Consider the following 57,097-nt stretch of genomic DNA (forward strand, 5'->3'; position numbering starts at 1 on the left):
CGCACCTTTCTCCCAAAAAACTGAGAGATAGCAGTGCTGCTGACCAGCACTGCGACAGTTTGAGCATAACTTCTCAGCTTTCATTCACGAACGACTGACTCAGAATCACACTTCACTTGGAAGTACGGTCGAACCACTGATGATTTTACCTATCAGTCGAACGGTCGACCATGTCCGCACTCGAAGGGCGCGTCGACTCGGGCGCGCTCCCACTCGCAGTCGGGGATCTACTCGCGATCCTCGGGGTACTGACTATCGGAATGTTCCAACACGCCAGTTTCTCACCGGAACGCGCAGTCGGCGTGTTTTCACCGTTCTTGATCGGCTGGGTCGTCGCAGCCGTTCTGATCGGGGCCTACTCGGCGGGCGCGGCCGAATCGGCGAAGGCGGCGATCCCGCTCGGCGTCCGGGCCTGGGTGTTGGCTGCGCTCGTCGGCTTCGGACTCCGGGCGACACCCGTCTTCCCTGGAGATCTCGCAGTCGCGTTCGTCCTGATCACGCTCGTGCTTACGGGTGTCCTGCTCGGCGGACTTCGCTGGGTGTTTTTCAAAGTTGTCGGCTAAGGCGGTCGGTATTTGTCTGTTTGTAAAATCGGTTAACTGATCTTACGGTTACTCGATGAGTTCGTCGACCACAACTCGGCTCGACTCCGGCGTCGACTGCTCGTCGTCGACCACGATCGCTGTGTCGGCGTCGACATCGGTCGACGGATCAAGTATAAATACGGCTGTCGCGCCAGCCAGTAACGCGGCAACGAGCCCGCCGCCGATCGTTTCAGGTCGTGACAGCGGCGTTCGAATCGCGAGGCGTGAGCCCCGTTCGAGCGAGAGTTCGTCGACCACCTGCTCGGCCATCCCGAGCAGTCGGCGGTGACTGTATTCCTCGTCGCCAGCGACGAGCACTGTCGACTCGGGAGCGACCTGCGTCGGCGGAAACGCGGGATTCTCGCTCCAGACTGCCTTTTCCCAGTGCGTCGTCGCGGTGGCTTCGGGCCCACCGCCAAACACCGCGAGCCGACCGGGGTCGTCTTTATAACTATCCTCGTGGTCGACCGGGACCAACCGCACCCGTGCTTCCGCAGTCGGTTCGAACGTCGTTGCGGCTCCAAGTTGGGCCGCTCCGAAAAAGGCAAGTAGCGGCTCCGGACGAAGCGTGGGGTCAATCGCGAGCGTCGTGCCGGTACTGAGCCCCAAGTAGCGAAGCACGTTGCCCGCCTTGTAGGCGGTCGTAATGAAATCGTGATAGCTCATCTCCCGGTCGACGGCGGGACACGAGATTGCGGGCTGGCTCCGTCGCTCATCGCGTGCCAACAGATCACCGAGTACAGCCGCGTCCATACGAGCTGTTAGCCGCAGCCAGTGAAAAACACCCTGTCTGATCCTAGCGTATGAGACCATTCCACACAGACACCACGCTTCCGGTGAAATAAGGCGGTAGCGTCCCTATTGCGCACGAATATCGCTACCTGAGAATTTCGCGTCCGGCTGCGATGAGAGTGTCAGTGAGGAGAACCCCGAGTGGTTAAAAGCTGTTTTTGATTTTCTCGAAAAAGCCCTCCGAGACGTCGACTTCCTCGCCACCGGCCTCGGCGAACGCCTCCAGGGCCTCACGCTGGTCTTTGTTCAGCGAGTCGGGCGTGACGACTTGGACGGTCACGAACAGGTGTCCCGAGCGTCGACCGCGCAACCGTGGCATTCCCTCGCCGCGAAGGCGGAACTGCTCGCCACTTTGAGTGCCTGCCGGGATGTCCATCTTCTTCGTCCCGTCGAGGGTTGGAATCTCGACCGTATCGCCGAAGACCGCCTGTGGGAACGAGATGGCGTGGTTGTAGTGGAGGTTGTCGCCGTCGCGCTCGAAGGTGTCATGCGGTTCGATCTCGATGTCGATCAGCAGATCACCGTTCGGCCCGCGGTTCTCGCCGGGCGCGCCCTCGCCGTCCATCCGGAGCGTCTGACCCGATTTGATTCCGGCCGGAACCTCGACCGTAAGCGTGACCTCGTTTTGGACGATGCCGTCGCCGCCACAGGTGCCGCACGTCGTGTCGGCCGTCTCCCCGTCGCCACCACAGCGTCGACAAGTCGAGCTCTGTTGGACACGCCCGAACGGCGTCTGCTGGACGCGGGTAACTTGACCTGTACCATCACACTCACGACAGGTCGAGATGTCCGCGTCGGGCGGGTGGCCCTTGCCGTTACACTCATCGCATTTCTCGGGTCGTGTGATCGTGAACTCCTTTTCAGTGCCGGAAAACGCCTCTTCGAGCGTGATCTCCATCGAGGTCCGGAGGTTTCGACCCTGTCGAGGCTGGTTTCGACGCTGGCCGCCGCGGCCACCGCCACGACTGCGACCGCCGCCGAAGAACTGCTCGAAGATGTCCTCGACGCCACCCATGCCGCCTGCCCCGCCGAAGCCGCCAGCCCCACCAAACCCGCCCGCTCCACCGGGACCGCCGTCGAAGCCCCCGCGCTTTTCGGCCTGCTCGAAGCGGTCGTGGCCCATCTGGTCGTAGGCCTGGCGCTTTTCGTCGTCGGTAAGGACCTCTTTGGCCTTTTCCACCGTCTTGAATTTCTCCTCGGCGTCAGGCTCATCGCTCACATCGGGGTGATATTTGGCCGCCTTCTTCCGGTAGGCCTTTTTGATCTCGTCTTCCGAGGCGTCGCGGGAGACACCCAGCGCCTCGTAGAAGTCCTCGCTCATCAGTTACTCATCTGTATTGGGCCAGACTACTTGAAAAACGCGGCTCGTCCAGCGTATGCGAATCAGCCCCGTGGCAGCCCTCACTCGGGTCTGGCTGCGGCCGATTAGGGCTCACGCTGCCAGACGACGGCCCCGCTGTCGACCACCGCGATCGTCGACGCTGGTTCGCCAACTTCGGCGTCGACACTCGGCGATGCCAGCGCGACCTCCCAGCCATCGTTTGGGAGGTCTGGGATTTCGTTGGCGAGAATTTCGGGCGAGACGTCGACCGTCTGGCCCTCCATGTTCGCCGCGAACAGCAGTTGCTCGTCGCCCGCAGGCGACTCGCGCAGGCCGTAGTAGAGGACGGTCCCTTCGGTGGGATGGCGATAGTCGAACGTTTCGAGATCGCCCGTTTCGCCGACATCGCGACGAAGCCACGGCCGCTCGTGGCGGAACGAGCGGACGGCCAGATCGAACGCCGTTCGGTCGTCAGCCTGGTCGTCGACCCAGTGGCTCAGGTTGGCGTACTCGTGGACGTCCGCCATCCACGCCTGTCCGAACGCCTTGAGGTCTGTATACGTGAGCGCGCTGCCCAGCGGCGTGTCCATCGACGACAGGAGCAGCGCCATCTCATCGAGGTCGTAATCGGTGGCGTCGACCGCGCTCAACAGCGACTGGACGAATCCCCGGAGTTCGCTCTTGGTCTCGAAGCCGAGTTCCTTGAGTCGCGAAAAGAATCGCTCGTCGGCGAACTCTTCGTCGGTGAGTTGCCAGTCGACGAAATAGGCCTCCTCGGCGACGACCTTGACGTTCCACGTCCCATCGGTGTCACGAATAAATCCCCACGGCCCGCGCATGTTGGCGTTGAGAAAGTCCATCGGGACCCCTGGCAGCATGCAGTGGAACAGCATGGAGGAGGCGGGGTTGTTGTAGGCCGCATCAAGTGTTTCGGGCAAACTATCCCCGAGGTTGGGGTTCTCCTGTGGGGCGTCCCAGCTATCGCCGACCGCCACCTGTGTTCCGCGCCGGACCGTGTCGTGGTTGGCGACGCCGGTCAGCCACTGGCTGCCGAAGTCGGCGACCTCGCGGACGCGCCACCATTTGGTCGCCCAGAAGGTGAGCAAGGCGGGCGTATTGTGGGCGAAGGTAACCGGCGACCACTGGAAGGAATGTGGGTGCTGTTCGATCAAGCTCCGATAGCTTGAGGCGAGTTCCCAGTCCTCCTGTGGCCACGGTCGACCGTCCTCGTAGATCATCCAGGGTCGGTACTCGGTGCCTGCGACCTCTTGTGTAATCGCGTCCATCAGTGCCAGAAACTCGTCGTCGTGGATCATTTCGTCGCGCTCGGGGTCGTAGTATCGGAAATCCTGCGCGCCGTCGACGCGGATCCCGTCGGCCCCGAAATCAATTTTTCGGCGCTGGAGTTCGAGCAAAATCGCCCGCACGGTGGGCTGTTGGTAGTCGAGATGCTGGCCGTACATCCCCGGCCCCTCGAAAAACTCGTCGGCAAGCAGTGGCAACGCACCGTTGTCGGCGTGGCCCAGCGCGATGTCGAAGACGATCTTGATCGGTTCTGGAAGGTTGTGGCAGGCGGCGATGAAGTCGACGAGTTCGTCCGGTCGACCCGTTTCGAGCACCGCAGGGTTCGGTGCCGAGAAGGCGGAAATGACGATGTCGTAGCCCCAATTGATCAGGTCTGGGCGTTCGACGCGAACGTCGACGGTGTCGGCTTCGGCGTTGCGGTCGAACGTCTCGGGGTCCCAGAAGTGGTGCTCGCCGTAGTTTTGGGTCAGCGGCTCGACGGGCATGAGTTGAATCGCGTCGTAGCCGACGAAGTTGCGCTCGGCGGGCGTCAGCTGCTGGCCTGCTCGCTGTTTGCGACCGATTTCTCGATACCGGCGGGCCAGCCCCGCGAGGCTTCCTGACTCGGTGGCGGTGCCGGGGTGGATTTCGAGCATACTGACCGCGGGGTCGACTCGCGGCAAGCCACGGTGCTCACTCGTCGCAACGCGTTCGTCATCAGTCCCCAGCGCCTCGAAATAGTCTCGGTCGGCGCGCTCGCTATCGAGCCGCTCGGTGTCGTAACACTCCGCGGGCGCGTAGACGCCGAAGGGAACCGAATCCGCCAGTGGATCGGGAACCACACCCCAGCCGTCGCGGTCGAGGCTGTCCTCGCGGCCCGGCACCTCGCGTCCGTCCTTCCTGTATACGAGTTGGTAGAGCGACCCAAGTTGCTCGCGCGTGCCGACCTGCATCCCCTCGATGACGCCCCAGTGGTACTCGCCCTGGCGGCGCAGCGGGACGCGGTGGCGCGCGAACGCCACGCGCGCTTCGTCGGCCGCGGGGTCAACCTCATCCGTCGGCGTGAACACTTCGAGAAACACGTCGGATTCGGGGATGCCAGCGTCGACGATAGCTGGCGTCCAGAAGCCGACGTCGACAGAGCCATCGTCGCGCGGATGGGCTCCGAGGAGTGGGGCGATTTTCTGAGCGGCCGTGAAGGGGGCGTGGTTGGCTTCGATCTCGGCCTGCCAAGTGAGTCGGTTGGCAGTCTGGCGGCTGCGGAGGTGTGGCATGGTCATGGTCGGACTGTGGGCTGTCGTATCCGATTTAGATACTACTACTGTAGTAAACTAATACGTGGATATATGAATATAATGGAAATCCGTGATCGATAGCAGGCGCTCCGCGTTCGAAAAGGACAGAACGGACAATGGACCCGAAATAGAGGCCGGTCCGGTGTTACTCGTCGACTTCGAACACCGCGACGTTTTCAACGGTCAGACCGTCTTCGGCGGCTTTCGACTCGCCGGAGACCAGATCGGTCGCGTCGACCGTTTTCTCGATTCCGACGGTCTCGGGCTCACCGCTGAAGTTCAGCATAACGACGTAGTCACCGGCCTCACTCTCACGACCAAAGGCGACGACCGACTCGGGGCTGTCGGTCTCGTACTCAATGCGCTGGAGATCGCCGTTGAAGCCGAGCGACGGATGCTCGTCTTGGAGATGGATCAGATCGTCGTAGTGGTCGCGGATCTCGTCGCGCGCGTGATCCCACGCGAGATGGTCGCGCCGACCACGCTGGCCCAACTCCTGGCCACCGTACAGCATCGGAATCCCTGGCAGGGTGAACAGCGCACCCGCGGCGGCTTTCGTTGCCTCGTCGCCACAGTCGACGATGTAGCGCGTCTCGTCGTGGTTTTCGAGATACAGCATGAACGCTGCGTGATCCGGGAACCCCGAGCGCTTGCGGCCCTCGATCGCATCAAGGATCGCGTCCGCGTGCTGGTTGCCCGTCCCCACCTGTCGAAGTGTGAAGTAGAGCGTCGTATCGAAGTGAATGTCGAACATCCCCTCGTGGAAGTCGGCGATGTAGGGGATCGTCTCGTCCAACAGCAGGAATTCTGGGTCCTTGGATTTGAGTCGCTCGCGCATCTCCTTCCAGAACGTCGGCGGAACCGCCCACGCCATATCACACCGGAAGCCGTCGGCGACCTCGGCCCACGTGTCGAGCGCGTCAAGCAGGTGTCGACGGACTTCCAGGTTCGCAAAGTCGAAGTTGGCGATGAACTCCCAGCCAAAGTAGGTGCCCGGCTCGCCATTGTCCTGCCATTCGTACCAGTCGTAGTACTCGGAGTCGGGGTTCTGGTAGGCGTCCTGGAAGTAGGGATGGTCGCGCGCCGAGTGATTAAGCACGAGATCGAACAGGATCGACATTCCGCGATCGTGGGCCGCGTCGACGAACGATTCGTAATCCTCGCGATCCCCGAGATCGTCGGCGATCGAGAAGAAATCCGTGATATTGTAGCCGTGCGGGGCGCCGTCGTGTTGGAGCACGGGCGTCAACCACAGACAGTCGACGCCGAGTTCTTCGAGATAGTCGAGGCGTTTTTCGAGCGCCTCGAACGTGGTTTCGGCCTCTTGGTCGTCGGCCGCGTAGCCGCGGACGTAGATTTCGTACAGCGTAACGTCGGTTCCCCACTCGGGCGGGTCGTTGAGCCGGTGGACGCCGAACTCGCCGCGAGTTGTCACGCCGCCGTCGGTTTGAAGCTCGGTGGTTCCGAGTCGATCGACGCTGACCACGTCGGCCACACTGTAGCTCTCGCCGATAGCCACCGCGTGGACGCGGACCTGCTCGCCGATGACGTCGAGCGGTATCCGAACCTCACGGTCGTCGATCGTAACGTCGCTCTCGGTGACGCCGTCGCGGTCGTCGAGCAGGAACTCCACGTCGAGTTCATCGGCATCGCGTGTCGAGTCGGGATGTGGTGTGACGGTCGCGCGGACAACTGCCTCGTTGTCGACGATTTCGCCGTCGAGGCGGATTCGCGGTCGGCCTTCGCCTTCGCCGCTGGAGGCTCCCAGTGCACCCGAGCCGGAACCCGAGCCGCTGACACGACCGCTCTGGAATCCGCGTGCCGAGCCGCTCTGGCCGCTGTAGCCGCTCTGGCCGCTGTAGCCGCTTCGACCGACCATTCCAGAGCCTTCGCCGGTCGGTCGACGGTCGCTCGGGTACACGCGTATCGAGAGGTCGAATCGGTCAGTCGGTGTGCGGAGGGTGGCCGTGTATCGGCCGGGAACGTCCGGCACGAACGACTCGACGGCCGCGTCGCCCACGGTCGCCTCGCTCGCAAGCGGTGCTTCACTGATCGTCCATTCGTAGTCGGCGTCGGGATCGGGATCTCGCGGGGCGAGCTGTAGCCGATCTCCAACCGCAACGAACTGCGGAGGTCCAGGATGGTCCATATCTCTATCAGTACTCTCTGTCACTTTGGTCTTATGTATTTGGGAAGTACTAATTAACAGAACTCAGACCGAAACTGCCCAATTAATTACAATCATTGGGTGGTAGATCCGGGCCGATCCCGGTGCTAAAGTTGTGAAGTTGTTCACTGTTTGTTAGACTGATTTCGCCGGTTCGACGAGGTCGAGCCGCCAATACTTTGTTGTACACGCCCAATCAGAAGGTACATGCGACTTCGAACAGCGTTGAACGAGTTCAAACGCGATCGTGGTCGACGCTTCGCCGAGGAGTGTCGGACCACTGATGGTGCGTTTTCGGCTCACGGCGATCGACTCGTCTACGTCGATCCCGAAGGCAGTCTTCGCGACTATTCGTCGGCACTCTCCGGGCTTTACGGCATTGACAGATCACGGCTTGGCATCGAAACCGCCGAGGGCGCACGGTGGTTTGACGAGTTTTCGACGGTCAGACAGCACTACTACCGCGAGACGAACGTGGTCGAAACCGAGTACGACGCCCGTGGGTTCACCGTCCACCAGTACGATCTCACGCTGGGACGGGCCCACCTCACCCACGTCGAACTCCGCGGGACGATTCCCGCAGATGCCGAGCTAACGGCCTTTCTAACGTTTGCACCCGAAGGCAGAGAAACACAGGTCGGTCGACTCATTCACGAGAACGTCGGCCCCGACGACACCAAGACGGTCGAAGTGTTTCATCGATCGGAACACGACTACGTGACCGCGTCGAACGGCATAACCGATGTTCGAGGCCAGATCCCCGAACGCTTCGAAGAGATGCTCTCGCAGGAAGCCTACGACTTCCCACGGGATGCAGTCATCGACCGCTTTGAGGACACCCATCTAAGCGGCGATGTCGTCGTCAACGCGCCGCTCAAACAGAGCGGCCGGGCAGCCCGAACAACACTCGTTACCCAGCTGTCGGACCACGACACCCTCGACCGTGAGGCAGCGCTCGCCGACATCCGCCGGTGTGCGGAGGCCCACCAAACCGCCGACGACATTCGCGAGGCGGGCCGCGAACGGGCGACCGTCTCGGTGCCGGAGTCAGCACCCAACGGCCGGGTCGTCCGATCCGATCTCCGTGCGCTCTCGTTGCTCACCGCACCGACCGGCGCCCACATCGCCGCCCCTGAGTTCGATCCGTTCTACAGTCACTCGGGCGGCTACGGCTACACCTGGTTCCGCGACGAGGCCGAAACCGGCCGGAACCTGCTCGATGCGGACCAGCTGCTCGATCTCGGGCTTCAGGAAGACATCGAGGCGACTGCCGAGTTCTTCTGTGAGACCCAACAGGACGACGGCTCGTGGGCCCACCGGGCGTGGGCCGTCGACGGCTCGCTCGCGCCGGGGTGGGCACACGGCCGCGTCGAAGGCGCTGGCAACACCGAGTATCAGGCCGACCAGACCGCCAGCGCAGTCGCCTTCCTCGCGAGGCTCTTGTCCGAACGCGGCGAACGCCTCTCGGACGAACTCAGTGGATCGATGCGGGAAACGATCCACAACGGGCTGGAAGTGCTCGACGAAACGCTCGAAGACGACGGGCTTCCCGGTCGGTGTCAGAACCTCTGGGAGAACATGGACGGTCGCTTTACGCACACCGCAGCCACCTATCTAACCGCTTATGCGATGGTGGCGGCCGCACCGGTCGACCAAGCGCTGGCAAATCACGCCCGCAATCAGGCCGAAACGGTCATCAAGGGGTTCGAGCAGCTCTGGAACGACGACCGCGACGCCTACGGCATTCGCCTCAACAAAAGCGGTAAGATCGACACCCGAATCGATTCGGCGACGTTCGCGGTGGTCGACGCGTTCGTTTGCTACAGCCAGATTGCCGAGGTCGACTCGGCGCAGCTCGACCGACTCAGCGACCACGTCGACGCCGTGTTCGAGGCGCTCTACCGCGATCCCGAGGAAACGCCTGTTGCGGGGCTCGCACGCTTCGAAGGCGACACGTGGCGCTCTGGCGGCCAGGCTGGCGAGAAGATCTGGAGCGTCTCGACGGCGTGGGGTGCGAACGCCGCCGCCGATCTCGGTGTACTACTCTCCGAGGCGGGCCGGGACGACGACGCCGAAGCGTTCTTCGAGATCGCCGAAACCCTCTACGCGTTACTGCTCCCCGACGGCCCGCTGGCCAGCGAGGCGGGCTATCTCTCCGAGCAGGTGTTCGACGACGGCAGCCTCGACGGTGCATCGCCCCTGGGCTGGTCGCACGCCCTCAGGCTTCGAGCAACCGCCACGCTTCGAGAACAAAACGCCTTACCGGGCTCGACACCCGCGCCGACAGGTCCGGAAAGTCGACCACGGTGGACGACCGGCGAGAAGTACGGCGTCGGTACAGTCGCTGACCACGGCGCGTCCGAGGCCTCGAAAGTCTGGTTCACACTCACTGAGGGCGCGCTGACCGAAGTCCGGTTCCCGCGGGTCGACCTGATGAACCTGCGGACCGTCGACTTCCTGGTCGCCGACACCGACGAGAAGTCGACCTACACGGCCAGAACCCACAACGAAACGCGGATCGACGACGATACCGACACCATAGAGCGGCGCGTCGAACCGACAGACGACAACGCCCTGTTGTTCCGGCACGTCATCAGCGAACGCGGCGACGGCCGCGGCCACGAGTGGACGCTCACTGTCGAGTACGCGATCGATCCGAAACACGATGCGATCGTCGCAAACGTCGACTTCGAGGCGGCCGACAGCAACGAGTACGACGTGTACGCGATGGCCGACATCGCACTGACCAACACCGGCACCCAGGACCGTGGCTACCGGCTCGGCGAAAGCGGCAACTACCATCTGGCCGCCCGTGACGCCGAGGCGTACGACACCGGCTCCGAGCCGCTGTTGACCGACGAGAACGGCGATATCTACAGTGTGGCCGCGGCGATGACCACCTCGTCTCGGTTCGACTGGGCGACCGTCGGTACGGCTGGCTCCGACCACCTCTCGGAGTTGTTTTCGACCGGGAAACGACCGGTTCCAAACGACCGTCTCGACAACGACAACATCGTGTTGGCGGGCCGAATCGGCACCGGCGACGTTGATGAAACGGTCGCTATCGGGTTCGGTGAGAACGCCGACACCGCCGCCGCGCTCGGTGAGGCCGAAGGCGCGCTGGCTCGTGGCTACGAGTCCATCCGGTCGGCGTACGCCGAGACGTGGGAGACCTTTTTGGCCGACAAGCCCGTCCCCGACTCGGTTGCGCACAACGACGACCTGCTGGCGCAGTACAAAAGCTGTCTGATGGCACTGCGCGCCGTCGAGGACAAAACGTACATGGGTGCGGGGATCGCCTCACCGTCGGTGCCGTGGGGCGAAGCGGTCACCGCCGACGAGCCCAAAGGCTACGGCTACAACTTCGTCTGGTCGCGGGACCTGTATCAGGTCTTTACGGTCTTCGAGGCGGTCGACGACCTGAAAACGGCGACCGACGCCCTGCAGTACATCTTCCAGTACCAGCAGGACGACGAGGGATTCATCCCGCAGAACACGTACGTCAACGGGCTCACCCGGTGGGGTGGCGAGCAGATCGACAACATCTCGTTCCCGCTAATCATGGCCTACCAGCTGGCCGAACGCGGCGTCGCGTTCGAAGACGTCGGCTACGATTATATAAACGTCAAACGGTCGGCCGACTACGTCGCTCGCAACGGCCCGGCGACCGCCCAGGAGCGATGGGAGGAAGAGGCTGGCTACTCGCCGTCGTCGATCGCTGCCGAGATCGCGGGCCTCGTGTCGGCGGCCGATCTGGCGATCGACGAGGACAACCAGGGCGACGCGCTGGCGTGGCTCGCGCTCGCCGACGAGTGGGCCGACCGCGTCGACGAGTGGTGTGCGACAGAGACGGGGACCGAACTCCATACCCACACGCCGTACTACGTTCGCGTGACGCGCGACGGCAACCCCGAGGCGGGTCACCTGCGGACGCTCGCGAACGCGGGGCCGACGCTCGACGAACGCGAGATCATCGACGGTGGCTTCCTCGAACTCACTCGGCTGGGAATCAAATCGTACGACGACGAGGTTATCCTGAACTCGCTTGTCGAAGTCGACGAGACGATCCGGGTCGACACCCCCCAAGGGCCAGCGTTCTACCGCTACAACGGCGACGGTTACGGCGAACGTGGCGAGGAGGCCGAAGGCGCACCGTGGTCGGTCGCAACAAAGGGTAAGGGTCGCCTGTGGCCCATCTTCACCGGCGAGCGCGGCGAGTACGAACTGCTCGCTGGTACCGACGAGGGGCCGCTCGCGCCGCAGTCGATGCTCGAAACGATGGCCGGCTTCGCCAACAGTGGCCGGATGATCGCCGAGCAGGTCTGGGATCGCCATATCGAAAACGACTACAACTGGGATATCGGCGAGGGGACCGGAGCGGCGACCCCGCTCGCCTGGAGTATGGCCCAGTTCATCCGGCTGGCTCACGGTATCGATGCGGGCGAACCAGTCGAACAACCCACCGCAGTCGGCGACCGCTATCTCCGCGAACAGCGCGGCCCACAGCCGACGCTCAGGGTTGAAACGCGGATCGTCGACAACGATCTTCAGGTTACCGGAGAGACTGACGGCGACCTTGTCGCTGTCAAGGTGACCGACGAGACGGTTATCGAAACAGATGTCGACGGGAAATTCGAGCTGCGAATCCCGATCAGCCACGGCGAGGTGCCGGTGACGGTTGCGGCGGCCAGCGACACCAATCTGCGGACTGCAGCAACGGCGGTCGAGCGGTTTACGATATAGCCGTTCGCCGCGCCTTTTTCCTGCTCGCGCCCGTAGGGTTGGTATGGCTACTTACCGACGTCGAACCAGAGTCCGGGCACCGCTTGCGGCGGTCTGGGAGTTCTATTCGTCGACCGATGGGCTCGAAGCGCTCACCCCCGACTGGATGGGCCTGACCGTCTCGTCGGTTCGGGGGCCCGACGGCGTGAGTGACCCCGACGAACTCGTCGAGGGCACCGAGATATCGATGCGATCCAAACCGTTTGGTGTGCTCCCCGAAAGCCGGTGGATATCGCGAATCACCGACCGCCGCGAGGGCGAGGGCTACCGGATGTTTCGTGACGACATGCTCGGCGGCCCGTTCAATCTCTGGATTCATACCCACGAGTTCTACGGTGACGGCAACGAAACCGTGCTGATCGACTCGATCGAGTACGAACTCCCGATGCGTGGTCCGCTCGGCGAGCAGGTCGATTCGGCCGCAGTCGTCGGATTCGAACCGATGTTCCGCTACCGTCACCGACGGACCAAAGAACTGCTCGAACCAAACCACACCCCCGTTGAGACAGAACCAGTCGACCAGTACTGAGTAGATACATAACGACCGCTTTTAGAGTTCCTCCGCGATGACGACCGTTTTTGCATCCCCCATACAAACAGCAGGTATGACTCTCGATGTCGTCGACTTCGACCACGTCGCCATTCGCGTTTCGGATCTCGACGCAGCACTTGAATTCTATCACGGCCTTCTCGGAATGGCAGTTCGGGACCGCGACCGGTTCGACCGTGGCGAGGTGCCGTTCGTCGCCGTCGTGGCGGGTGGTCGACACATCCATCTCGTCCCGACCAACGAACCGATTGACGTGGGTGGCGAGCACATCTGTCTGTTAGTTCGCTCCGAAACGATGGAGACCGCCGCCGAAATCGAGTCGCTGATCGACGAGCTACGGGCCGCTGGCGTCGACGTCGAAGACGGCGAACCGTACAAACGGTATGGGGCCTACGGCCGCGACTGGGCGGTCTACGTGCGTGACCCCGACGGTCGACGGGTCGAACTCAAACTCCACTAGGCCCCGAGCAGCCGAGGAAATCGGCTCGAACTACCGGTCGAGATCAATCTCGAACCGTGCGCCGCCCTGGGCGCTTTCAGTCACCGAGATCTCCCAGTCGTGGGCTTCGATAATCGACTGGATAATCGAGAGCCCCAGTCCCGTCCCGTTGCCACCGGTGTAGCCGTGTTCGAAGACGGTCGACCGCTTTTCTTCCGGGATCCCCGGTCCATCGTCAGCGACGATCACGGTCCCGCCGTCGGCTTCGACACGAATGTCGACGTCTTTGCCAGCGTGGACGACCGCATTTTTAAATAGATTCTCGAACGCCTCGGTGAGCCGCGAATCGTCGGCCTCGATCGGGTCGAACGACTCGCAGCCGACGAGTTCAAGTGTGGCGTCGTAGGTTTCAACACTGTTCCAGGCCTCGGTGACGATTGCTTCGAGTTCGACCTTGATCGTCTCGCCGACCGTCCGTCCCTCTCGGGCGAGCGTCAACAGGTCGTCGAGCATCTCCGACATTCGGTCGGCCGCCGAGATCGCGGGGTCGAGCTGATCGATATCGCCAGTCTCCACAGCGAGGTCGAGATAGCCCGAAATGACGTTGAGCGGGTTCTGGAGGTCGTGGCTGATCACCGAGGCGAACTGTTCGAGCTGTTCGTTCTGGCGTTCGAGCGCGTGACGCTGTCGACGACGACGTTCCATGTGACCGACGAGTTCGCCGATCGCCTGGAGGCGCTGGCGGACGTTCTCGTCCCACTCGCGCGGCTGATCGACCGTGATCACGATCGTTCCGGCCAGTTGCCACTCGATGACGATCGGTAAGGCGAGCATCGTCCCCACTGTCGCCGCCATATCCAGTTCGTCGACCGCTCCTTCGGTGTCCACGGTGTCGACCGAGACAGGCTGTGGATTCGGGCTTTCGCCGGATTGAGACGCTGCAGAATGGACGCTATCGAGGGGGGTGACGTCGACACAGACGGCTTCGAACTGGGCGATCCGTGAGTCGAAGCCGGGGAACCTGTCGGTCGAAACCGCTTTAGCGCCGATATCGAACGCGAGGCGATGGGAGTCAGTGTCGGCGAGATTGTCGGCGCTCCAGCCGTGCATGAGTTCGAGCGTGTCCATCTCGTCGTCACACTCGTAGATCAGACTCTGGCTGGCGTCAATCTCGTCGGCCAACGACTGCAACGCCCACTCGGTTTTCATGTCGACCTCGTCCGGAGCCGCGCCCATCAACGACCGCGAAACGGCGAGCGTGATCCCGTTGAGATCGCCCGGGTTGGCATCGAGCGCACTGAGGCGGTTCCGAAGCCCGACGATACCATCGGTGATCTCACTCGTCGAGGCCGATTGGTGACGCTCGTCGGCTGTTCCGGGCGTCGCAGTCGACTGCTGCGAAGAGAGAGATCCCGATCTGCCAGCGGCGTCGGCTCGGTCACCCCAGTCAGGCGAGCGCCGTTTATAAATAACGTCGGTGACGCCGAGACGAAACGCCCGTCGCAACAGATCGATATCCTCGGTCGCAGCGAACAGGACGAACGGAGTCTGTTTGGGCTCTACGGTATCGACGAACAGATCCAGGCCATCAGAATCGGGGAGTTCGGCAGCACTGACGACACAGTCGAACGAGTCGTCAAGCGCTTCGGCCGTCGCAGACGCCGAGTCGACGGTCGTCACCATCCACTCAGGTTCGAACACCGAGCGTACTTCCTGCTGGTAGACCGGTTCGGGGTCGACATATAGAAGATGAAGTCGTCCCTCCCGTTGCATCATGGATGTATCTCACGAGACAGGTGTATCAAGCTTCCCGTCTAGTTATCACGCTGAGTACCGGCAGCACAGGCCATACAGCCACTGATCGGCGGCTAAGAGGCCGTACAGCCACCCGATCGGTCGCTCAGAGGCCGTAAAGCCACCCGATCGGTCGCTCAGAGGCCGTACAGCCACCCGATCGGTCGCTCAGAGGCCGTACAGCCACCCGATCGAGAGCGTGGTGACGACCGCCAACAGGAGTTGGAGGGGTGCACCGACCCGGAAGAAGTCGGTAAAACGGTAGCCACCGGGACCGTACACCATCAGGTTCGTCTGGTAGCCGACCGGCGTCACGAACGCCGTCGACGCCGCGAAGGTGACTGCCAGGACGAATGCGAACGCGTTGGAGTCGATCGCCGTGGCGACATCGAACGCGACAGGAATCAACAGGACGACGCTGGCGTTATTGCTGATGAGATTCGTCAGTACAGCCGTCAGTAGATAGAAGATCCCCAATACGATCAGCGGTGCGAACTCCGTGCTGGCAGTGACGACCACGGTCGCGAGCCACTCGGCCGCCCCGGTTTGCTCCATGGCGATGCCGAGCGGAATCACCCCCGCGAGCAGGAAGATCACGTTCCAGTCGACTGCGTCGTAGATCTCGGTCGGTTTGAGACAACCCGAAAGCACCATCGCAACCACGCCAGCGAGCGCCGAGATGACTATCGACAGCCAACCCGCGCCGGCAATGGCGACGACAGCGACGACGATACCGAGCGCGATCGGGGTTTTCGACCGCCGATACGCGGGTTCTTCGGGATCTTGGGCCACGACAAACGCCCGATTACGGATCAGTCGGTCGACGGTCTGGTCAGTCGCCTCCAACAACAGCGTGTCGCCACCGCGAAGCGGCGCGTGGTCCATCCGCTGGCGGATCACCGCACTCCCGCGACGGATCGCCAACACAGTCGCGTCGTAGCGCTGTCGGAAGTTCAGCGAGGCCAGCGTCTCGCCGATGAGCGTCGTCCCCGGCAGCACCACGACCTCGATCAGCCGATTTTCGGTGTCGGTTTCGAAATCCTCGTCATGGAACGTCGTCTGCGGCAACAGATCGACACCCTCGGTTTCGACCAGGCTAACCAGCGTTTCGCGGTCGGTCCGGATCAAAAGGATATCGTCGACCTGGAGGGTTTTTCCGGCCAGCGGCTCGGCGAACGTCTCGCCACCCCGAACGAGGTGAACGATGTCGACGTCGACCGCCAGCGTTTCGAGGCTCTTTCGGATCGTTTGTCCAACGAGCGGTGAGTCGGGGCGAACGACCACCTCGTCAGGTAGGCTGCCATCTCGAACTCCTCAGTGAGTTCGAGTTCGGGCTTGATTCGTTCGGGCGTGAGATACCGCCCGATCGTCAGCAAATACAGAGTACCGACAACGAGAACGATCAGCCCGACCGCGGTGAACTCGAACATTGAGAATGGCTCGGCGATTGGCCCACCAACCCGGTCCCAGACGTCCGACGCCAGAATGTTGGTCGACGTGTCGATCAGGGTGAGCGTCCCGCCCATCATCGACGCAAACGAGATCGGCATGAGGAGTTTGGACGGCGAGGTGTGGGTCTGCTTGGCGATGTTGATCGCCATCGGGATCATCACCGCGACCACCGGCGTGTTGTTTATAAATCCAGCCGAGCCACCCGAGAGGCCGACGACGGCCGCCAGCTGTTTGGTCGGACTGTCTGCGGTCCATTCAACGACCCGATTGCCGATGAGCTTCACCACACCAGTTCGGCGAATGCCTTCGCTCAGCATGAACATCGCCAACACGGTGATCGTCGCCGAACTCGCAAAGCCCGAGAGCCCGTCGTCGACCGAAATCGTCGTCCAGGGCTCCAGAACCACCAAAATGACGATCAGACCGATCGCAGTGAGGTCGATCGGCACCGGTTCGGTAACGAACAGGACGAGCGCGAAGCCGATAACTACGAAAACCACCAGCATCGCTGGTGTAATCGGTGGGATCTGGAGGGGTCCAAGAATCGAGACCACGAGCGACATCGCGTCTCGTTACAGGCCGAGTCCCGACCGGACGACGATGCTCCCGGGCGGGTTCTCAATCATCCCTTCAGGAGCCAACACGAGCATGCCAACGACACCCGCCACTGCCAGCGCGACAAGAAGCAACAAAAGCAGACTGATTTTATTCATTACCAACTGGTTCGGTCACGAAGCGCATAAATCCTTTTGAACATATTAATCAGAACATCGACATACTCAGGCGATATCCCGGCTAGTATCGATCGAGACCCCGCTCGAAAGCTTGAGCTTGATTGTCTCGTCGAGCGCCCGGCCGCCACGGAACTTCGGAACCGAAAGCCGGTTGACGATTTCGGAGCCCTGGATATCGGTCGACAGATGAAACACGATGTCGGCCATATGCTCTGTTACATCGCGGAGCGCTGGCACCGACCGGCCGTCCATCGCATGGAGGATTGCGATGCTTTCGGTGTTTTGCATCTGCGTTTGCAACTGGTTGAGAAAGTAGCGGTACCGACTCGGATCCTGGCGTTCGAGCGGATCGAGCGTGTCGATTATCAGTGTCGACTCGGTCGCGAGCGTTCCGAGGAGCTTGTTGCCCTGATCGAGCGGCGCTTCGACGCCGATATCCCGGATCGTCGGTTCGCCGACACGAGTGTACTGACTCGTCCGATCGATCGCGTCTTGGACAGCCTGATCCGACCGGATCGTCGTCAGATACAGCGTCATTCGAACCGCAGTCACCTCGTACAACAGCAGTTCCGACTGACTGGCTGGATCGGCCGAAAACAGCACGATGCTCCCGGTCGGGATCCCCCCGTCGAGCTGGCGATCGAGAACGTCGATTCCCGTCGAGAGGCGTCGGCTCATCACGTATCGGTTCGACCGTCTCGGGTTAACAGTACCCCTACAATTATCTATTCTGATAGCAAGGTTCGGGATCGATCGATTTCAGATAGGGGCCGAGGGTTAGAGTCCCCGGTTGGGAGAACGGTGATTGGACAGTCGAAACGCTCGGCAAGCTGTCGATACACCGTCAGGTCCGAGAGCGTTCGGGAGACAAGTAGGGAGTCGACCGACTGACCCGTTTCCGAGAGCCGCTGACCGAACCGGGTCGCTGCATGCAGCGAGACCGCGCAGGGAACAACTGCCACGCGAAGCCGGTCGGCTGCTAACGGGTCGATGGATGCCACTCCACACCGTGTGGCAGCGCTAATAACGAGCAGCCCAGAGCGATGGGCCGTCTCAAGGTCAGCGCGAAGCCGGTCGGTCGAGACACCAGGCGTCGAAACAACGAGATCCATACCGGCGCTGCTGGCGGTTTCGTATCTAAAGCTACGTGTCGATCAGAAAATTCGACCAGTGATCAGTCCTGACAGCAGCCGCCAGCCTCGCCGCCGAAGTCGACGGCGATCTCGTTCGAAATCGCCTCGTTGACCGCTTCGAGGCGGTCGGCGAGCGCGTCTTGGGCGTCGAGATACTCAGCCATCACTGGGAGTTCGTGGAGTTCACGCTGGGCCTTTTGGACAGCCATCATCGACTTGCGGTCGGCACGACCGGCCTCGCGGTCGACCAGAAACTCGTGACGGAGCTGTTCGAACTCTCGGATCAGCTCCTGGGCTTCGGCATCGTTCTGGACGGCCTCGTTGGCCTCGGTGAACGCCTCGTGTTCGGGGCTGTTGGCGATCCGTTCGCCCAGTTCTCGGCCCAGATCTTCGAGTGATGCGGTTTCGACGCTCATATATTGTTTTCGAGGTCGACGCGCTTCAACCTGCCGAAAGCTGAACAGAGAGCCGGAACCCAGCCAGCGAGTCGACCCGGGGCCACAACCGAGGGGCTTACTACGGCTGGTCGACCATTCGCGAGCGTGTCAGCGATTACGCTGCTCGTCCTGACAATCGTCTCGACGGCAGTTGTCTGGAAGGGAAGCGAGCTACTGGATGTCGCCAGCCAGCGGCTCGCGCTCTACTACGGGCTGCCCGCGGTGGTTCAAGGCGCAGTGATCGTCGCTGTCGGATCGAGCTTTCCCGAACTCGCCAGCGTCGTTCTCGGGGTGTTGCTCCACGACACCTTCGATCTCGGCGTCGGGACCATCGTCGGCTCGGCCATCTTCAACATACTCGTGATCCCGGGAGTCAGTGCGCTGGGCCGGAGTCCACTCCGGATCAACCGAGCGGTCGTTTATAAAGAAGCCCAGTTTTACATGCTTTCTATCGTCGTGCTGTTGCTCACCTTTTCGTTCGGGGCGATTTACAACACCAGCGGTTCACAGACTGTCTCGATTATCGGTCGACCGCTCGCGCTCATTCCGCTCGGGGTGTACGGACTGTATCTATTTATCCAGTATCAAGACATCAGCGACTACGATTCTCCGGTGGCCCCTGCGTCGATCGATATCGGCCGCGAATGGCTCCGGCTGGGTGGCGGGCTGGTGTTGATCGTAGTCGCGGTCGAGGGGCTGATTCGGGCTGCACTCGGCTTCGGTGAGCTGTTCAACTCGCCTGATTTCATCTGGGGATTGGTCGTCATCGCCGCCGGAACGAGCCTCCCCGATGCGATCATGAGCGTCAAGGCGGCCGCCCGCGGTGACGGCGAGGTGAGTTTGTCAAACGTGCTCGGGAGCAATACGTTCGATCTGCTGGTCGCGCTCCCGGTCGGCGTTCTGTTGGTCGGTTCGACGACTGTCGACTTCGCGCTGGCCGTCCCAATGATGGGCGTGCTCACGCTGGCAACGCTCCTGCTGTTTACGCTGATGCGAATCGACCTCTCGATCACGCGCCGGGAGGCCTGGTTCCTCTTGGGATGTTACGGGGTGTTCGTCGGCTGGATCGCCATTGAGACGCTGGGGTATATAGATACGCTGCCGGGCGTCTAATTTCCCCATCGTCTATCAATTGCGAAAATAAAACACATCCCGCTCAAGAAGATACCGACAGAGGCACCGTTTTTCGGTTCGGAAAACAGATAGCCGAACGACATACCTACAATAAACACGACAGCCATCCAGAAACACGTCCAAATAATTCGTGTGCAGATCGTGTTCGGAGACAGCAAACATCGGCGGGCGGTTTCGGTATGCCAAGTTCGGCTATTGGAGGGTTGTGTTGGCACACTTTCGTTTCGTAGAGAATCGGTATAAATACAGTTCGTAGCAGTACTGAATAGCTGGCTCCGAGTGTCACAGCTGACGGTCGCTACTGTTGTTCGACAAAGTCGACCAGATCGGAGAGTTCCCCAGGACTCACGCCGTGGGGTGCGTCGTACAGGTTGTACGTGACTGCTGCACCCAGCTCTTTGAATCGTTCAGCAGCGGCCTCGGATCTGGCCGCAGGGATAATCTGATCGGCACTGCCGGCGGCGACGAAGACGGGTTTGTCGACGATCTCCTCGGGGTCGAGCTCACGGTGCGATTCGGGGAGATAGCCGTGGAGGGCGACGACCCACGCGAAGTCGGCGGGCGATTCCAGCAGCAGCGAGAGGCTGGTGATCGCGCCCTGACTGAAGCCGAGCAGTCCGAGTCGGTCGACGTCAAGATCGTAGGCTTCGGCGGCGGCGCCGACGCTCTCGACGATCAGTCCCAGACTCCGCTCGAAATCCGCCGGGTCGGGCTGGCTCTGGTGGAGCCCGCCGGCCGAGAGATCGAGATCATACCATGTGAACCCACCCTGAAGTCGGTCGGGTGCTCGGAGACTCACGATGTGGTACTCATCGGGAAGCTCCTTGGCAATCGGCAGCAGATCCTGCTCGTTCGCCCCACGGCCGTGAAGAACGAAGACTGCGGGCGCTGGCCCATCGGTCGGTGTTTCGGGTTCGACATGGACGTGTTCAAGCGGAAAGTCTGACATACAGGCCGTTGGGAGCCTACACGTTTAAAATAAAAGTAACACCGGTGTCACCGGTCGACTGGTAGTTCGGAGGCGAATCCCGATTACAGGTTCTCGGCGAGTCGCTGGGCGATCCGCTGTGCGCCCTGGGCCGCGGCGAGGTCCGGTCGATCGGCCGCGACGACGGTGATGTCGCGGTCGAGTTCTTCGGAGAGTCGCTCCTCGAAAACGTCCTCAATACCTGGGATACAGGCCATCCCGCCCGTCAGTGCAATCGGCTTGCCGAGGGCGATCTGGTATGGTTTCATGTGGGTGTTGGCCAACTCCGAGAGGAAGTTGTTGGCGATCTCGTCGACCGCCTCGTCGACGTACTCGTTGAGCGGTTCCATCACACTGCGCGTGATCGTGAACTCGTGGGAGCCGCCGCCGGGCTGCTGAATGACGTCGGTGAACGGTTCGAAGTCGACGAAGTCGCCGTGGTTTTCTTTATATTCGCGCGCGGTGGTCAGGTCGATGTTGACCCGGCCCTGAGTCTCTTCTTCGACCGCGTTGGCGATCCGGCGGTCGACCTCGCCGCCGGTGACCGCGCCGGTCGAAAACGGTTCGAGCTGTTCGGCGTGGCGGTAGGCACAGGCTTCGAGGTTCGTCGAGCCCATGTTGACTGCGATGAACACCTCATCGATCGCTTCGAGCCCGTCGCCCATCGCTGGCACTGCGCCGCAGAGCGACTCGGGGAAGCTTCGGACGAGCTGTTTGCCGATTGGGCTGTTCTCGATGACTTCAGTGAGGTTTTCGAGCCCCTCGTCGTTGTCGATCGTCGGAATCGCGTACACGACAACGCTGTCTTCGGGAATGTCTTGTGCGCGAACGAGTTCGGTGAAGAACTTCGCTGCCAGTGCCGCGCGGTCTTCGTCTTCAGGAAGGCCGGACCGGAGCATGAACTCGACGGTATCGGGGTACTCCTGAGCGGCCTGTTCGCCGTACAGCACCTTTTCCTCGCCGGTAAGTGCGTCCTTGTAGGTCGCCAGACAGGTGAGTGTCCGGACGGTTTCGACCTCGCCGTTTTTCGGATACTGGAGTACCGTTCGTGTGCTGCCGAGTTTGACCCCCACGGGGGTTGTTTCGCGTGCGTCGCTCGTGCCGTCAAACGCGCCGTCTTCGGTTTCGTCTGCCATGATTAGGTAGTGAGATGGGTCACGCAAGTGAGGCCAGTGTTGCGACGTACAGCAAACTCAGACGATGGTCGCCAGCAGTAAACGATCGGTCGTGTGTCGGCTCGGCGAATCGGTCGACCGATCCAACGAGGTCGGATTCGACACTGTGTGTGATCCACCGGAGCTGTCGGTAGTAGGCGACCGCCTGTTTCGTTCGGTCGTGTCCACCAACGCGGACGAGAAAATCCAGCCACTCGTCACGAAGTCCATCGGCGAGCGTCGACTCCGGAAGCGCCGAGAGAAACGGTCGCGAAAGCTGGTCGAGTTGCTGACGTTCTGACTGGAGCGCGAGCAGCTGGCGGAACTGCTCGTCGCGAACCGAGTCGTCCGGCTTGCGCGCCGACCCCGTTGCTCGCGACGGCTGGTCGTCGACCGGCTCTGCACCGGCCAACTCCCGCAGTTCGGACGCGTCGTACTCCCGTGGATTTACTGTCATCGTCTGTGGGCTGCTGTGTCGTCGGGTGGTCACCCGCGTCGTGCCCTGAACAACAGTATCTCATGGATGAATATCAGCATTCTGGTGAATGCCGAACTCGCCTTCCAGCGAGTCCAACTGGTTCGGCTTGGTTACGGTGTCGTAACGCCTAAGGGTCAAACGACCGTTTTAGTGGATAATGAACCTACCTATTAGTCCTCCAGGGAGGTGGCCCCATGGGAATTGAGATCAAAGAGTCAGGGGTCACAGACCACGAGGTCGCCGAGATGGAGCAGTTCGTCTACGATTATCTGTCAGCGAGCGTCCAGACCGAAGACGACGGCGGCCGAATGCGCTGGTACCCGTGGCACAGCGCTGACTACCGGTTCAACCACATCAAAAACGTCGTCGACCTCGCCAGAGAGATAGCTAAAAAAGAGGGTGCAGATCTGGATGTCGTTACGGTCGCGGCCATCTTTCACGACATCTCGAAGCTGGAAGCTCCACAGGACATTCACGCCGAAGAGGGAGCCAGCGTCGCCCGCGAGTATCTCACGAGTCGGTGTGAGTTTCCCCAGTCGTTCATCGAAGAGGTGTGTGCGGCTATCGAGGCGCACTCGCACCATGGCTCGTTGAGCGACCTTTCGCTGGAAACCCAGTGTCTGATCGAGGCAGACATTCTCGACAAGATCGGCGCCAACGGTACGGCGCTCATGCTGTTGCGGATGGGCTACGAGGCCCGAACCCACATGGATGCTGCCCGGATGGTCGACCGTGTGTTCCAGCGCGGCAAGGACCATGTCGAACGGCTCGAATCGGATACCGCCGAATCGATCGCCCACCAGCGACTCAAGCGCGTCAAGTGGTTCCGCGAGTGGCTCGAAGAGGAGGTCGCCGAGATGGACACCGAGCGAGATTCCACCGAGAACTGAGCCATAGACTCGGGAAGAACGGTCGAGTTTTTACGCCGATGGAGACACTGTTTAGGCCAGCCAGCGCCTTCGTGAACACAGAGTAATGCAGTCTCCAGAGTTCCATATCGGGTTTATCAGCCTGCTGGTCGGCACACAGGTGTTTTTTACCGCACTGTCGGTACTCGACGTTCGCCACGCCGACCGGCTCGTCGACCGTAAACGCGAGTGGCTCGCCGAAACCCTCGATATCGACGACCCCGACGAACTCCGTGGCTACCACCGACTCACCACGGCCTTCTCGGAGCTTCAGTCGTGGCTCGGCCTCGTCGTGCTCCTGATCGTGCTGTACGCTGGCGCGCTCGACTGGGCGGTCGGACTCCTCGCCGCGACCGGGGTGTCGACTGTCGTTCAGGGCATCCTCTTTTTCGGCGGCCTCCTTGTCGCCGCACAGCTGTTTTCGCTCCCGTTCAGTATCGTCTCGACGTTCGGCATCGAGGAGGTGTTTGACTTTAATCAACAAACACCTCGTCTGTTCACCCGCGACAAACTCGTCACCGTCGGTATCTCGCTCGTTTTCACGACAATTCTCGGCGGTGCGGTGCTCACCTTTATAAGCGCGCTGCCGACGCTGTGGCCGCTGGCCGCCTGGCTGCTGTTCGTTGCCTTCTCGCTCGTCATGCAGATTCTCTACCCGCGCGTGATCGCCCCGCTGTTCAACGAGTTCGAATCCGTCGACGAAGGCGAGTTGCGCGAGGCCGTCGAAGACGTCTTCGAGCGGGCGGGATTCAGTACGAGCGAGATCTACACGATGGACGCTAGCCGCCGCTCGACGCAACTCAACGCCTACTTTATTGGGTTTGGTCGGACAAAGCGAGTCGTGCTGTTCGACACCTTGGTCGACTCGATGGCGATTCCCGAACTCCAGGGTGTTCTCGCTCACGAACTCGCCCACTGGAAGGAAGCCCACATCTGGAAACAGTTCGCCGCCAGTGCGGTCAGAATGGGGATCGTTTTCGGGGCTCTCGGACTGCTCGTCTCTTTCGGCCCGTTATATACTGCGTTCGGGATTCCCGAGACGGCGACCTACGCGGGGCTCCTGCTTGCGGTCCTGATCGTCGGCCCACTGCTCCAGTTCACCGCACCGCTTTCGAACAGGCTCTCGCTGAAACACGAACGCGAGGCAGACGCCTTCGCGGCCGATGTGATGGGCCCGAGACCAATGGTCGACGCACTGGCTCGACTGGCGAATGAAAACCTCGCTAACCCGTTCCCACATCCCCTGTACGCGACGTTCCACTACAGCCATCCGCCGATCCCCGAACGAATTCGGCTGCTGCAGGAGCGCAGCGATGGCGATGAAGGAGCGAGAGACAGCGATGGAACCGCTGGAGTAGCCGCCGACTAACATGGCCGACGCAGGGTCCTACGTTCTCATCGTCGACTGCGAGCGGTCGACCACCATCGACGTGGGCGCGCTCGGGTCGCTATCGTTCGAGGCTGGCTGCTACGCCTACGTTGGCAGCGCGTTCGGTCCTGGTGGGCTCTCGCGTGTCGACCGCCACCGCCGGACTGCGGCCGGTGATCACAACGTTCGACACTGGCACGTCGACTACCTGCTGGGGTCGGACGCGACCCGGCTGGACGCTGTCGAAACGTTTCCCGACCGCGACATCGAATGTGCGTTAGCGCGAGCCTACTCGGAGGCAGGATGTCGACGCGTCGACTCGTTCGGGGCCTCCGACTGCGGCTGTGTGAGTCATCTGTGGGGACCGGCCGACGGATCGATGCTTGCTGCGGTATGTCACTCGATCGGAGAGTAGTGATTGGCTACCGATCGTACAGCGACCGACTGAATATGTGCGGTTTTGAGGCTTCGATGGTGAACGCGAGTAATGCTCCGTCGACAACTCGGAACGAGCCTGTATGCCGGGCTCTTGTTTACCGTCCTCGGGCTCGTTTCGTGGGCAAGCGTCCAACCGTTTATCTTTCCGAGTCTCGGTCCGTCGGCGTTTATTCTCGCCTCTCGATTATCCTCACGAGTTGGGGGATGTTCGCTACGGACCTCATTCACGCGCCAGCCTGTGTGACGACGCTGATGGCCTCGCTCGGTCTGCTCTCAACGCCGATTCAGGTCACCATCATCGTCGTGAGCGTCGTCATCCTCGTCGAGTTTCACGCTGGCGTGCTCGTGGTGTTTAAACACCTCGTCGGAGGCACGCATCCGCGTTACTGAGTGGGCGAATAGCGCGAATCAAACCCGAGAAACGAAAACAGACCGGCTGCTCAGTCGTCGCTCGAAACGGCCTCGGCGTCGAGTTGGGCGTCGACCGCGGCCGAGGCGGTTTCTGGCAGTTCTTCGCGCACGTCGTCTGCGCCCTCGTTTTCGATCACGTTGGCGTAGGCGTCTGGGAAGACGCGAACGAAGTTCCCGAGTTCGGCCGCCCAGTCGTCGAGCAGTTCAGCCGCCCGCTCGCTCCCGGTGTACTCGGCGTGGTTCTCGATCATCCGCGTCAGCATCCGTTCGTCCTGAGCGGTGAGTTCCTCGGAGAGTGTCGCCATGCCCGTGTTGAGCTTGGATTCGAACTCGCCGTCGACGTCGTAGACGTAGGCGACACCACCGGACATTCCGGCGGCGAAGTTCCGGCCCGTCTCGCCGAGCACGGCGACAACGCCACCGGTCATGTACTCACAGCCGTGGTCGCCAACGCCTTCGACGACCGCCTTGACACCGGAGTTCCGGACGCCGAAGCGCTCGCCGGCGACGCCGTTGATGTAGGCCTCCCCCTGGGTTGCCCCATAGAGCGCGACGTTGCCGATCAGGATGTTCTCGTCGGCCTCGTAGCCCGCGGTCTCGGGCGTCTGGACGATCAGTTTCCCACCAGAAAGGCCCTTGCCCACGTAGTCGTTTGCCGCGCCGGTGAGATCCATCGTCACACCCGAGGCGAGAAACGCCCCGAAGCTCTGGCCCGCGATCCCGTCGAACTTGATCGAGATCGTGTCGTCGCCGAGCCCTTCACCGCCGTAGCGGCCCGAAATCGTATTCGAGAGCGTTGCGCCGACCGCGCGGTCGACGTTGCTGATCTCGTGGTCGAGTTGGACGCGCCGACCTGATTCGAGCGCGGCGTCGGCCTCGTCGATCAGCTGCCAGTCGAGCTGGGTCTCGATGTCCTCGTGGTCCTGTTCGCGGACCTTTCGGCGCTGGTCGCCCGCCGTGGGCGCGATGACCGTCGACAGATCAAGATGTTTGGCCTTCGGATGGTCGGTCTCGCGCTGGCTGAGAAGTTCGGGCCGTCCGATCATCTCGTCCAAGGACGTGAAACCGAGTTCGGCCATGATCTCGCGTAGTTCCTGGGCCATGAACGTCATGTAGTTGATGACGTGCTGTGGCTGACCCGGGAACCGGTTGCGGAGCTTTTCGTCTTGGGTGGCGACGCCGACCGGACAGGTGTTGGCATGGCATTGCCGGGCCATCACACAGCCCGCGGTGACGAGCGCCGCGGTCCCGAAGGTGTACTCCTCGGCTCCGAGCAGCGCGGCGATCGCGACATCGCGGCCGGTTTTCATCCCGCCGTCGGCCGAGATCTTGATCCGGTCGCGGAGGCCGGTCGCACACAGCATCTGGTTGGCTTCGGCGAGTCCGAGCTCCCAGGGGAGCCCGGCGTTTTTGATCGACGTCTTCGGCGAAGCCCCGGTCCCACCGGAGTCGCCGGAGATGTGGACCACGTCGGCCTTCGCTTTGGCGACACCCGCGGCGATCGTTCCGATCCCTGCCTCACTTACGAGTTTGACGTTGATGTCCGCCTCGGGGTTGGCGGCTTTCAGATCGAAGATCAGCTGTTTGAGGTCCTCGATCGAGTAGATGTCGTGCAGCGGTGGCGGCGAAATAAGGCCGACCCCCGGCGTTGCATACCGGACATGCGCGATCATCTCGTTTACTTTTCGACCGGGGAGATGGCCACCTTCGCCGGGTTTCGAACCCTGGGCCATCTTGATCTGAATCTCCTCGGCCGAACTCAGGTACTGGGAGGTGACGCCGAAGCGACCGGAGGCGACCTGCTTGACGTTGCACTCCTTTTCGGTGTCGAAGCGTTCCGGTGGCTCGCCACCCTCACCCGTGTTGGATTTGCCACCAATTCGGTTCATCGCCATCGAGTTGACCTCGTGAGCCTCCGGCGAGAGGCTCCCGAGACTCATCGCCGCAGTCGAGAAGTTCGTGACGATCTCGTGAACCGGCTCGACCGCTTCGAGCGGAACCGACTCACGATCCGAACTGAACTCGAGCAACCCACGAAGCGTCTGGAGGTTCTGGGTCTGTTCGTTGATCAGGTCGGCGAACTCCGAGTAGCGCTCGTAGTCGCCGCTTCTGACCGCCTGCTGGAGCGTCCCCACCGTCTTCGGGTTCCACTGGTGGTAGATTCCCGACGAGCGGTGTTCGTACTCACCCTGGGTTTCGAGTTCGGGGTCGACACCGAAGCCGACCGTGTGGCGGGTCCGTACATCGTCTTCGATCACGTCGAGACCGATGCCTTCCGTTCTGATCTCGGTGCCCTCGAAGTACTCGGCGATCAGATCGGAGCTAAGCCCGACAGCCTCGAAGATCTGGGCACCCTGATACGATTCGACCGTGGAAATACCCATCTTGGCCATGATCTTCAGTAGGCCGTGTTCGAGCGCGTTGATGTAGCCCGCGATGGCCTCCTCTTCGTCTGCGCCGTCGGGTCCAGCACAGAGATCCGAAATCGTCTGATAGGCTAGATACGGGTTGACCGCGCCCGCGCCGTAGCCGACCAGCGTGGCGAGGTGGTGAACTTCGCGTGGGTCGCCCGACTCGATGACGAGGCCGACGTCGGTCCGCAGTCCGTGGCGGACGAGGTCGTGGTGGACCCCGCCAGTCGCAAGGAGGCTCGGAATCGGAATCCGCCCCTCGCCCGTATTGCGATCCGATAGCACGATGATGTCCGCACCCGCCTCGATTGCCTCACGGGCGTCGGCGCGAAGGCGCTCGATAGCGTCTTCGAGATCCGTCTCGGGATCGTACGTCATCTCCAGGGTCGTCGACTCGAAGCCGTCGGCGTCTCGCGAGAGATCCTTGATCGAGGCGGTCTGTTCGTCGGTGAGAACAGGTGAGTCGAGAACGAGCTGGTGGGCGTGTTCGGGCGTCTCGTCCATCAGATTCCGCTGCTTGCCGAGCCGCGATTGGAGGCTCGTGACGAGTTCCTCGCGGATGTAGTCGATTGGCGGGTTCGAGACCTGGGCGAAAAGCTGTTTGAAATAGGTGAACAGCGGTCGGTTGAACTCGCCGAGCACCGAGAGGGGCGTGTCGTCACCCATCGAGCCGACCGGGTCCTTGCCCTGGTTGGCCATCGGTTCGAGCAGGTGGTTGAGCTGGTCGGTCGTGTAGCCGAAGGCCGCCTGGTGGGCCCGAAGCCCGTCGACGTCGTCCTGTGGTGCGAGACTGTCGCCCGCGATGTCGTCGAGATCCTGTTGGTGTTCGTCGACCCACTCGCCGTAGCGGTCGTCGATGAGTTCGTCGAACACCTCGGCATCGGGGATGACGCGACCCTCCGCTGGGTCGGCAACGAAGATCTCGCCGGGCTGGAGTCGACCGCGCTCGGTAATCTCGCTGGGTTCGGTGTCGATCGCGCCGACCTCGCTGGCGACGATGAGGCGGTTGTCCTGAGTGACGTCGTACCGGCAGGGTCGCAGCCCGTTGCGGTCCAAGACGGCCGAGATCTTCTCGCCGTCGGTTGCAGCGACGAGCGCGGGGCCATCCCACGGCTCGATCAAGCTGGCGTGGTAGTCGTACCACTCGCGACGTTCGGGGTCCATCCGATCGTCGTTCTCGTGGGCTTCCGGGATTAGCATCCGGAGAACGTGCGGGAGTTCCCGGCCCGAGTGAAGCAGGAGTTCGACCGCGTTGTCGACGCTGGCCGTATCCGACTGGTCGGCTTTCGTGATCGGCTTGAGCGTCTCGATGTCCTCGCCGAACGCCTCGTCTTCGAGCGCCGACTCTCGGGCGCGCATCCAGTTGATATTTCCTCGAATGGTGTTGATCTCGCCGTTGTGGATGATCTTGCGGTACGGGTGGGCGAGATGCCACGCGCCGAGCGTGTTGGTCGAAAACCGGGCATGGACCAACACGAGCGTGCTCTTGATTCGCTCGTCGCTCAGATCCGGATAGTACGTTTCGAGCTGCTCGCTGGTGAGCAATCCTTTATATACGACCGTTTTGCGGTCGAGCGAACAGACGTAGAATCGCCCCGCGCCTTCGATCTCGTCGACCGCAGCCTCGATCTCCTTGCGCGCGAGGTATAGCGCGCGGTCGAACTCGTCGGTCGACAGTCCGTCAGGGGCGACAAATACCTGCCACGCGTCGGGCTCGGAGTCGACGGCGGTTTTGCCGAGTTCGCTGTTGTCGGTCGGGACGTCCCGCCAGTCGATGGCTTCGAGATTGTACTCGGCGAGCGTTGCTTCGAACAGGTCGACGATGTCGGCGCGAACCGCGTCGTTTTGCGGCATGAAAACCGAGCCGACCGCGTACGTTTCAGGGAGATTGCCGACGACGGCCTCGAAAAACTCGTCAGGCCGCTGGATGGTGATTCCAGCCCCATCGCCGGTGTTTTTCTCTGCGCCCGTCGTGCCGCGGTGTTCGAGATTACAGAGCAGTTCGATCCCGTCTTCGACGACGCTGTGAGAGGCACCGCCGTCGAGGTCGACGACAGCCCCTACACCGCAGTTCGATCGCTCATCAGTCGGGTCCGCAAGCCCAACTGTCCCATCGTACGCGTGTTCATCACGCGCATGGGTATCACTGTGTGGCTTGGTCATACATGGACAGAACAATCGGTGAAATAAATGCCTACTGATGAAGGGATAAGGGTTCCTTACCCACATATTAGGAAGTTGAAGGTCATTGATCTTCATAGTACTACATAAATTATAATAGCGAGTTACTGTACGCCGTGGCGAACAGATAGGACACGGTGTCGACGAGACTGCCGAACACGAACGAGCGTTGGTCAGCGATGGCGGGACGTCAGTAGTTTTTCGCGAAATACGCCGTCTGGGTCGCGGGCTCGTCACAGATCGCACATGTGTCGCTTTCGTCGACCGCCTCGTCGTCGTCAAACGGACACATGACGATCTCCGCAGAGAGTGGTTCTTTGATCGGCTCTTCGCAATCCTCGTCGCCACACCACGGCACTTTGACGTAGCCGTTGTTCGGCCCAAGCGTGCCGAGAATCTCCTCGCGTGAGTTTGCCTCACGGACGTTCTCCTCTAAGTTTTCTTCGGCAGTGGCGTACAGTTTGGCGTACACCTCGTCGAAGTGATCGTGGACCGTCTCGGCGATCTCCTCGCGGGGTTCGACCGTCGACTCGCCGTCCGGCCGATGGACCACGGTGATCTCGTCGTCGTCGACCTCGTGGGGGCCGATTTCGAGTCTCACGGGAACGCCCTTGAGCTCCCACTCGTTGAACTTGAAGCCGGGGTTGCGCTCGTCGCGGTCGTCGAGTTCGACCCGGATGCCCGCGTCGACCAGGTCGTCGTAGACACCCTCGGCGTACTCAAGCACGTCGTCTTTGGTGTCCTCCTGCCAGATCGGGACGATGACGACCTGTTCGGGCGCGACGGTTGGGGGCAAAACGAGCCCTTGGTCGTCCGAATGCGTCATGATCAGTGTGCCGATCGCACGCCACGACAGCCCCCACGAGGTGGTGTGGGCCGGTTGGGTTTCCTCGTCTTCATCGGAGAAGGTGATGTCGAACGCCTCGGCGAAGGAGGTGCCGAGGTGGTGGCTGGTACCTGCCTGGACGGATTTGCCGTCCGGCATCAGTGCCTCGACTGTTGTTGTCGTGTGCGCGCCGGGGAACTTGTCGTGGTCGGGTTTCTGGCCCTTGAGTACGGGAATCGCCAGCAGATCCTCGTACAGTTCGGCGTACTGATCGAGCCGGGTCATCGTCTCATCCCACGCCTCGTCGTGGGTCTGGTGAGCCGTGTGACCCTCCTGCCAGAGGAATTCTTTCGTCCTGAAAAAGGGCTTCGTCTCTGTTGCTTCCCACCGGACGACCGAGCACCACTGGTTGACTCGCATCGGGAGATCACGGTGGCTGCGGACCCACTGAGCCATGTACGGCGCGATAATCGATTCGCTCGTGGGGCGGACCGCGAGTCGCTCTTCGAGTTTCTCGTGGCCGCCGTGGGTGACCCACGCCACCTCAGGGTCGAAGCCTTCGACGATGTCCTTTTCGCGTTCGAGGTAGCTTTCGGGGATCATCATCGGGAAGTAGGCATTCTGAACGCCCGTCGACTTGAATTTGCGATCGAGTTCCTGTTGGATGTACTCCCAGAGGGCGTACCCGCGCGGGCGCGTGACGATGAACCCGCTCATGCCTTCGGGGCCGTAGTTTGCGAGGCCAGCTTTCTGGACGACTTCGGCGTACCACTCGCCGGTGTTGTACTGTTTACGTTCGGTAATACCGAGGTCTTGGTCGCTATCGCTACTCATTGGCGAATCTCCGTCCAGCGGACAAATAAACTCGGTGTGTTCACGCTGGTCTACTCACACCCTAACTGACCTATCAGGTTACCAACGGTCGTGGTACCACGTCTCGGAGAAGTCTTATCCGTGGGTGGGCCATACGTTTGTTTGCAATGGCACACGGTAAAGTTGACTTCTTCAACGACACAGGTGGCTACGGTTTCATTTCGACTGACGATTCTGACGACGATGTATTCTTCCACATGGAAGATGTCGGCGGCGAGGATCTTACAGAGGGCGAGGAGATCGATTTCGATATCGAACAGTCTCCCAAAGGCCCACGAGCGACCAACGTCGTTCGTAACTAACTGACTACACTGTCGCCTTCGGGCGACACTGCAACACTTCATTTTTGAGCGTCCTACACACGAGAGCCGATCGGCTGCGCGTTTAATGACTTACCCTCGATAGCGGTGGCCTTGGTCGACCTTACCGATCGAGCACGGCGTCTTCATACGTTGCAATCACCGAGAGAATCTCGCTTCGTTGGGCCTCATTGACGCCGTTTTGGACGAGTGCCTGCTCCAAATAGTCGACGAGTATACTGAAATCCACCGGTGAGATGTCGAGGCTTGCGTGGGCTTCTCGCATCTCCCTGCCGGAGTAGTCGGCCGGACCACCAGTGACCATACTGAGAAACTCCGTCTGGTGGGTTCGAAGCGAGTTCATATCCGTCTCATCGAAGTACTCACGGAGCTGTTGGTCGTGACAGACCATCTGGTAGAAATCCCGCACAACACCCTCGACGCCCTCCTGCCCACCGATGGCTGCGTACAGCGACTCCGACATGCGTTACAGTACGATACGAATAGCGGTTATAAATAGCTGTGTTAGATTCGTTCTGCGACCTTCCGAACCATCTCGTAGTCGGCGTCCGAGTACGCTATTACCCGAACATCCTGTACCGTCGACGAGGTGTAGTCGTCGACCACCGAACAGACCAGCTCCGCTCCACGCTCGAATCCGAATCCAGCTGCGCCGGTTCCCAGGATCGGTATCACGAGCGACTGACAGCCCAGTTCGTCCGCCTTTTCGAGTGCGTTTTCTGTCGCGGCCTGAATACTCTCTTCGGTGGCCCTGCCGTCTCCATAGTGGGCCATTGCTGCCGCGTGAATCACGTACTCCGCGTCGAGGTCATAGGCGTCAGTTACCACGACTTCGCCGAGGTCGACCGGGCCCTTGTCTATTGCTTCCTCGTTGAGTTTCTCGCCCGCGGCGCGGCGGAGTGCACCGGCGACGCCGCTTCCCATTCGAAGACTCGTTCCGGCCGCGTTGACTAGTGCATCGGCGCTCTGGGCGGCGATATCGCCGTGGACCACTGAGAACTCCATATCAGTAGTTGCTGGCTACATCCCCGTAAACACTGGTTACGGTACGGAAAACGGACTCTCAGTCTCGCGCCACTCCCACCCCGGCAGCCGCGTCTGGAATCCCGCCGCCAGCGCCGCATCCAGATCGTCGACGCCCGCCTTCTGTCCGTCGTCGCCGTGGGTATGGATATCCGTGAAATGAAACGTCGCCTGCGCCAACAGCGCCAGCGGCTGGCCTCCAGCGATCGTTGCGGCCAACTCTCGACCCAAGATCTCGTCGACGATGAAGCCCGGATAGTCGCCCTCGACATCCAGTTCTCGCAGGAGGCCGACGTAGCCCGCGACGTTGACCGCCACCTCGCCGTCGGCGAACACCATGTCGACCTCGTTTTTATAAGCAGCTTTGCTCACGGAGTCGACGTCGGTTTCGAACAGTGTTCCGAGCCGGTCGCGGGTCTCGTTGATGATCGGGACGACCGTCGGCGCGCGCTCGCGGACCCACCTGTACTCGGCGTCGACACGCTGGGATGTGAGATTCATATATCGACCCAGAATCGCAGTTCGCTTACGTCTTTGCGAAGGGTTTTATAACGAGGGTTGTATACTGTCGAGTAAGCGGGTTTTCACTGTCTGTTCCCGCAGTCGCACCTATCGAAGAGTCCTTTGAGAGTATGTTCCATACCGACCACCGCTCGCGGACCACAGTACACCGAAACGTGCTGGCAGCGACCGCCACTAAGCGGTCGACGATAGGGAGCCACGCCCGACACAACACGAATTTCTTCGACTTATGAGTTCAGTAGACAAGCAGCTCGACGATTTGAAAGCAGAGATCGACACCGAGGTTCCGGCCGATATCACCGTCTCCGGCGTCACCTACGAGGGCCCGGAGCTGGTGATCTACACCCCTCACCCAAAGCGGTTCGCCCGCAACGGGGATCTCGTCCGAAACCTCGCCAGCAAACTCCGAAAACGAATTACGGTTCGACCGGACCCCGAAGCGCTCTCCTCGCCGAAAGCCGCCGAAGACGAAATCCTTTCAGTGATCCCTGATGAGGCTGGTGTCACCGATCTCGATTTCCACCAGGACACCGGCGAAGTCGTCATCGAGGCGGAAAAACCCGGCATGGTAATCGGTCGACACGGCTCGACGCTCCGCGATATCACCAAACAGGTCGGCTGGACTCCCGAGGTCGTCCGGACGCCACCGATCGAATCGTCGACCGTCTCCAACGTCAGAAACTTCCTCAAGCAGGAGCGTGACGACAGACGCGATATTCTCGAACGCGTGGGTCGACAGATTCACCGCGAGGAGATCGGCCGCGATCAGTGGGTCCGCATCACGACGCTGGGTTGCTGCCGTGAGGTCGGACGCGCGAGTTTCATTCTGTCGACTGCAGAGACGCGAATCCTCATCGACTGCGGCGACAAACCCGGCGCGGAGGGTGAAGTGCCCTACCTACAGGTGCCCGAAGCCCTCGGCTCAGGAGCCAACTCGATCGACGCCGTCGTTCTCACTCACGCCCACCTGGATCACTCGGCACTACTGCCACTCTTATTTAAATACGGCTACGACGGCCCGATCTACTGTACGGAGCCGACACGCGATCTGATGGGCCTCCTTCAGTTGGACTATCTGGATGTCGCAGCCAAAGAGGGTCGAGCCCCACCCTACGAATCCGAACAGGTCCGCGAAACGATCAAACATACCATCCCGCTCGAATACGGCAACGTGACCGATATCGCACCGGACGTAAAAATCACGTTCCACAACGCGGGCCACATTCTCGGTTCAGCGGTCACCCACTTCCACATCGGTGACGGCCTCTACAACGTCGCCTTCTCGGGCGACATCCACTACACCGACACCCGCCTGTTCAACGGTGCGGTCAACGACTTCCCCAGAGTCGAAACGCTCGTCATGGAGTCGACGTACGGCGGTCGAAACGACTATCAGACCGATCAGGAAGACTCGGAAGAAAAACTGCTCGAAGTGATCAACGAAACCTACGACGACGGTGGGAAGGTACTGATTCCGGCGTTCGCCGTGGGACGATCACAGGAGATCATGCTCGTGCTCGAAGAGGCGATGCGAACCGGCAAGATTCCGACGATGCCAATCCATCTCGATGGGATGATCTGGGAGGCGACCGCGATCCACACCACCTACCCCGAGTACCTTCGCGACGACCTCCAGAACCGAATTTTCCACGACGATCAAAACCCGTTCCTCGCCGAGCAGTTCAACCACATCGATGCCGGTGAAGAAGAACGGCAGGAGGTCGCAGATGGTGATCAGTGTATCATCCTCTCTACCTCCGGGATGGTCACTGGCGGCCCAATCATGTCGTGGCTTCGTCACGTTGGGCCCGACCCGGACTCAAAACTCGTCTTCGTCGGCTACCAGGCGCAGGGAACGATGGGTCGACGGATCCAGAACGGCTGGAACGAGATCCCGATGAACGACAGCTACGGCGGTGGTCGATCGAACACACTCAAACTGAATCTGGGCGTCGAAACCGTCGACGGCTTTTCAGGCCACGCGGATCGAAAAGGGCTGATGGATTTCGTCCGGACGATGAACCCACGACCCGAAAAAGTACTCTGTGTCCACGGTGACGAACGCTCGGTTCAGGACCTCTCGTCGGCGCTCTACCACGAGTTCAACATGCGGACGTTCGCACCGAAAAACCTCGAAACGTTCCGATTCAGATAGTTGCTGTCGACGCTGCAGGACTCTCACCGCTCGGCGAACTCGTTTAGCGCAGTTCTTTCCACTCTCTGGCGCACTCCGGACAGGTCCGGACCGAAAAGACCTCGTCGGGGTCGTTTGCCTTTTTCAGCGTTTCTCCACAGCCTGCGCAGATAATTCGCCCGTAGTTGTCTTTGTCCAACTCGCCCTCGCGGAGTCCTTTCCGAGTCGACTTCATTGGAACGTGGTAGGAACGCCACCGTAAAAACCTCTTGGCTGTGGAGAACTGTTGAACATCGGAACAATCGAGTCGAAACGTTTGGGATGGGGGCCTCCGACCAGTCGAGTGTGTCCCGTCGTCGACTGTTCGGCTCGCTCTGTGGGTTCGTCTTTCTGGTCAATCTCGCCCGGATCGTTTTCGCCCCACTGCTGGACGTCTTCATCGTCGAGTTCGCTATCGGCGAAGAGACTGCGGGCTTCATCGCGACGCTGGCGTGGATCGGAAGTGCGTCGCTCAGACTGCCGGCCGGGTGGCTGCTAACCCGTGTCCCGCGCCATTGGGTCGTGCTCATCTCCGGCGGAGTGCTCACGACCTCTGCAGGGCTGGCAGCCGCAGCCGTCACGGTTCCACAACTGATGGCTGGCGCGTTTCTCATGGGAATCGCCTCGGGGAGCTACTTCGTGGCGGCCAACCCGCTTTTGAGCGAGCTGTTTCCAGAGCGCATCGGCCGTGTAATGGGAATTCACGGCACCGCCAGCCAGATCGCCGCCGTGATCGCCGCGCCGTTCGTCGCACTCTCGGTGATTGTCGACTGGCGACTCTCGTTCGTTCTCATCTCGGTCGCCGCCGCGGGCGTGACCCTACTGACATGGCAGGAAGCCAGGAAAACCGCGCTTCCGGCAGTGGGTCTCGATGATCAGTCGGTGCTCGGTGCGGCGCGCCGCGAGTGGAAGGTGATCCTCACCGGGATCGTCATCATCGGGGCTGCATCGTTCCTCTGGCAGGGGCTGTTCAACTTCTACGAACTCTACATGCGCGCGAAAGGGTTCGCTCCGAGCGCCGCAGAGGGAATGTTGACGCTCGTGTTCGCTGCGGGCGTTCCGGCCTTTTTTGTCGGCGGCCAACTCGCCGACAGACTCCCGATCATCCCGTACCTGCTAGGGATCTTGGGGTCGTTCGTCGGCTGTGTACTGCTCTTGGTGAGCGCCGAAGGGGTAGTGGCACTCGTCATTGCGACGACGATGATCGGCTTCGTAATCCACACGCTGTACCCAGCGGTCGACACCTATCTGTTGGCGACACTGCCGGACGAGAGTCGGGGAAGCGGCTACGCAGTGTTCAGCGCGACCGCGATGGCTGTTCAAGCGACTGGCTCGGCGGCGGTCGGCACGTTGGCCGAAAGCGGAATGGGATACGACCTGATATTCGCCCTGTTCGCGCTCGGGTTGGGACTCTGTGTGGTGGGGCTCGGGGTCGGCTGGCGGCTCGACAAACTGCCGTCGTGAACCGGCAACGAGCCGCCGAACCGAGGGGCATATCCCCGAACAGTTCCTATGCAATCCAACGAATGGAGTACGTCCAAGAGCGGATCACAACGCTCCACGAGCTGTGTGCGCCCCAGCCGACTGGACCGACCGACAGAACGGCGGTCGTCGTCCCGATGACCGAACGCGAGTACGGTGGACTCGCAGCCGAGAACGTTCTCTCGGAGCTCGCCGCAGTCGACCCCGGGCGAGTCGTGATCCCGCTTCGAGCCACACCCGAGACGGTCGAGCCGTTTTGCGAGTGGGTCGACAGCTTCGATCTCTCGGCGACGGTGTTGTGGTGTAGCGGCCCACGCGTCGACCGGCTGCTTGCCGACCACAGCCTCGACGGTGAGGCTGGAAAGGGCCGAGACGTCTGGCTCGCACTCGGCCAGGTTCTCGACTGGCCGTACGTCGTCTGCCACGACGCCGACACCAAAACCTACGACCGGTGGGACGTGCCGCGCCTCCTCTTTCCGCTCGAACACGGCCACTCGTTCAGCAAGGGCTACTACGCCCGCGTCGAGAACAACGCGCTGTTCGGTCGGCTGTTTCGCCTGTTCTACGCGCCGCTGGTTCGAACGCTCGCCGACGAAACCGATGCGCGAGTGATCGACTACCTCTCGGCGTTCCGCTACGCACTGGCTGGCGAGTTTGCGGCAACGGGCGAACTTATCTCGAAGCTTCGTGTTCAGCGGTCGTGGGGGCTCGAAATCGGGACGGTAGGCGATGCCTACCGGCACGCAGGCTTCGAAAGAACGGCCCAAGTCGACCTCGGGGCCTACGAACACGACCACCGCGCGGTCAGTGGACCCGCGGGCCTCTCGGAGATGAGCGGTGCGGTGGGCGATGCCCTCTTTCGCGTTGCGAGCGAACACGGCGTCGACCCCGAGTACACCACTCTCCCGGGGCGGTACCGGTCGGTTGCCGCCCGGTTCGTCGAGCAGTACGCGGTGGATGCGGCGTTCAACGGCCTCAGTTACGACAAGAGCGACGAGCTCGCTCAGGTCGACGCCTACAGCGCGACGATCAGCGAGCCGAGCGTCGACAGCCGGCTCCCCGCGTGGAGCAACGCACCGGTTTCGCCGGCGGCGGTCGCCGAGGCCGCGGCCGCCGACCGGGCGGCCGCCAGCGCCGACCCGAACGCGATTTCGGCGAACGGCTCGCAGCCGAGACTCGACGAGCCGACCGACCAACCCGGTCGACGGTGAGAAGGCGACAGACCGATACAGTCGCCCGACCCAGACAGAACATATGTCGACCACACACGACGAGTTGGCGGGCGTCGTCGATCTCTTCGGTGCACTACGGCACGCCGAACTCGCCAGCGCGCTGGCCGAACTCGCATATAAACAGGGGACACACGTCGACGAACCGGCGCTACATGCGGCGATCGAAGCCGCCATCGACTCGTATGCGCTCGTCGAGTTCGAGCCCGTTGAATCCGATCTCTACGAATCCGGACCTGTCGAGGGCGAAGGTGGTGGCGATCCGCTCGTGGCAGTCGGTCCGACCGCGTTTCCCAGCCTCCCGCCGAATGCCGAGGACCTCCCGCACATTCTCGACGTCGAGCGGCGCACGGTCGACCGCGACCGACTCGCCGACCACGTCTGCCAGCGGCTCAGTTCGGAAACCGACGGTGTCGTCGAGGCCGATAACGCTGAGCGCGCCGCCGAGTTGTTGGATGTAAGCTACGATATCGAGGCCTGGGCAGCCGTCGAGACAGCCGCAGTCAGATCGAAACTCGAACCCCTCCTCCCGCAGGATTAAGAGGACACCACCCAACGGAGAGATATGGACTTGACTGGCATACGCCAGTACACACCATCGGAGTTGGCCGATCCCGAGCGCGAGGCGGCGGTGCTCGCCCCGATTATCCGAACCGCCGGGCACGACGAGATCCTGTTCACCAAGCGGTCGGAACACCTCGGCACCCATCCTGGCCAGATGAGCTTTCCGGGCGGCGGCAGAGAGCCCGAAGACGGGAATTTGGAGGCGACGGCGCTCCGAGAGGCCGACGAGGAGATCGGTCTCCGACCCACAGAAGTCGGCGTTGTCGGCGCGATCGACGACATCGAGACGGTCACCCGATACATCGTTCGGCCGTTCGTCGGCGTCGTCCCCGATCGACCCTACACGCCCGACGAGTACGAGGTCGCCGAAATTGTCCGGCTGGCGGTCGACGATCTCACCGACAGCGCAAACTACGAGTCCGAACATCGAAACCACCCCCAGTATGGGCCGATACGCATCCACTTTTTCCACGTCGACGGCTACACCGTCTGGGGAGCGACCGGCCGTATGCTGGCGCAGTTGCTCGAACTCACGACCGACTGGGAGGTTCCCCAAGAGGTCGACCGAGTCGCCGATCCCGATGCCGAACTACCGATTTAAATGGATATAATACAGTCGTTTTCGCACGGATTCATCTCGAGTAGGAACTCCCTACTGTGAGCCGTTCGGGTCGTCGGACCGGTCGTCGATATCGATCTGTGTCGAGTCGGCAGCGTCGGCATCGCCCCCGGTGTCTGACGGTCGAGTCGGTGTCTTGTCGGCCCCAGCGTCGACCGACTCGTCGGTGACGGCCACTGTCCGTGCCTCCTCTGATTTCGGAACGCGCACCTGGAGCGTCCCCGAGCGCGTGAGTGTTGCCGCAGGGTTGGCACTCGCGGCGGTGACGCTGGCGTCGTCGGGGAATTTTGCGGTTCCGGAGAGCGTCAGTCCACGGCCAGGGAATCGCATCTCGAAGCCCTCGTAGAACTCCCGAAAGCGATCGATTCTGACTTCGAGTTCGTTGTCCATAAACCGGACCTGAATGTCGTCTTTCGTTGCGCCTGGCGCGTCGAACACGACGAGATACGCCTCGTCGGTCTCCAACAGATCGTAAGCCAGCGGTTTGCGTTCTTGGACCTGTCCGAATCCGCGGCCGACCTGTTCGAGTATCGTATTGATCGCTTCCTTGCCGTAGTTTGTCAGCCGGTTCATAGTTCGATCTCCGAGAGGTCGGTGCCGCTCTGGCAGTAGGGACAGACTAACTCGGCTACCTCGTGGTCATCCGGGACGTCGTAGGTGTAGTGGACTTCGAACATGTCGAGTTCGCAGTCCGTACTGTCACAAATAACTTCGACCGTGGCAGGCATACTCGAATAGAGGGTCGCCACAGGCATAAATCACGTGGAGCCTGAGAGTTCGACCGAGAGCCCAGACCGCACGGTTTTAGCGCGTCGACGCCGAACGTCGTCGTATGACTCACCCGTCGGATCTCTCGGTCACCATCGTCGACGGCTATGTCGACGAGCCGGCGCATTTCGGTGTGCCACCGTACATCTCGACGTATCCACGCTTTACCGCTGGCGCACTCGTCGACGCTGGCGTTGCCCAGTCGGAAATCACCTACCACACGATCGACGAACTCCGTGAGGAGAAACGAAAGTGGCGGGCGGTCGCCGAGGCTGATCTCTTTATCTATGTCGGTGGGATGACCGTCCCCGGCAAGTACGTCGGTGGGACGCCTGCCGAACCGGACGAAGTCCGGGAGTTGGCCTGGGTCGCCAACGGCACCTCGGTGCTCGGCGGACCGGTCCGGTTCGGCGTCGGCGACGAGAACGCCGGGGCGACCGAAACCCAACGCCGGGATTTGGATTACGATTTCGTGGCGAAAGGCGACATCGAGGCCGCCGCCTACGATCTGGTCGACTCCGGGCTCGAAGGGTTCAACAACCGAATGCGGGACAACGACGAACTCAGCCGCTGGGCCCCCGGCGGCGCATTCATCGTCGAACAACACCCCAACCATCCCGACTATCTGATCTGCGAGATGGAGACCTCGCGTGGCTGTGCCTACCGCTGTTCGTTCTGTACCGAACCGCTGTACGGGAATCCGGCGTTCCGCACCGCCGACGCCGTTGTTCGGGAAGTCGACGAACTGTCGAACTACGGTGTCAAACATTTCCGGTTGGGTCGACAGGCCGACATTCTCGCCTTCGGTGGCGACGGTGAGGCACCGAATCCCGACGCGCTTCGTCGACTGTACGGCGGCATCCGAACGGTCGCGCCCGACCTCGAAACGCTCCACTTGGACAACATGAACCCGATTACGATCTCCAAGTGGCCCGAAAAGAGTCGGGAAGGGATTCGGATCATCGCCGAACACAACACCCCTGGCGACACCGCCGCCTTCGGACTCGAATCGGCCGACCCCCTCGTCCAAGCAGAAAACAATCTCAACGTTTCGGCCGAGGAGTGTTTCGAAGCCGTCAAGATCGTCAACGAGGAGGCGGGCTGGCGACCCGGCGAGGCGTCCGAGGCGGCTCCGAGCCACGGCGACTCGGCGGCCAACCGCCTCCCCAAACTCCTGCCGGGAATCAACCTTCTCCACGGCCTGAAGGCCGAACGCGAGGAGACCTACCAACACAACCGCGAGTTCCTCCAGCGCGTCTACGACGAGGGGTTGATGCTCCGGCGGATCAACATCCGGCAGGTGATGGCGTTCGACGGCACCGAGATGTCGGACACGGGCGCGCAGATCGCCCAGGAGCACAAAGAGCTATTTAAATCATACAAAAAAGAGATCCGCCAGGAGATCGACCAGCCGATGTTAGAGCGCGTTACGCCGCAGGGTACCGTCCTCCCGGACGTCCACCTCGAATACCATCAGGACGGCCGGACGTTCGGTCGACAACTGGGCACCTATCCCCTCCTCGTTGGGATTCCGGGCGAACACCCGCTTGAGACGACCATCGACGCGGTCGTCGTCGACCACGGCTATCGGTCGGTAACCGCGGTTCCCTACCCGCTTGATGTCAATAGCGCGAGCATGAAGGAGCTCGAAGCACTCCCTGGCATCGGTCGACAGCGCGCTGGCGACATCATCGTCGGCCGACCGTACGAAACCGCTGACGACGCTGGCGAGACGATCGATCTAACCACGTACGTTACTGCGAAGCCGCCCCAGCAGGCCGACTGATCGCTGCCCTCCCTCACTATGACTCAGCAACCGACACCGGCAATCACGCACCTGTCAGTCCCCACAGACACCCTCGCAACGACCGACCAGACGAACGTGTATCTGGTCGACAGCGACGAACCGCTGTTGGTCGACCCCGCCGGCCGACACGCGGTGATCGACGACGCCATCGCCGACTGCCAGCCCGAACACATCACGGCGACCCACTGCCATCCAGACCACACCGCCGGGCTGACAGCTTACGCCTTCGAGACGGACGCCACGGTCTGGTCACCGGTCGGTTACGAGAACCGGTTTGCCCAGTCGACCGGCGTCTATCCGGCCCGCACGTTTCGGGACGGTTACACTGTCGGTCCGGCGACCGTCATCGAAACCCCAGGTCACGCCAGCGACCACACCGCCTTCGAGGTCGACCTCGACGACGGTCGACGTGCGATACTCACCGGCGATCTGGTCGTCGACGAGGGAAGCGTCTTCGTCGGCGGACCCGACGCCGACATGGCGGCGTATCTCGACTCACTTCGACGGGTTCGCGAGCGCGAACCCGACGTCATCTATCCCGGCCACGGCCCCGTCATCGACGAGCCACACGCGGCAATCGACCGGCTGATCGACCACAGACTGCGGCGCGAGCAGGCAGTCGTCGACGCGATGGCCGGCAGTGCCGAAGAGGTCGACGAAATCGTCGACCGAGCCTACGAAAAGGACATTTCAACGGTGTACGAACTGGCCCGCAAGACGGTGATCGCCCACATCGGTAAACTCGCGGCCGAAGGTCGCGTTCGCTGGGACCCCGAGACCGAACAGGCGACGTTGGTGGCCGACAGATGAACTCGCTCGAAACCGAACTCGAACGCGCCCACGACCTCGATGTCTCGGCGTTGGCCGATGCTATCGAGACGATCGGCTTCGAGTGCACCCGGTGTGGGGCCTGCTGTAAGGGGTACGAGCCTGATGAGCCGGGGGCCACCGAGAATACCGAGCGCGAACCACACACGGCGACCGTCTTTCCCGATGAGGTCCGCGAGATCCAGGACACCGGCGACTACGACTGGCGAGACGTCGCCCGGCCGATGCCCTACGGCCTGACAATGGGCGACGATGGCCCCGAGGGTGAAACGTTCGAGTGGGCGCTTCAGACCGACTCCTGTGGCGACTGTACGTTTTATACCGAAACGGACGACGGTACCGGACACTGTGGCGTCCACGCGGATCGGCCACTGATCTGTCAGACCTATCCGTTTAGCGTCGACCTCGGCGGGACGAGCCAGCCGATGGGCGAGGCGGTCGACGAGGAAGGGATGGTTCGCGCCCACGAATGTGAAGGACTTGGCCGCGATATTTCGAGAGCAGAGGCCGAAACACTCGCGAGCGCGCTGAAAGAGCGAGCAATACGAGAACTGGAGGAAGCAATCGGGGTTCGAGAGAGCTACGAACCGAGAGCCACCGAGGGCGTCGTGGTTCACGATTCGGAGGGTGCGAAAACCACGGATGGTCGACCACTCGACGACTAAGCTCGACATACAATCCATCCTGTCACTTTATTATGTACCATGAGAACAGGGAGATAGAGGTATATTATGGAAATCTCAGATAAACTCCTCTGTTTGTTCAGTGCTGAAATAACCGAAGAAGACGACCGCTACCTCGTCGAAGTGCCGAAACGTGAGGTTGAGACGGGTTCGATCGAGGCTGGCGACACCTATCGGGTTGCACTTATCTCTCGCAACACCACCGAATCGGACGAACCGTCAGAGCCGTCGACCGCAAGCCGTCCGTCGAGCGAGCCACAGCCCCCGGTCGAGGCCGGCGAACTCCGCTACGTCGAGATCGAAGACATCGGCAAGCAGGGCGACGGTATTGCCCGCGTCGAGCGTGGCTACGTTATTATTGTCCCGGGTGCCGACATCGGCGAACGCGTCAAAATCGAGGTCGCCGAGGTCAAATCCAACTTCGCGGTCGGCGAGATCATCGAAGAAGACCTGTAGCTCTCGACTCCCTATCCGTTCTCGCTTTTTAAATCATCAGTGGCCCGATTAGCACGCCCATCAGGTGGACGCGGCGCGCACCGAACCGCGGCGGAACAAGGCCGAGTATCGTCGACACGCCGAAGACGAGAACCCCAAACAGGCCGGTAAACCCGAACGAAAGTACAGAGAGAAACACCAACACGGCCACCGAAACGTGCGTGTAGTTCAGTCGACCGACTGTCAGTAGATACCGATCGCCGACCGCCACCACGAGAAGGGTCCCGCAGGCCGCCCCGACGACAACGGCGGCCAGAAGCACTGGAATATCAAGGGGGACGTCGGTCGAGTCGACCGCAACCATCACCCCGGTTCGTGGCGTGCCGAGCGCAATCAATGCTAAAAGGGCGAACACGGTGTTGACCGTGTTCGCACCGCTGGTCATGACGATAAAGCCGCGGTCGCTGTCTCGGTTGGGAACCGCTGGCAGGGCCATCACCGACGCGATTGCCGATGAAACGCCCGGGAGATAGCCCACGATCGCCCCGGCGACCGATCCCGCTCCGGCGGTGAGACCCAGATCCTGGCGCGTCATCGTGAGTTTCGCATCGGCCTGTGGTGGAACACCGCCACCACCCATCGCGTCCAGAAGGATCGGTGCACCAAAGAGCCCAGTAAGGAGGGGCGTGAGCATGCTCCCGGCATCGAGCGGCGCGTCGGGAGTCACATCGAGTGTGACCCAGCCAAGCGCAGCGGCGAGGCCGAACGACAGCAGCCCGCCGACCATCGCCTCAGGCGTCGACTCGGTGACGACGAGCAGACAGACGACCGCCCCAAGCACGATCCAGAGGTTGGCTCGTATCATCGGATAGGCGTGGGTCATCGCCCACGTGATCGGGCCGCCAGCGGCAAGGCGATCACGACTGCGAGTCCGCTGCCGACTGCTGAGAGTCTGAGGGCTTCCCGACCACGATCTTCAAGGACGAGTCGGTGGCCAGGAAGCGCAGAGATCGCCATCGCGGCGTCCGGAACCCCGAGCGTGAGCATTGGAACGATATCCAAGAAGGTGTGAACGACACCCGCGGTGAGCATCGCCACGCCAACAAAGAGCGGATCGGCGGGAATCGAGGCTGCAAACGCTGCAAGAAGGAGGGCGAAGTTGTTGGCGTGAAGCCCCGGGATGAGGCCGCTGGCGGTACCCAGAGCGATACCACCGATCGCAAACCCGAGAAACGAGAGCACACTCTGAGGGTCGACGGCTACCTGTAATCCAACGATCTGCAAACCACTCACTGTTGACCGCACTGGTCGCGTGTTAGCATTTAAACCTCCGGACAGTGCGGTCGCTCAGCCTGTTGCGATAAAAATAACGGATCTGTGAGTCGACGCGCTTAGCCGAAGAGGTTGCCGAGGCCCTCGCCGTCTGCGTCGTCGTCCTCGTCTTCGTCTTCTTCTTCGGCTGCGGCTTCCTCTTCGGCTTCCTCGGCTTCGTCAGCCTCGTCGGCTGCGCCTGCGTCGGCTGCACCGCCAGCGCCGCCTGCGGCGGGAACAGCAGCGGCCGTCTCGATGGCCTCTTCGATGTCGACGTCCTCGAGGGCGGCGACGAGCGCCTTGACTCGGGACTCCTCGACGTCGACGCCTGCTGCGTCGAGCACTGCGGTGATGTTGTCTTCGTTGAGCTCTTCGCCGGTCTCGTTCAGGATGAGTGCTGCGTAAACGTATTCCATTGTTGTGATTTCCTTGGGTTAGAAGAGCGTTCCGAGCGCGTCGCCGTCGTCTTCCTCGTCGTCGGCGTCTGCGTCGGCCTCTTCCGTGTCTTCGTCTGCCTGTTCGTCGTCTGGCTCGGCGCTCTCGTCGGCTGCGTCGGCCTCGTCAGCGTCGGCAGCAGCGGCTTCGATCTCGCGGAGCTCTTCTGGAAGCGCCTCCGGATCGTCGATCTGCGCGACGAGCGCACGGACCTGTGCGTCGGCTTTGCCGACGAGGTCTCCCATCACGTCCGGGCTCTCGACGGCTCCGGCGAGCGCGACGGATTTGGCCTGACCGGTCGCCTTCGCGATAAGCGCTGGCGCGGTCTGGGTCGTCGGGTACTCCGCGTTGATCGAGAGGTTGCGGGCCGCGGCGGCCGCCGACTGAATGTCGGCGCGGTACTCGTCGACATCGATCGCGAGTTCGTCGGGCGAGAACAGCACGCCTTCGGAGTACACGCGTTTGAGATCGAGGCCGACCTCTTTGGGCTCGATGCCCATCTCGCTCAGCACGCCTGCGAGTTGTTGGTCGACGACTTCGCCCTCCGAGAGGACGGTGCTGTCCGAAAGCACCTTGATCGAGCCGTCTTGAATCCGGGCGTCAGCACCGATCTGCTGGAGTTCACCAACGAACGGACCAGGGTCGACGCCGGTGTCTCCCTCGGGGATGACGACGTCGTTCGGCGCGACCTCGCCCGCGTTGATCGGTGCGGGGGTTTTCGAGGCTTCGAGCTGTTTGAACAGGCCAAAGGGGTTGTCGTTCGTCCCGATAAGCGCAACCTGTCCGGCGACAAAGTCGGTCAGCTGCTCGACGCCATCGTTGGCCTCTTCGAGTGCGCGCTCGACGAGCGTGTTTCGGCTCATCCGAACGGCCGCACTGCCGTGCAGATCCCGGCGCATCGCCTGAAGCTGTCGGCTTGGAATGCCTTCGACGCCGACGATGCCAACCGACGCGTAGCTCGAAATGAACGCGACGAGTTCGTCTACTTCGTCTTGCTTCCACTGGGGAATCGTCTCAGTCTTGCGGACGGATTCGCTCTGGCTCATTAGGCGTTCACCTCAACAGCAGGCCCCATCGTCGTCTTGACGTAAATCGAGTCGAGATTCAGTGGGCCTTTTTCGAGGTTCGCTTCGAGTCGACGGATGATGACGTCGATGTTCGACGCGATATCGTCTTCGGACATGTCGTCGGCTCCGACACGGGTGTGGAACGTTCGGCGGTCGCGCGAGCGAACCTGCACCGTGTTTTTCATCCGGTTGACGGTTTCGACGACGTCGTCGTCGGGCTGGAGTGGTGTCGGCATTTTACCGCGGGGACCGAGCACGGTCCCGAGGTAGCGGCCGATGTCCTGCATCAGGTTGGCTTCCGCGACGAAGAAGTCCGTCTCGTCTGCCAGATCCTTCGCGGCGTCGGTGTCGTCGCCGAGCTCTTCGAGATCGTCGCTCGAAAGAACCTCGTCGGCAACGGACTCCGCTTGCAGGGCTGTTTCACCCTCGGCGAACACGATAATCTGTGTGTCCTGGCCGGTTCCGGACGGGAGCACGATGCTCTCGTCGACGCGTTTCGATGGGTCGTTAAGGTCTAAATCACGCAGATTCACCGCGAGGTCGACGGTCTCTCGGAAGTTCCGAGGTGGAGACTCGTCGAGCGCGCGAGAAACTGCTTGTACTATTGTATCGTCTGCCATTATTCACCTCCGTAGTACGCAGGATGCTGCTCCTACGGGTCAGTGACACAGGCTACGCCTGTCTCATCGGAAGGTGGCGAATCAGCGGTATAAAGCCGTCGAACCCGATTCGACCGTCTGGGGGTGTTTCACACGCTTTTTACCACAGTTTGCAACGACCTGTCAACACGACCGTCTGTATCGGCAGTGTCAACCCTAGTAGAAGATATCGACCAGTGTCGAGATGCTATTCGACAATATAAATACGAATTATCCAACCCTCGCACTGCGCTTTGACGACAGTTTCCACTCCACACTGTAGAAACGAACCCGAAAAATCGAGTAGAGAACTTACGCGGCGGCTTCGTCGACGAGCACGTCGTCGTAGTCGCCAGCGTCGACGCGCTCTTTGAACGTTCGTGCGTCCTCGCCATCGATGGTGACGCCGAGGGTCATACAGGTGCCGCTGACCTCTTTGGCGGCGTTTTTGACGTCGTACGAAAGCAGGTCGGTCGACTTCTGCTCGGCGACCTTTTTGACCTGTTCGACGGTCATGTCGGCGACGAAGTTCTCGTGGGGCTCACCGCTGCCCGAGGAGAATCCGGCCTCGTCTTTGATCAGTTCGGATGTCGGTGGGACACCGACTTCGATGGAAAACGAGCCGTCGTCTTCGTATTCGATGGTGACGGGGACTTCCATGCCGTCGAACGCGGCGGTCTCGTCGTTGATCTGCTGTACGACTCCTTGGACGTCGACCGGGGTGGGTCCGAGTTCCGGACCGAGCGGTGGGCCAGGGTTGGCCTTCCCGCCAGGGACGAGTACTTCGATAGTTCCAGCCATATCCAGATGAAACCGGTCTCGGCTTTTAACGGTTGTTTTTTCCGTCGCTCCACGCGTGAGTGTGACATAGCACCACGACCAGACGTGGTTCGGTGTTGACACGTCGAGACGACTGTGGGAATAATTCAGTCGGAAACGTCCTCGGTCCGAGCATCGCTTGGCGTCGACTCACGGCCTCGATCCGATGCGGTGTAGTAGATTCCGACCAAGACGACCAAGCCACCGATGACCGTGAACTGGGTCGGTGTCTCCGCGAGTACGACGAGCGCAAGCAGCGTCGCGCCGATCGGCTCGCCAAGCAGCGAGACCGAGACGACGCTGGATTCGAGATGCGCGAGCGCCCAGTTGATCACCGTGTGGCCGAGCAGTCCCGGCCCGAGCGCGAGGCCCGCGAAGACCAGCCACTCGCGGGCCGGATACCCCGACAACGGATGGCCCGCCGCGAGGACGACCGTCAGCAAGGCTAGCGTGCAGACACTGTAGACGACGACCACGTACGGGACGAGCGCAACGCGCTGGCGGAGCGACCGTCCGGCAAGGACGTAGCCCGCGGCCATGACCGCACCGAGCAGTGCCAGCGCGTTGCCATATAACGGATCAGGACCGACCAGGACACCACCGAGAAGGTCGCCGAGCGACATGGTTGCAATGCCGACGACCGCGATGATGATCCCCAGGACCATCCGACTGGTGACGCGTTCCCGGAGCAGGAACCACGCCCCAAGAGCGACGAAGATAGGCTGTGACTGAACGAGCGTGACGCTCGCGGCGACGCTGGTCCACGCGAGGCTTTCGAACCACGAAGCGAAATGAACCGCCAGCGCGAGGCCCGCGAGTGTTGCGAACCCGAGGTCACGGGGCGTGATCCTACGGAAATCCGCCCGGTACTTCCAGCCAGCAACCGGGAGCAACGGCAGCGTCGTAAACAACACGCGATAAAAGGCTGCGACCGCGGGCGGTTCAGTACTGAGTCGGACCAGAATCGCCCCGCTGCTGATCGCACAAATGGCGACAACGAGGCCAGCCATCGGTGGCACGATGGGGTCGGTCGACTGCTGGTACCCGGAGTCAGTCGTCACAGTCCGTCTGTGGGAACGCTCCCACCGATACTGCTTGTAGATTCGGGTTGCTGTGGGAACCGTCTCCAACGGGCCGTCTCAGAACTCGACCGCAAACGAATCGACCTCGCCCGCATGCTCGGCGATTGCCCCAAGTAAGGCGGCTACGCCGTCGAGATCCTCGGTGTCGATTACTTCGATCGGTGTGTGCATGTAGCGGTTCGGAATCCCAAGGTTGAGCGAGGGAATCCCGCTCCGAGAGGTGTAGAAGGCGTCGGCGTCGGTCCCCGTTCTGGTGCCGGTCGCCTGGAGTTGGATGTCGACATCGGCCTCTTTTGCGGCCTGGCGAGCGAGGTCGACCACTCGTGGATGGTTCGCGCTCCCGCGTGAGACGACCGGCCCTTCGCCCAGTTTGACGGGCCCTTTGTGTTTGCCTTTCACGTCGGGGTTGTCGGTCGCGTGGGTGACGTCGACCGCGATGGCAGCGTCGGGGTCGAGATCGTAGCCAACCATCTGGGCACCCTTGATGCCGACTTCTTCTTGGACCGTACTGACGGCATAGATCGTCGCGTCGACGTCGTTTTCGACGGCCAGGCGCAGTCCTTCGGCCGCGCTCCAAGTTCCAACGCGGTTGTCCATCCCACGGGCAGAGAGTCGCGTTCCATGGAGCTCGAACAGTTCGGTCGAAAAGGTGATCGGATCGCCGATTTCGACCAGGTCTTGGGCCTCATCGATGTCCGCGGCACCGATGTCGACGAACTGTTCAGCGATCTCGTCGTACTCCTCGTTGCCGACGTCACGGAGGTGGATCGCGGTCTGACCGATTACACCCTGCACCGGGCCGTCGTCGCTGTGGATCGTGACGTGTTGGCCTTTCGAGATTGTACGGTCCGAACCTCCAATCCGGGCGATCCGCAGGAAGCCGTTGTCGTCGATGTCCCGGACAATAAAGCCGATCTCGTCGGCGTGGCCACCGAAGGCGATTTCGGGACCGTCGCCCGAGCCCTCGTGGACGGCGACCGCGTTGCCGTAGTCGTCGGTGGTCACCTCGTCAGCGAACTCGCTGACGTAGTCGATCCAGACGCGCTGGCCCTCGGTTTCGTAGCCCGATGGACTCGGCGTCGACAACAGCGATTCGAGAAACGCGCGGGGTGATTCGGTCATGTCTGTGGGAACAAACAGCACACCTATCAACGTGACGTTTTGCGTGGTCGACCAGCAAAAGATGTGTACGGACGCGTAATTGTTCCCAGCGTCGGTGTCTGGAGGTCTCACTAAATGCGATCGTATCGGTCCGCTGAAACGTCACAACCGATATAGGGAGGTTGCACGTATACCATTCTATGGGTAACATTACGCTGCTCGAACTCCACGTTCCCGACGGTGACATTCAACTCGGCCCGAAATCGCTTCGCGGCTCGAAGGGCGAATCTGGCGTCGACGAGATGACATCCGAATCGGCCGACGAATCGAGCAGTGGCCGGTCGATCGGCTCACTGCTGTTGGTCGTGGGCGTGATCGCCGTACTGGCCGTGATCGCAACGAAACTCCTCGGAGCCGAGGACGACGACGACGAGGAGATCGCTGGCTTCGAAGAGAGCTAACCGCACTCCTGGATACCGACTGACAACCAGTAGACAGTCGCGCACAAGGACTTTACTCGCGGGCCGCGAGCACATCACATGGATCTCTTTCGGAGCGTGCAGGCGGTCGCCGAGTCTGGAGGCAACGGCATCGTCGACTGGACGGCGGTCGCAGCGGCCGCCAAAGCCGCCACGCCACGCGGCGATCTCACGCTCAGCGCCGAGGAACAAACGGGCTACCGAACCGACGTTCGGGCTGCTCGCGACCGGCTCCGGTCGGTCGGCGAGGTCGACTTCGACCTTCCCGAGACGATCGAAATCCAGAACCGCCACCACTGGATCGACGCCAACATCGAGACCTTCCACCGGGTTGTCGAACCGTTGGAAACCCAGAAAACCATGTTTCCGGGGTTCTCGCGCGCAATAAACACGGGAACGATGGCAGTCACGCTCGGCTTTTTAGGGCGTAACGTCCTCGGCCAGTACGATCCGCTCTTGTTGGCCGACAGCGACACTCACTCGCTGTATTTCGTCCGACCGAACATCCAGCGGGTCGCCCAGCAGTTGGACGTCGACTATCCGCGGTTCCGGCGCTGGATCGCCTTCCACGAGGTGTCGCACGCCGCCGAATTCGGTGCGGCCCCGTGGTTGCCAGGGTATCTCGAAGACCGGATGCAACAGACGGTCGGTGCGCTCTCCGAAGGGAGCATCGATCGTGAGGCATTCAGAGAGCTCAACACCGCAATGACCGCCGTCGAGGGGTACGCCGAACTGCTGATGGATCGGGCGTTCGACGACGAGTACGTCGACCTGCGGGCGAAACTCGACGCCCGGCGAAAGGGTGGCGGCCCGTTCGTCCAGTTGATGCGACGACTGCTCGGCTTAGGGCTCAAACGCAAACAGTATGAACGCGGTGCGCAGTTCTTTGAGGCAGTCGCCGACGCCCGCGGGCTGGCGGCCGCAAGCGTCGTCTGGGAACATCCAGAGAACCTTCCGACTGACGATGAACTCGATAATCCGGGCCAATGGCTCCGGCGTGTCGACGCCTAGGGTGTCAACGGAGCGTCTCTCGATACGCTCGGAGGTTGTGCCGGACGTACCACAGGAGTCCAAAACCGATACCGAGCCCGGCGACGAACGCGACGGCCAGTTCGAGTGGTGTTGGACCGATCGCGAGTGACATGAGCGCCATCGACCCCGCAACCAAGAGGACGAATCCAAGCTTCAGACGCCTGTTTGCCGTTGTTTTTTGCGTCTCAGAGAGGCTCGAACCGACCATCAGCCGTCCCACGCGAACAGGTCGTCTTCGGCGCTGGCCAACTCGTCGTTCGGTGTTGATATATGAAGACTCACGAACCGCCACCCGTCGCTGTCGACGCGCCGTCGCAGAACCCCGGTCCACCGGGTATCGAACGAGTAGCTCATGTTCGTCTGAGTGTCGGTCCACGATAGCGACACCTGATCGCCGAACCACGCGACCGTCTCGCTGTCATCGACGGTGACGGCCAGATCAGTGCTCTTGACGGTCCACTCTTGGGTCGTTGCGGTCTGCTCGGAAAGCCCATCGGCAACATCAGCGTAGCCGACGTAGCGTTCGCTGAGGTCGACTGCGAGCGTCGTGGGTGATTCAGCAAAGAACTGCGAGAGCGACTCACCCGTTCTGAGCGCATCGTAGTAGGCAGACACCGTTTCGGCTGCGTCCTGTTTCATAATGGGCTCTCGACCGCCGGGGGCTTGAAATCAGTGCTCTTCAGTAGCCAGTGTATACCCGACCCAAGCCACTGTGTAGGAAGATCCTACTACGCGGGGTTACTTCGTGGTGTTCCAGTAGGAAACGGATGCAAGCGATTGACCCAGGGGTGTCGTACCGAACATCGTGTCGGCCGTTCGGAGCGGTTGGGCGATCTCACGTGGAAGCTGACGGTACAACCCGTACGGGAGAACGAAGTCGTGCGACTCTGTTTTGAGAGTGAGCTCCGAGTCAGCGAGTAGGCTCTCGACATCTCGACGAGAGTAGAGCCGCGACCCCATCGGCAGCAACCAATTGTAGATCACGCGCGTACTGCCGAGATTGAACGTATCGAAAAACACCTGCTCGTTCGAGACGCGTCGGAGTTCTCTGAGAAACGTGACAGGGCGGTCGGCGAGATGGAAAAACCGCATTGCGAAGACGGCATCGAAGTGATTGTCCGGAAACGGAAGTCGGGCCGCATCACCGCGCATGAACTCGACGTGGTCGTCGACGCCCGCGGCATGTGCTTTCTGTCGACCCTGCGTGAGCATCGCCGGTGAGATGTCTAGACCGACGATGTCGGCGCCCTGTTGAGCCATGAGGACCGTAAAGCGGCCGGTCCCACAGGCGACCTCCAGAATACGTTTGTCGTCGACCGGACCGAGAGCGGTAAGGACGGCCTCCTTTTCGCGGTGGTCGATAAACGCCCCACCTTCCGAAAAGCGCTTGTCGTCGTACTCCTCGGCGACATCGTCGGCCTGATACCACTCCTTGCCTTTCACAGTTACCGAAACTGCACACTCAAACACTAAAACCGTACTGGATACAGTCGACGGTAAACAATTGCCGAACACACGCTGGTGGGTGCCGTTTCCCCGGGCCGTTCTTCGGATTGTAAACTAGTAGACCCTTATACAATATGTATTGATTTGCGACATATGTAGCCAACCTTTACCACGTCTGCATCGGTCCTACGCTAGTATGAGCACTAGTCCGGTTGAGGCCAGCAGTCACATTGAACTGTCAGAAACGGAGTTTCGCGACCGATTACGCGAACTCCCACCGAGTGCAAAGCTGGTTGCCAAAGTCTTGGAAACCGACCAGCCGCTTTCACAGGGGCAACTGGCTGACGAATCGCTGCTTCCTGATCGGACCGTGCGATACGCACTCAACCGACTCGAAGAATCCGAACTCATCGGCTCGCGCTACAGTTTCAAAGACGCCCGCAAACAGGTGTACTATCTCAACAGCTAACTAAAACACGACCATTATTTCATCGGTTTTATTGCGAACGATAGCAATCCCCCATTTTATATATTCGCTCGCGAAATACCGGATATGCAGCTTTCGGTCGTCGTTCCCACGCTCAACGGGCGAGACCAGCTGGCATCCTGTCTCGATACGTTGGCAGCGGAGGCTCCTGAGGCCGAACTGATCGTTGTCAATGGGCCCTCTGCCGACGGGACGACCGGAATGGTGACCGACCGAGACGACGTCGACGTGCTGGTCGAAGTCTCGGCTCGAACGGTCAACGTCGCCCGGAACGCTGGCATCGAGGTGGCGACCGGCGACGTGATCGCGTTCGTGAGCTACGATCTCCGTATCGAAGAGACGTGGCCACAGGCGATTCTCGACGGGCTGTCCGAAGCCTCAGTGGTCACAGGACCAACCCATCGGACCGTCCCGGGCGGGATGACGACCGAATCAGCCGAGCGCCGACAGATCGCCGGCCGTGCGATAACCTACTTTTCTGGGAACAACGTCGCCTTTAAAAAGCCCGTTCTGGACGAGCTCGATGGGTTCGACGAGTATCTGGAGACCGGCGGCGCTCGTGATTGCGCCCACAGGTTGGCCGGAATGGACGTCAACGTCAGTTGGCAGCCCGAGATGAGCGTCCGCTGTGAGTACGAGGCCGATGGTGGCACGAAACAACGCGACTGGGGCTGGAAGTATCGAGCGCTCACCTACCGACTAAGCAAAAACTATGGCGTTCGACCGACGGTTCTCCGCCGAACGCTTGCACATGCCCTGGGCGATGCCGCCGGAGCCGCACGGGACGTGATTGGCGGTGAGGGACAGCCCACCGAGTGGTTCGGAACCGGTCGAGAGGTGATCGCTGGTATCGTAACCGGGACCTCGGACGGAATGGTCGCCCGAGCACGGGACCGTCAATCCTCTCGTAACCCTCACGGCATCTCGAAACGAGCAGACAGAGCAGTCGCGCGATACGACTGGCGGAAGTCAGAACCTACTGTCCGGTAGGCGTTGGCTACTGTGGCGCAAACCCAGGAATGAGACGGGCGGGGTTCTTGTTGAATACACGGTTCATCGCATCCTCGGAGACGTCGAGCGTGAGAATATCCATGATGGCAACGTTTGGATGAACGGTCGGTGTTCCACTGCCGAACAGAATCCGGTCTGGATGTTCCAACAGTCCGCGTTCGAGTAGCTCTCGTGAACGGACGGCCCACGTATCGAGATACAGTCTGTCGTACGTATCGAGCAGTTCGAGCGATTCGATCATCCGGTTGTGATCCATCGGATAGCCGCCGAAACCCGCGAGAATAACCGGGAATCCCTTGCCGAGCAGTGTCCGTTCGGCCGCACGCGGCGAAAACGACTCGCGACAGGAGACAAAGACCGGCAGGTCGACCGCCGCCAGCTCCGCTACGACCTCCTCGTCGGGAAGCCCGTCGACGGCCGGATCGAGAACGAAACCGTGGAACCGCTCGTCATAGGCGTACTGTTCGACATCGCCGGGGCGGCTGTGGTGGGCGTCTCGACTTGCTCGCATGTTTCGCACGAGTGCCACCGGGCCGCCGGTCGCATCGAGCGCCCCATTGAGCCGGGCGAACGCCAGAAATGGCCGGTCGACACTGAGCCGGGCGACGGCGTTGTTGGCCCGAAGATAGCCCTCAACGCGCTGTTGCGGACTGGGTGAGACGGCCGTCTGAACGATTCCTGCCTGGTGGCATTCGCGCTCCAACTGGTCGGGCCCGGTGTCTCGACCGTAGGTCGTCACGGCCAACTCGTCGTGGTCGAGATGCGCGTGACAGTCGACCACGCGAAAGCCGTGTTCCAACTCCAACATCATGTGTTCGTGAATGGGCGATCCATATAGTCCTTTCAGCAGTGTCAACCGTGCATACCGGGTCGGCTGAGTGGGTGTTGACCGGCAAGCAAAGGCGTCGACTGGTTGATACCAAACAGCCGACAAGCGCCTCTGCTGGCGGTTTGGGCCACAAAGAATAGAAGATTTTATATAGAACTGCAAACCATCTGGTAGTGAGGCATTCATCATGGCATCACGAACCCAACAACCACTGTTCATCCTCTCGGAAGGCAACGAACGAACACGCGGACAAGCCGCCCAAGATTCGAACATTCGCGCCGGCAAAGCGGTCGCCAACGCGGTTCGAACCACACTGGGTCCGAAAGGGATGGACAAGATGCTTGTCGGCTCGTCAGGGGACGTCGTCATCACCAACGACGGTGCGACGATTCTCAACGAGATGGACATCGAACATCCGGCCGCACAGATGATCGTCGAAGTCGCCCAGACTCAGGAAGTAGAGGTCGGCGACGGAACGACGACCGCAGCCGTGCTCGCCGGGGAACTGCTCTCGGAGGCTGAAGACTTGCTCGAAGCGGATCTCCACCCGACCGTGATTGTCGAAGGCTATCACGAGGCCGCACGCCTCGCACAGCAGGCCATCGACGAGGGCGTTCTCGATATCGATCTCGACGACGACATTCTCGAAGCGGTCGCCGAATCCAGCATGACCGGCAAAGGAACCGGCGACGTCACCGCCGATCTCCTGGCCCACCAGGTCGTCGGCGCGGTCCGACAGGTCGCAGGCGATGAGGGTATCGACCGCGAAGACATCCGTATTCACACCCAAACCGGCGCGGCCAGCAGTGCGACCGAACTCGTCGACGGCGTTATTCTCAGCGAGGAGCCCGCCAACGCCAACATGCCCCGAAGCCTTGAGGACGCTACGGTCGCCCTGCTCGAAACAAAACTCGACGTACGAACGAGCGAGGCCGACGCCGAGTACTCGATTTCGAGCGTCGACCAGCTCAACGCGGCTATCGAGGCCGAAGA

Annotated in this window: 53 protein-coding genes and 3 pseudogenes (1 of these 56 cut by a window edge); 24 read left to right on the forward strand and 32 right to left on the reverse strand. The window is 61.4% G+C overall.

The features are described 5' to 3' along the window. The first annotated feature begins 170 nt into the window (after positions 1-170). Positions 171-563 (forward strand): DUF3054 domain-containing protein, encoded by a 393-nt coding sequence (locus O2S87_RS06890; protein ID WP_475408065.1) that lies wholly within the window; start codon positions 171-173, stop codon positions 561-563. A 48-nt stretch (positions 564-611) separates the two neighbouring features. On the opposite strand, the gene O2S87_RS06895 is transcribed toward O2S87_RS06890, so the two are convergent. The 4 genes from O2S87_RS06895 to malA all read right to left on the reverse strand — a co-directional run bounded on the left by O2S87_RS06895 (position 612) and on the right by malA (position 7,425). After that, entirely contained in the window at positions 612-1,337 is a 726-nt protein-coding gene (locus O2S87_RS06895; RefSeq protein WP_475408066.1) for a class I adenylate-forming enzyme family protein, read from the reverse strand. 184 nt (positions 1,338-1,521) lie between these two features. Next, positions 1,522-2,697: a molecular chaperone DnaJ gene (gene dnaJ, locus O2S87_RS06900; RefSeq protein WP_475408067.1), complete on the reverse strand. Its 1,176-nt coding sequence runs from the start codon at positions 2,695-2,697 to the stop codon at positions 1,522-1,524. A 104-nt stretch (positions 2,698-2,801) separates the two neighbouring features. Continuing rightward, positions 2,802-5,255 carry a glucosylglycerol hydrolase gene (gene gghA, locus O2S87_RS06905; RefSeq protein ID WP_475408117.1) on the reverse strand — a complete coding sequence of 818 codons (2,454 nt, stop codon included), beginning with the start codon at positions 5,253-5,255 and terminating at the stop codon, positions 2,802-2,804. Between the two features lie 166 nt (positions 5,256-5,421). Further along, on the reverse strand, positions 5,422-7,425 hold the full coding sequence (gene malA / locus O2S87_RS06910) for an alpha-amylase MalA (protein WP_475408068.1): 2,004 nt from the start codon (positions 7,423-7,425) through the stop codon (positions 5,422-5,424). 225 nt (positions 7,426-7,650) lie between these two features. Here malA and O2S87_RS06915 point away from each other — a divergent pair, with 225 nt between their 5' ends. The 3 genes from O2S87_RS06915 to O2S87_RS06925 all read left to right on the forward strand — a co-directional run bounded on the left by O2S87_RS06915 (position 7,651) and on the right by O2S87_RS06925 (position 13,235). Beyond that, positions 7,651-12,186 (forward strand): DUF7997 domain-containing protein, encoded by a 4,536-nt coding sequence (locus O2S87_RS06915; RefSeq protein ID WP_475408069.1) that lies wholly within the window; start codon positions 7,651-7,653, stop codon positions 12,184-12,186. Between the two features lie 43 nt (positions 12,187-12,229). Beyond that, the gene (locus O2S87_RS06920; RefSeq protein WP_475408070.1) at positions 12,230-12,754 is read left to right on the forward strand and encodes an SRPBCC family protein; all 525 of its coding nucleotides are present in this window, start codon (positions 12,230-12,232) and stop codon (positions 12,752-12,754) included. Between the two features lie 76 nt (positions 12,755-12,830). After that, on the forward strand, positions 12,831-13,235 hold the full coding sequence (locus O2S87_RS06925; protein ID WP_475408071.1) for a VOC family protein: 405 nt from the start codon (positions 12,831-12,833) through the stop codon (positions 13,233-13,235). Between the two features lie 30 nt (positions 13,236-13,265). Here O2S87_RS06925 and O2S87_RS06930 read toward each other — a convergent pair whose 3' ends face one another. From O2S87_RS06930 to O2S87_RS06955, 6 genes and pseudogenes are all read right to left on the reverse strand, one after another. Continuing rightward, positions 13,266-14,990, reverse strand: coding sequence for an ATP-binding response regulator (locus O2S87_RS06930; RefSeq protein WP_475408072.1), 1,725 nt, complete (start codon positions 14,988-14,990; stop codon positions 13,266-13,268). Between the two features lie 186 nt (positions 14,991-15,176). Then, positions 15,177-16,966, reverse strand: a pseudogene (locus tag O2S87_RS06935) (SLC13 family permease). Between the two features lie 66 nt (positions 16,967-17,032). Further along, a complete protein-coding gene (locus tag O2S87_RS06940; protein ID WP_475408073.1) occupies positions 17,033-17,173 on the reverse strand; it encodes a hypothetical protein in 141 nt (46 codons plus the stop codon). Positions 17,174-17,239: 66 nt separating this feature from the next. Then, entirely contained in the window at positions 17,240-17,872 is a 633-nt protein-coding gene (locus O2S87_RS06945) for an RAD55 family ATPase (RefSeq protein WP_475408074.1), read from the reverse strand. Between the two features lie 47 nt (positions 17,873-17,919). Then, positions 17,920-18,306, reverse strand: coding sequence for a hypothetical protein (locus O2S87_RS06950; protein WP_475408075.1), 387 nt, complete (start codon positions 18,304-18,306; stop codon positions 17,920-17,922). Positions 18,307-18,368: 62 nt separating this feature from the next. Beyond that, complete coding sequence (locus O2S87_RS06955) at positions 18,369-18,743, reverse strand: YlbF/YmcA family competence regulator (RefSeq protein WP_475408076.1); 375 nt, start codon at positions 18,741-18,743, stop codon at positions 18,369-18,371. 126 nt (positions 18,744-18,869) lie between these two features. On the opposite strand from O2S87_RS06955, the gene O2S87_RS06960 reads away from it, so the two are divergent. Then, positions 18,870-19,877: a sodium:calcium antiporter gene (locus O2S87_RS06960; RefSeq protein ID WP_475408077.1), complete on the forward strand. Its 1,008-nt coding sequence runs from the start codon at positions 18,870-18,872 to the stop codon at positions 19,875-19,877. 319 nt (positions 19,878-20,196) lie between these two features. Here O2S87_RS06960 and O2S87_RS06965 read toward each other — a convergent pair whose 3' ends face one another. From O2S87_RS06965 to O2S87_RS06975, 3 genes are all read right to left on the reverse strand, one after another. Beyond that, entirely contained in the window at positions 20,197-20,847 is a 651-nt protein-coding gene (locus O2S87_RS06965) for an alpha/beta hydrolase (protein WP_475408078.1), read from the reverse strand. An 83-nt stretch (positions 20,848-20,930) separates the two neighbouring features. Next, the gene (locus O2S87_RS06970; protein WP_475408079.1) at positions 20,931-22,001 is read right to left on the reverse strand and encodes a hypothetical protein; all 1,071 of its coding nucleotides are present in this window, start codon (positions 21,999-22,001) and stop codon (positions 20,931-20,933) included. 19 nt (positions 22,002-22,020) lie between these two features. Then, positions 22,021-22,476: a FlaD/FlaE family flagellar protein gene (locus tag O2S87_RS06975; RefSeq protein ID WP_475408080.1), complete on the reverse strand. Its 456-nt coding sequence runs from the start codon at positions 22,474-22,476 to the stop codon at positions 22,021-22,023. 215 nt (positions 22,477-22,691) lie between these two features. On the opposite strand from O2S87_RS06975, the gene O2S87_RS06980 reads away from it, so the two are divergent. The 4 genes and pseudogenes from O2S87_RS06980 to O2S87_RS06995 all read left to right on the forward strand — a co-directional run bounded on the left by O2S87_RS06980 (position 22,692) and on the right by O2S87_RS06995 (position 25,602). Then, entirely contained in the window at positions 22,692-23,387 is a 696-nt protein-coding gene (locus O2S87_RS06980) for an HD domain-containing protein (protein WP_475408081.1), read from the forward strand. 85 nt (positions 23,388-23,472) lie between these two features. After that, a complete protein-coding gene (locus tag O2S87_RS06985) occupies positions 23,473-24,774 on the forward strand; it encodes a M48 family metallopeptidase (protein WP_475408082.1) in 1,302 nt (433 codons plus the stop codon). Between the two features lies 1 nt (position 24,775). Next, positions 24,776-25,189 (forward strand): GIY-YIG nuclease family protein, encoded by a 414-nt coding sequence (locus tag O2S87_RS06990; protein WP_475408083.1) that lies wholly within the window; start codon positions 24,776-24,778, stop codon positions 25,187-25,189. A 72-nt stretch (positions 25,190-25,261) separates the two neighbouring features. Then, positions 25,262-25,602, forward strand: a pseudogene (locus tag O2S87_RS06995) (hypothetical protein). A gap of 50 nt (positions 25,603-25,652) precedes the next feature. Here the strand turns inward: O2S87_RS06995 and gltB are convergent. Then, complete coding sequence (gltB, locus tag O2S87_RS07000; RefSeq protein WP_475408084.1) at positions 25,653-30,197, reverse strand: glutamate synthase large subunit; 4,545 nt, start codon at positions 30,195-30,197, stop codon at positions 25,653-25,655. A 208-nt stretch (positions 30,198-30,405) separates the two neighbouring features. Next, the gene (gene proS / locus O2S87_RS07005) at positions 30,406-31,875 is read right to left on the reverse strand and encodes a proline--tRNA ligase (RefSeq protein WP_475408085.1); all 1,470 of its coding nucleotides are present in this window, start codon (positions 31,873-31,875) and stop codon (positions 30,406-30,408) included. A gap of 146 nt (positions 31,876-32,021) precedes the next feature. Between proS and O2S87_RS07010 the strand changes: the two genes are divergently transcribed. Continuing rightward, entirely contained in the window at positions 32,022-32,216 is a 195-nt protein-coding gene (locus tag O2S87_RS07010; protein WP_256396407.1) for a cold-shock protein, read from the forward strand. A 121-nt stretch (positions 32,217-32,337) separates the two neighbouring features. Here O2S87_RS07010 and O2S87_RS07015 read toward each other — a convergent pair whose 3' ends face one another. The 3 genes from O2S87_RS07015 to O2S87_RS07025 are packed head-to-tail and all read right to left on the reverse strand — an operon-like array spanning position 32,338 to position 33,758. Beyond that, positions 32,338-32,697: a group I truncated hemoglobin gene (locus O2S87_RS07015; RefSeq protein WP_475408086.1), complete on the reverse strand. Its 360-nt coding sequence runs from the start codon at positions 32,695-32,697 to the stop codon at positions 32,338-32,340. 41 nt (positions 32,698-32,738) lie between these two features. Next, a complete protein-coding gene (locus O2S87_RS07020; RefSeq protein WP_475408087.1) occupies positions 32,739-33,239 on the reverse strand; it encodes a macro domain-containing protein in 501 nt (166 codons plus the stop codon). A gap of 36 nt (positions 33,240-33,275) precedes the next feature. Further along, on the reverse strand, positions 33,276-33,758 hold the full coding sequence (locus O2S87_RS07025) for a DUF7984 family protein (RefSeq protein WP_475408088.1): 483 nt from the start codon (positions 33,756-33,758) through the stop codon (positions 33,276-33,278). Positions 33,759-34,008: 250 nt separating this feature from the next. Between O2S87_RS07025 and O2S87_RS07030 the strand changes: the two genes are divergently transcribed. Continuing rightward, complete coding sequence (locus O2S87_RS07030) at positions 34,009-35,934, forward strand: beta-CASP ribonuclease aCPSF1 (RefSeq protein ID WP_475408089.1); 1,926 nt, start codon at positions 34,009-34,011, stop codon at positions 35,932-35,934. 43 nt (positions 35,935-35,977) lie between these two features. Here O2S87_RS07030 and O2S87_RS07035 read toward each other — a convergent pair whose 3' ends face one another. Next, complete coding sequence (locus tag O2S87_RS07035; protein WP_475408090.1) at positions 35,978-36,148, reverse strand: HVO_0758 family zinc finger protein; 171 nt, start codon at positions 36,146-36,148, stop codon at positions 35,978-35,980. 110 nt (positions 36,149-36,258) lie between these two features. On the opposite strand from O2S87_RS07035, the gene O2S87_RS07040 reads away from it, so the two are divergent. The 4 genes from O2S87_RS07040 to O2S87_RS07055 all read left to right on the forward strand — a co-directional run bounded on the left by O2S87_RS07040 (position 36,259) and on the right by O2S87_RS07055 (position 39,828). Further along, on the forward strand, positions 36,259-37,416 hold the full coding sequence (locus O2S87_RS07040; RefSeq protein WP_475408091.1) for an MFS transporter: 1,158 nt from the start codon (positions 36,259-36,261) through the stop codon (positions 37,414-37,416). 62 nt (positions 37,417-37,478) lie between these two features. Then, positions 37,479-38,645, forward strand: coding sequence for a glycosyltransferase family protein (locus O2S87_RS07045; RefSeq protein WP_475408092.1), 1,167 nt, complete (start codon positions 37,479-37,481; stop codon positions 38,643-38,645). A gap of 43 nt (positions 38,646-38,688) precedes the next feature. Continuing rightward, a complete protein-coding gene (locus O2S87_RS07050; protein ID WP_475408093.1) occupies positions 38,689-39,204 on the forward strand; it encodes a DUF7109 family protein in 516 nt (171 codons plus the stop codon). Between the two features lie 24 nt (positions 39,205-39,228). Then, positions 39,229-39,828 carry an NUDIX hydrolase gene (locus tag O2S87_RS07055; protein ID WP_475408094.1) on the forward strand — a complete coding sequence of 200 codons (600 nt, stop codon included), beginning with the start codon at positions 39,229-39,231 and terminating at the stop codon, positions 39,826-39,828. 51 nt (positions 39,829-39,879) lie between these two features. Here the strand turns inward: O2S87_RS07055 and O2S87_RS07060 are convergent, their stop codons facing one another. Then, positions 39,880-40,419 (reverse strand): Hsp20/alpha crystallin family protein, encoded by a 540-nt coding sequence (locus O2S87_RS07060; protein ID WP_475408095.1) that lies wholly within the window; start codon positions 40,417-40,419, stop codon positions 39,880-39,882. Continuing rightward, positions 40,416-40,574, reverse strand: coding sequence for a DUF7559 family protein (locus tag O2S87_RS07065; RefSeq protein ID WP_475408096.1), 159 nt, complete (start codon positions 40,572-40,574; stop codon positions 40,416-40,418). The genes O2S87_RS07060 and O2S87_RS07065 overlap by 4 nt, the downstream gene beginning before the upstream one ends. A 104-nt stretch (positions 40,575-40,678) precedes the next feature. Here O2S87_RS07065 and O2S87_RS07070 point away from each other — a divergent pair, with 104 nt between their 5' ends. The 4 genes from O2S87_RS07070 to O2S87_RS07085 all read left to right on the forward strand — a co-directional run bounded on the left by O2S87_RS07070 (position 40,679) and on the right by O2S87_RS07085 (position 44,388). After that, positions 40,679-42,400 carry a radical SAM protein gene (locus O2S87_RS07070; protein WP_475408097.1) on the forward strand — a complete coding sequence of 574 codons (1,722 nt, stop codon included), beginning with the start codon at positions 40,679-40,681 and terminating at the stop codon, positions 42,398-42,400. Between the two features lie 18 nt (positions 42,401-42,418). Beyond that, complete coding sequence (locus tag O2S87_RS07075) at positions 42,419-43,231, forward strand: MBL fold metallo-hydrolase (protein WP_475408098.1); 813 nt, start codon at positions 42,419-42,421, stop codon at positions 43,229-43,231. Then, the gene (locus O2S87_RS07080; protein ID WP_475408099.1) at positions 43,228-43,914 is read left to right on the forward strand and encodes a YkgJ family cysteine cluster protein; all 687 of its coding nucleotides are present in this window, start codon (positions 43,228-43,230) and stop codon (positions 43,912-43,914) included. The genes O2S87_RS07075 and O2S87_RS07080 overlap by 4 nt, the downstream gene beginning before the upstream one ends. 66 nt (positions 43,915-43,980) lie before the next feature. Beyond that, positions 43,981-44,388, forward strand: a complete 408-nt coding sequence (locus O2S87_RS07085; RefSeq protein ID WP_475408100.1) for a TRAM domain-containing protein — start codon at positions 43,981-43,983, stop codon at positions 44,386-44,388. A gap of 28 nt (positions 44,389-44,416) precedes the next feature. Here O2S87_RS07085 and O2S87_RS07090 read toward each other — a convergent pair. From O2S87_RS07090 to O2S87_RS07120, 7 genes and pseudogenes are all read right to left on the reverse strand, one after another. After that, a pseudogene (locus O2S87_RS07090) lies at positions 44,417-45,651 on the reverse strand (tripartite tricarboxylate transporter permease). Between the two features lie 107 nt (positions 45,652-45,758). Next, entirely contained in the window at positions 45,759-46,094 is a 336-nt protein-coding gene (gene rpl12p / locus O2S87_RS07095; protein WP_475408101.1) for a 50S ribosomal protein P1, read from the reverse strand. An 18-nt stretch (positions 46,095-46,112) separates the two neighbouring features. Beyond that, positions 46,113-47,159 carry a 50S ribosomal protein L10 gene (locus O2S87_RS07100; RefSeq protein ID WP_475408102.1) on the reverse strand — a complete coding sequence of 349 codons (1,047 nt, stop codon included), beginning with the start codon at positions 47,157-47,159 and terminating at the stop codon, positions 46,113-46,115. After that, a complete protein-coding gene (locus tag O2S87_RS07105) occupies positions 47,159-47,800 on the reverse strand; it encodes a 50S ribosomal protein L1 (RefSeq protein ID WP_475408103.1) in 642 nt (213 codons plus the stop codon). Before O2S87_RS07105 ends, O2S87_RS07100 begins: the two co-directional genes overlap by 1 nt. 330 nt (positions 47,801-48,130) lie before the next feature. After that, positions 48,131-48,619, reverse strand: coding sequence for a 50S ribosomal protein L11 (locus O2S87_RS07110; protein ID WP_475408104.1), 489 nt, complete (start codon positions 48,617-48,619; stop codon positions 48,131-48,133). Between the two features lie 125 nt (positions 48,620-48,744). After that, the gene (locus O2S87_RS07115) at positions 48,745-49,647 is read right to left on the reverse strand and encodes a DMT family transporter (protein ID WP_475408118.1); all 903 of its coding nucleotides are present in this window, start codon (positions 49,645-49,647) and stop codon (positions 48,745-48,747) included. 129 nt (positions 49,648-49,776) lie between these two features. After that, on the reverse strand, positions 49,777-50,841 hold the full coding sequence (locus O2S87_RS07120) for a M20/M25/M40 family metallo-hydrolase (protein WP_475408105.1): 1,065 nt from the start codon (positions 50,839-50,841) through the stop codon (positions 49,777-49,779). Positions 50,842-51,020: 179 nt separating this feature from the next. On the opposite strand from O2S87_RS07120, the gene O2S87_RS07125 reads away from it, so the two are divergent. Then, positions 51,021-51,281, forward strand: coding sequence for a hypothetical protein (locus tag O2S87_RS07125; RefSeq protein WP_475408106.1), 261 nt, complete (start codon positions 51,021-51,023; stop codon positions 51,279-51,281). 78 nt (positions 51,282-51,359) lie between these two features. Further along, the gene (locus O2S87_RS07130; RefSeq protein WP_475408107.1) at positions 51,360-52,310 is read left to right on the forward strand and encodes a zinc-dependent metalloprotease; all 951 of its coding nucleotides are present in this window, start codon (positions 51,360-51,362) and stop codon (positions 52,308-52,310) included. A gap of 4 nt (positions 52,311-52,314) precedes the next feature. On the opposite strand, the gene O2S87_RS07135 is transcribed toward O2S87_RS07130, so the two are convergent. The 3 genes from O2S87_RS07135 to O2S87_RS07145 all read right to left on the reverse strand — a co-directional run bounded on the left by O2S87_RS07135 (position 52,315) and on the right by O2S87_RS07145 (position 53,774). Then, a complete protein-coding gene (locus tag O2S87_RS07135; protein ID WP_475408108.1) occupies positions 52,315-52,539 on the reverse strand; it encodes a hypothetical protein in 225 nt (74 codons plus the stop codon). Next, a complete protein-coding gene (locus O2S87_RS07140) occupies positions 52,539-52,970 on the reverse strand; it encodes a nuclear transport factor 2 family protein (protein ID WP_475408109.1) in 432 nt (143 codons plus the stop codon). Before O2S87_RS07140 ends, O2S87_RS07135 begins: the two co-directional genes overlap by 1 nt. Before the next feature lie 99 nt (positions 52,971-53,069). Beyond that, positions 53,070-53,774: a class I SAM-dependent methyltransferase gene (locus tag O2S87_RS07145; RefSeq protein WP_475408110.1), complete on the reverse strand. Its 705-nt coding sequence runs from the start codon at positions 53,772-53,774 to the stop codon at positions 53,070-53,072. Between the two features lie 199 nt (positions 53,775-53,973). Here O2S87_RS07145 and O2S87_RS07150 point away from each other — a divergent pair, with 199 nt between their 5' ends. Together O2S87_RS07150 and O2S87_RS07155 are read left to right on the forward strand one after the other, a co-directional pair. After that, positions 53,974-54,246: a MarR family transcriptional regulator gene (locus O2S87_RS07150; protein WP_475408111.1), complete on the forward strand. Its 273-nt coding sequence runs from the start codon at positions 53,974-53,976 to the stop codon at positions 54,244-54,246. 84 nt (positions 54,247-54,330) lie between these two features. Beyond that, complete coding sequence (locus O2S87_RS07155; RefSeq protein ID WP_475408112.1) at positions 54,331-55,254, forward strand: glycosyltransferase family 2 protein; 924 nt, start codon at positions 54,331-54,333, stop codon at positions 55,252-55,254. A gap of 7 nt (positions 55,255-55,261) precedes the next feature. On the opposite strand, the gene O2S87_RS07160 is transcribed toward O2S87_RS07155, so the two are convergent. After that, positions 55,262-56,083: an amidohydrolase family protein gene (locus tag O2S87_RS07160; protein WP_475408119.1), complete on the reverse strand. Its 822-nt coding sequence runs from the start codon at positions 56,081-56,083 to the stop codon at positions 55,262-55,264. 208 nt (positions 56,084-56,291) lie between these two features. Here O2S87_RS07160 and thsA point away from each other — a divergent pair, with 208 nt between their 5' ends. Then, a protein-coding gene (gene thsA, locus O2S87_RS07165; RefSeq protein ID WP_475408113.1) for a thermosome subunit alpha crosses the window boundary here: on the forward strand, positions 56,292-57,097 show its 5' portion. The gene runs 763 nt beyond the window's last position; the window shows 806 of its 1,569 coding nt (coding positions 1-806); its start codon is at positions 56,292-56,294; the stop codon falls past the right edge of the window.

Source organism: Halohasta sp. A2 (assembly GCF_056175805.1).

Coding starts and splice junctions, on each gene's coding strand:
- O2S87_RS06915 (WP_475408069.1), top strand. CDS start 7,651: ATGCGACTTCGAACAGCGTTGAACGAGTTCAAACGCGATCGTGGTCGA.
- O2S87_RS06980 (WP_475408081.1), top strand. CDS start 22,692: ATGGGAATTGAGATCAAAGAGTCAGGGGTCACAGACCACGAGGTCGCC.
- gltB (WP_475408084.1), bottom strand. CDS start 30,197: ATGACCAAGCCACACAGTGATACCCATGCGCGTGATGAACACGCGTAC.
- O2S87_RS07015 (WP_475408086.1), bottom strand. CDS start 32,697: ATGTCGGAGTCGCTGTACGCAGCCATCGGTGGGCAGGAGGGCGTCGAG.
- O2S87_RS07060 (WP_475408095.1), bottom strand. CDS start 40,419: ATGAACCGGCTGACAAACTACGGCAAGGAAGCGATCAATACGATACTC.
- O2S87_RS07120 (WP_475408105.1), bottom strand. CDS start 50,841: ATGACCGAATCACCCCGCGCGTTTCTCGAATCGCTGTTGTCGACGCCG.
- O2S87_RS07085 (WP_475408100.1), top strand. CDS start 43,981: ATGGAAATCTCAGATAAACTCCTCTGTTTGTTCAGTGCTGAAATAACC.
- O2S87_RS06940 (WP_475408073.1), bottom strand. CDS start 17,173: ATGAATAAAATCAGTCTGCTTTTGTTGCTTCTTGTCGCGCTGGCAGTG.
- O2S87_RS07065 (WP_475408096.1), bottom strand. CDS start 40,574: ATGCCTGCCACGGTCGAAGTTATTTGTGACAGTACGGACTGCGAACTC.
- O2S87_RS06920 (WP_475408070.1), top strand. CDS start 12,230: ATGGCTACTTACCGACGTCGAACCAGAGTCCGGGCACCGCTTGCGGCG.
- O2S87_RS07115 (WP_475408118.1), bottom strand. CDS start 49,647: ATGGCTGGCCTCGTTGTCGCCATTTGTGCGATCAGCAGCGGGGCGATT.
- O2S87_RS06965 (WP_475408078.1), bottom strand. CDS start 20,847: ATGTCAGACTTTCCGCTTGAACACGTCCATGTCGAACCCGAAACACCG.
- O2S87_RS06970 (WP_475408079.1), bottom strand. CDS start 22,001: ATGGCAGACGAAACCGAAGACGGCGCGTTTGACGGCACGAGCGACGCA.
- O2S87_RS07150 (WP_475408111.1), top strand. CDS start 53,974: ATGAGCACTAGTCCGGTTGAGGCCAGCAGTCACATTGAACTGTCAGAA.
- O2S87_RS06985 (WP_475408082.1), top strand. CDS start 23,473: ATGCAGTCTCCAGAGTTCCATATCGGGTTTATCAGCCTGCTGGTCGGC.
- O2S87_RS07035 (WP_475408090.1), bottom strand. CDS start 36,148: ATGAAGTCGACTCGGAAAGGACTCCGCGAGGGCGAGTTGGACAAAGAC.
- gghA (WP_475408117.1), bottom strand. CDS start 5,255: ATGCCACACCTCCGCAGCCGCCAGACTGCCAACCGACTCACTTGGCAG.
- O2S87_RS06895 (WP_475408066.1), bottom strand. CDS start 1,337: ATGGACGCGGCTGTACTCGGTGATCTGTTGGCACGCGATGAGCGACGG.
- O2S87_RS06975 (WP_475408080.1), bottom strand. CDS start 22,476: ATGACAGTAAATCCACGGGAGTACGACGCGTCCGAACTGCGGGAGTTG.
- O2S87_RS07110 (WP_475408104.1), bottom strand. CDS start 48,619: ATGGCTGGAACTATCGAAGTACTCGTCCCTGGCGGGAAGGCCAACCCT.
- O2S87_RS07045 (WP_475408092.1), top strand. CDS start 37,479: ATGGAGTACGTCCAAGAGCGGATCACAACGCTCCACGAGCTGTGTGCG.
- malA (WP_475408068.1), bottom strand. CDS start 7,425: ATGGACCATCCTGGACCTCCGCAGTTCGTTGCGGTTGGAGATCGGCTA.
- O2S87_RS07080 (WP_475408099.1), top strand. CDS start 43,228: ATGAACTCGCTCGAAACCGAACTCGAACGCGCCCACGACCTCGATGTC.
- O2S87_RS07025 (WP_475408088.1), bottom strand. CDS start 33,758: ATGAATCTCACATCCCAGCGTGTCGACGCCGAGTACAGGTGGGTCCGC.
- O2S87_RS07135 (WP_475408108.1), bottom strand. CDS start 52,539: ATGGTCGGTTCGAGCCTCTCTGAGACGCAAAAAACAACGGCAAACAGG.
- O2S87_RS07020 (WP_475408087.1), bottom strand. CDS start 33,239: ATGGAGTTCTCAGTGGTCCACGGCGATATCGCCGCCCAGAGCGCCGAT.
- O2S87_RS07050 (WP_475408093.1), top strand. CDS start 38,689: ATGTCGACCACACACGACGAGTTGGCGGGCGTCGTCGATCTCTTCGGT.
- O2S87_RS07100 (WP_475408102.1), bottom strand. CDS start 47,159: ATGAGCCAGAGCGAATCCGTCCGCAAGACTGAGACGATTCCCCAGTGG.
- O2S87_RS07130 (WP_475408107.1), top strand. CDS start 51,360: ATGGATCTCTTTCGGAGCGTGCAGGCGGTCGCCGAGTCTGGAGGCAAC.
- O2S87_RS07010 (WP_256396407.1), top strand. CDS start 32,022: ATGGCACACGGTAAAGTTGACTTCTTCAACGACACAGGTGGCTACGGT.
- O2S87_RS06925 (WP_475408071.1), top strand. CDS start 12,831: ATGACTCTCGATGTCGTCGACTTCGACCACGTCGCCATTCGCGTTTCG.
- rpl12p (WP_475408101.1), bottom strand. CDS start 46,094: ATGGAATACGTTTACGCAGCACTCATCCTGAACGAGACCGGCGAAGAG.
- O2S87_RS07070 (WP_475408097.1), top strand. CDS start 40,679: ATGACTCACCCGTCGGATCTCTCGGTCACCATCGTCGACGGCTATGTC.
- O2S87_RS07125 (WP_475408106.1), top strand. CDS start 51,021: ATGGGTAACATTACGCTGCTCGAACTCCACGTTCCCGACGGTGACATT.
- dnaJ (WP_475408067.1), bottom strand. CDS start 2,697: ATGAGCGAGGACTTCTACGAGGCGCTGGGTGTCTCCCGCGACGCCTCG.
- O2S87_RS07140 (WP_475408109.1), bottom strand. CDS start 52,970: ATGAAACAGGACGCAGCCGAAACGGTGTCTGCCTACTACGATGCGCTC.
- O2S87_RS06950 (WP_475408075.1), bottom strand. CDS start 18,306: ATGGATCTCGTTGTTTCGACGCCTGGTGTCTCGACCGACCGGCTTCGC.
- O2S87_RS06955 (WP_475408076.1), bottom strand. CDS start 18,743: ATGAGCGTCGAAACCGCATCACTCGAAGATCTGGGCCGAGAACTGGGC.
- O2S87_RS06890 (WP_475408065.1), top strand. CDS start 171: ATGTCCGCACTCGAAGGGCGCGTCGACTCGGGCGCGCTCCCACTCGCA.
- O2S87_RS06930 (WP_475408072.1), bottom strand. CDS start 14,990: ATGATGCAACGGGAGGGACGACTTCATCTTCTATATGTCGACCCCGAA.
- O2S87_RS07160 (WP_475408119.1), bottom strand. CDS start 56,083: ATGTTGGAGTTGGAACACGGCTTTCGCGTGGTCGACTGTCACGCGCAT.
- O2S87_RS07030 (WP_475408089.1), top strand. CDS start 34,009: ATGAGTTCAGTAGACAAGCAGCTCGACGATTTGAAAGCAGAGATCGAC.
- proS (WP_475408085.1), bottom strand. CDS start 31,875: ATGAGTAGCGATAGCGACCAAGACCTCGGTATTACCGAACGTAAACAG.
- O2S87_RS07105 (WP_475408103.1), bottom strand. CDS start 47,800: ATGGCAGACGATACAATAGTACAAGCAGTTTCTCGCGCGCTCGACGAG.
- O2S87_RS07055 (WP_475408094.1), top strand. CDS start 39,229: ATGGACTTGACTGGCATACGCCAGTACACACCATCGGAGTTGGCCGAT.
- O2S87_RS06945 (WP_475408074.1), bottom strand. CDS start 17,872: ATGAGCCGACGCCTCTCGACGGGAATCGACGTTCTCGATCGCCAGCTC.
- O2S87_RS06990 (WP_475408083.1), top strand. CDS start 24,776: ATGGCCGACGCAGGGTCCTACGTTCTCATCGTCGACTGCGAGCGGTCG.
- O2S87_RS07155 (WP_475408112.1), top strand. CDS start 54,331: ATGCAGCTTTCGGTCGTCGTTCCCACGCTCAACGGGCGAGACCAGCTG.
- O2S87_RS07075 (WP_475408098.1), top strand. CDS start 42,419: ATGACTCAGCAACCGACACCGGCAATCACGCACCTGTCAGTCCCCACA.